We start from the raw sequence: 57,671 nt of genomic DNA on the forward strand, positions 1-57,671 counted from the left end.
AAACCGCGCCTTATGCAGTCATGTAGAAATGGTCTTCATGACGAACACCATATTCCCCCAGAACACATAACAATTGATGACTCGTTACTCATCGATAATAGCAACTAGCAACTAGCAACTAGCAAATAACGAATAACGCTCTTAAGCCTTAAGCTTCGTAACCGAACGGATCATCGATTGAGTGAGCCGGCTTAGTAAACCAAACCGCGCCTTGCTCAGTCATGTAGAAATGGTCTTCATGACGGACACCAAATTCTCCGGGTACACATAACATGGGTTCATTGCTGAAACACATACCTGCCGTGAGCGGAGTGTGGTCGTTAAGGACTAAATACGGCCATTCGTGAATATCTAAACCAATGCCATGACCGGTACGGTGTGGCAAGCCGGGTACGTTATAACCTGGGCCAAAACCTGCAGCTTCTAATGTATCGCGCGCCGCACGATCAACACTTGCACATGACGCGCCAATGTTAGCGGCATCAAACGCGGCTATCTGCGCATCTTGCTCGTACTGCCATAGCTCACGCTGGCGTGCACTTGGCTCACCATAAACGTAGGTACGAGTAATATCAGAATTATAACCAAATAGCTGACAACCGGTATCAATCAATACTGTATCGTTGAGGTCTAGCGCTTTAGGAGATTTAACCCCATGCGGATAAGCGCTGTCTTCACCGAATAATACGATGCAAAAATACGAGCCAGCGGGAATACCGGCTTTAATGTGTGCAGCATTAATAAAAGCTTCAACTTCGGTAGTGGTAATGCCCTCTCGAAGTATGCGTGCGACCGATTTGTGTACTTCTAGTGTTAAGTCTTTAGCACGTTGTAATAAGCTCAGCTCAGGCGCTGATTTAATCATACGGCAACCTGCAGTTACCGCCTTGGCGCTGACATAATTGTATTGTGGGTGCGCTTGACGAACGCCGTCAGAGATAAAGAAAGCGGTCGACTCGTCGATGCCCACATCGCCTGCTTCAATGCCCATGCCTGCTAATGTATTGCCAAACAATTCAAAAGGGCTTTCATCTTCTAGCCAAGTATTCACCTTGCCTTTAATCGTCATATAACCCAGTAGCGTATCAACCTCAAAAGCAGGTGCAATATACTCAAGTTCACCTTTAGCAGGAATGATGGCGCCAACCATACGCTCACTCGCATACCAACGTGTGCCCGTATAGTAGTAAAGGTTTGTACCCGCATTAATATATATTGCTGCAATGCCTTCGGCTGCCATAATCGCCTGCGCATTCGCAATGCGTGCCGAATATTCTGCATGAGTAATTGGCGCTGCGCCTTGGGTCATATCAGTCAGCTTGGCTAACTCTTGTTCTGCGGTTGAACCACCTACACCTATTGTCATTTCACTACCCTTACTTTAAAAATTAAACTCTTAATACCTGATTAACGCCAAAATAGACCAAATCAACTATCTGATGAATTACGTATTCAGCTCATTGGCTCGACCGTTACCGCTTTTTATACGGCCTATTTATACGCCATAAGGCTACGTCGATATATCTGTCACACTTTCTAGCATAAAATATACAAAACGTCAGTAATAAATAGCGGTAAATGATAAATAGTGACTAAAGCCAGCTAGAAAATGACAAGCGAATGACAAAAAACGATGGCTGTTGCCAGCAAGAATAGATTCAGCACTCGCCAGTTGCTCTACACTAAACTCTCCCGACTTCGTCATCACTCTGCAGTGCCCTAACTCTCCGGCAATGCCTGTGGCCCCCGTAAAGGTCTTGCCGTTAATCGCGATAGACCTTCCAATACCGGTATCACCCATAGTGCACAATCTGGTTTAAACTCTAGCAGTGATCCAATAACAGCATCGCTGTCATAACGGCTAAGCAACTAATGAATAGAATATCCCAGCCAAATATACCCATAACTCAATAGGCACCTATCGACGCTATTGCTTGTACACCAGCGGGCTAAAAACCTTATATAAAGCCTAAGTAGTTTTCACTCACTTTAAAATAAATCATAAACACGCACTAACAATAAAACTGCATCTATTTAATAAAAAATTAAAGACATCAACAAGCTATTATGATTTAACAAGTAAAAGCTCATTTAAAGAGAGTGATTATTACTTCCATGGGACATCGCCCTTAGGACTTTGCATTTAAAATTAAAGATAAACTCATTTCAAACCGTTCAAGATAAAACAAAAAATGATTAAAAATTAACAGCTTGATGTAAAGTTATCATTATTTTACATATATATTATATTGAATTTATGTATCGTAGCAGCAGCTATATAAACTCCTCATCAAATTAACCGAGTCAATCCGGCAATTATTATAAGACATTAAGTCAATCTTCTATTATTAAGCTTATATAACGATGATTTTAATCAGGTAGTTTATCTGCCTTATATTAAGGTAAACATATTATATTTTTTTAATGGCTAAAAATGATAGAGCAATACTCTACCCGCTACTACAGATTTACAAAGGTAATACCAATGAAAGCTTCAACATCGACAAGTTTAGAATGTTATATCAATTATGCGCGAAATATACCTAGGTTGGATCCGCAAGAAGAACAAGAGCTTGCAAAGAAACTCAATGAGACTGGAAGCAAGAGGTATCTGGACAAATTGACGATATCACAGCTAGGTTTTGTGGTTCACATCGCTAAAGGCTATAAAGGATATGGTCTACCTTTTGAAGATTTGATCCAAGAGGGCAATATTGGTTTAATGAAGGCGATTCAAAAATTCGATTATAACGTTGGAGTTCGTTTATCTACTTTTGCAGTTCATTGGATCAAAGCTGAAATCTGTGAATATGTATTGAAAAATTGGCGTTTAGTCAAAGTTGCAACGACAAAGGAACAGCGAAAACTATTTTTTAATTTACGCAGTTTCAAAAGTCATTTGGGACGGTTCAGCGTGGAAGAATCGCAAGCATTGGCGGAAAAACTGGGGATATCGATTGATACTGTTATCGAAATGGAAACCCGCATGGAAGCACGTGACGATTCTTTTGATGCAACACTTAATGAAGATGGGAATGAAGGCTACCAAAAGTCATTCACTGTCGATACGTCATCTGATATCGCTAAAAATATAGAAGATGAACAGTGGAGAGCACATAAAAAAGATAAACTTTTATTGACCTTAACATCGTTGAATGAACGCAGTCGCAATATTATTCATTCGCGTTGGCTTTCAAATAAGAAAAAAACGCTAAATGAATTATCAGAGACACATAAGGTATCGGCTGAACGAATACGCCAGTTGGAGAAAGAAGCATTCTCTATCCTATTGCAAGCTGACAGAGCTAAGCACTAAACAAAGGAGATATCCTCGGTCGTCATGGCTTCCTCTTCAAATGAGGTTGCTAACGACCGAGCAAGAGAGTTTACAAGCTACAACAATGGCGCTGAAAATATCAAACTAAAAGCCGATATCACATGCACTAGACCGCATTTACAGTCGCATCACCTTAGGTCAGCGACTGGGTTGTCGAATGAGTTATCTAGCTCAAGTCTTACCGCGGTTATGAGCGTTCTTTCTGCAACATTCGGCTTTTAGAGAACTTCCACCAAGCAATTAATAGCAATTGAGCGGCGATAACAGGCAAACAAATTATCAAGAGAATTTCCCAGCCAAGAGCATGAATAACCCATCCAGCACTGAGCGATGCCATTGCCTGAGCACCAAAAATAAACGTATCGTTAAACGCTTGCACTTTATAACGCTCATCAGTGTTGTAGCAACGGGGCAACAAGGCAGTGCCTGCCACAAATAGAAAGTTCCAACCAATGCCGAGCAATACTAAAGCAGCCCAATAATTGAGTAAATCCCGCCCAAGCAGCGCCGTAATGATAGTAACCAAATAGGCCAACAACCCTAACAGCATCATTTTTGACACCCCGATTCGCGCGACTAACACGCCACTGATCAGCGAAGGGAGGTACATAGCGATGATGTGGCTTTGAATGACCCACTTGGTATCGGCCAACGAATGATGCTCGATATGGTGCATATGCAGTGGTGTTGCCGTCATCACAAAGCTCATCATGGCATAACCCAGCGTAGCACCAGCAATCGCCACCCACAGTTTAGGTTGAGTCAAGATAACGGCAAGCGGACGCCCAGTAGCTTTAGTCGCCTTACGGCTTGAGCTGCGATCGATTTTTGGCTCTCGATAGAAACATAAAATAGTGGCGGCTATCAGGCTAACGATAGTTAAGAATGAAAAAGCCCCTACATAGGCCTGCTCTGATATCACGCCACCAAGCACGGCCAATTCAGGGCCTATAATCGCCGCGACAAGGCCACCGAGTAATACCCGCGAAGCCGCTTTAGCCGCTAATGTTTCAGACACCGACTCCATTGCCGCAAAGCGATACTGCTGCACCACCGCACCCGCAGATCCCAATAATATGCCGCTTAAGCAAAATAGGACAAAATCTTGCTTAGAGGTTGCATAAGCCGCCAACATTCCTGACGTAGCAGCCACCAATGCCCCTGAGATAAAGATAGGCTTGCGACCAAAACGTTGCATCAACTTAGACACAGGTAACACCGATAGCGCTACCCCCACCACCATTGACGCAATCGGCAATGTCGCCAGTTCAGGCGATGGTGCGATATCTGCACCAATTATCCCGCCTAACAACATCATCATTGGTGTCGCACTCATCGCAAACGCTTGCGCAAGTGTCAGTACCCATACATTAAATGGCATAACTCGTTCTTATCCTTTCGCTACATCCATACACTGTAACGGACATAGCCGTTAGCGTAAGTGATATTTATCGTAATAACATAGTCGCACGAATCACCCTACAACTCACCTCGGTAAACCTTTGATTGACTGGAACGTTCCTATCAAAGGTTATATAAATGATAACAAGATGGCTAAATGCTGCTGCCCTTGCCGACTCAAGTTGTGATAACCTCCGCGCTAAATAAGTACACATTTAACAGCCTTCAGCCAACCTTACCCTTGCCGCTCAAGTGCTTAATTATGGAGTCATCATGTCTATTACTATTGCAGCCCGCTTAAGTGCTATTCGCCGCGAAATGGCTAAATCCAATCTCGACGCCTTTATTATTCCTCGCGCAGATGAATACTTGGGAGAATATGTTCCCGCTCACAATGAACGGATGTTGTGGACCAGCGGATTCACCGGTTCAGCAGGCATGATCATTGTATTAAAAGACACCGCTGCAATCTTTGTTGATGGTCGTTACACAGTGCAGGTTCGCCAACAAGTCGATGCCGAATTATTTGAATACCTCAGTTTGCACGAGACTCCACAAGCACAGTGGCTGACAGAGAAGCTTGATGCTAAAGCCAGTGTCGGTTTTGATGCCAGATTGCACACGCTTTCATGGTTCAACAGTACGCAAGCCACCTTGAATAAAGCGCAAATCGAATTAGTCGCTGTAAAGGACAATCCAATTGACCTCAACTGGAGCGACAGACCACAGGCTTCAAACGAACCGATCATGGCGTTTAGCGAGCAAAGTGCAGGCCGAAGTAGCTTAGAAAAACGCACCACGATTGGCGCTGCAGTTAAAGTTGAAGGCGCTGACGTTGCCATTATTGCCGCCTTAGATTCATTCTGCTGGTTGCTCAATATTCGCGGTAAAGATGTACCACGCCTGCCTGTCGTCCTAGGTACAGCCTTGCTGCATGCTAACGGCGATATGGTGTTATTTACGGATGTCACCAAGCTGCCAGACGGTATCGAGCAGCATGTGGGCAGCGGAGTTAGCTTTAAGACAGAAACCGACCTTGAAGCGGAACTGGCTAACCTGTCAGGCAAAAAAGTGCTCGCCAGTCCCGACACCTGCAATGCATGGCTGCAGCTCACAGCAAAAGCAGCCGGCGCTGAACTGATTGCCGGTGCAGATCCCGTAGCATTGCCTAAAGCAAAAAAGAATGAAGCTGAATTGAGCGGGATCAAAGCCTGCCATATTCGTGATGGTGTTGCCGTCAGCCGTTTTCTTGCTTGGCTCGATAGCGAAGTCCTCGCTGAGCGTTTATATGACGAAGGTCAGTTAGCCGATAAACTGGAAAGCTTCCGCCTTGAAGACCCGCTTTATCAAGAGCCGAGTTTTGATACTATTTCAGCCACAGGCGCTAACGCCGCAATGTGCCATTACAACCATAATGATGGCACGCCAGCACAGATGGCAATGAACAGTATTTACCTGGTCGATTCTGGGGCTCAGTATCTAGATGGCACCACCGATGTCACCCGTACGATTGCGATTGGCGATGTAACCGATGAGCAACGAAAAATGGTGACGCTGGTATTAAAAGGTCACATTGCCATCGACCAAGCCAAATTCCCTCAAGGTACGTCTGGTCAGCAGTTAGACTCTTTTGCACGTCAATATCTATGGCAGTACGGTTTCGACTTTGATCATGGCACCGGTCATGGCGTTGGTCACTATTTAAGTGTCCACGAAGGGCCACAAGGTATCGGTAAAAATAGAACTCCAGTGCCTTTAGTCGCTGGCATGGTGCTATCTAACGAGCCAGGTTACTACCGTGCTAACGAATTTGGTATTCGTCTTGAAAACCTCGTCACGGTAAGACCATCTGTAGCATTAGCCAACGCTGAACGCGACATGCTTGAATTTGAAGTACTCACCTTTATCCCAATGGATGCACGCCTCATTGATAAAGACTTGCTGACAAGCACAGAGCTCAACTGGTTTAACCAATACCACCAGCAGGTACGCGAAAAGCTCAGCCCGCATATGCACGGTGATGATCTAAGTTGGTTAAATAAAGTCACCACGGCAATCTAAAGACAAAGCAGCGTTTCGACGCTGCTTTATTGCAAATGTCATCTTTGTACATTCATCAGGAATTCAAACGATTAACCCTTATCTCCTCAATGCGCTTCGAATTGAGAAACCCAGCTGCGACAAAATGGGCTGTATCGTTCATGCCATCAGTATAATTTGGCAAATGAAGTAATAAAAAAACTGCAAGTTCCAAGCGAAAGTTTGCTATACTCCGCCACCGCCATTTTAATGGTAGACAAGGCGTTAGCGCTGTACGCTAGCGGTTGAATAGTAGATTATAGGACCCCTCATAATGAGATTTGAATCTTTTAGTTTTGCTCCCGAGATTTTACGTGCTATCTCTGAATGTGGTTATGAAAAAATGACTCCTATTCAGCAGCAAGCAATCCCAGCAGTGCGTCGTGGCCTAGATGTATTAGCCAGTGCGCAAACCGGTACCGGTAAAACGGCGGCCTTTGCATTGCCCATCTTGCAAAAAATGGTTGATAACCCAAGCGACACTCAACGCTCAAATACCCGTGCGCTTATCTTAACCCCAACGCGTGAACTTGCGTCGCAAATTGCCGACAATGTGAATGATTACGCTAAATACTTAGACATTAATGTCGCCACCATATTCGGCGGCGTTAAGATGGAAACCCAAGCGATTAAACTTAAGCGCGGCGTAGACATTATTATCGCGACTCCAGGCCGCTTACTTGAGCATCTCACCGCCTGTAACTTAAGCTTGTCTAATGTCGACTTCTTGGTACTCGATGAAGCCGATCGAATGTTAGATATGGGCTTTAGCGCTGAGATCCAAAAGCTGCTACAAGCAGTGAATAGCAAACGTCAAAATATGATGTTTTCAGCGACCTTCTCTGCTCCGGTTAAAAGACTCGCTAGCGAGATGATGGTAAAACCAACCATCATTACAGCTGATAAGCAAAACACTACCGCCGATACTGTAAGCCAAGTGGTTTATCCTGTAGAGCAACGCCGTAAGCGTGAGCTACTGTCAGAACTCATTGGTAAGAAAAACTGGAAGCAAGTCTTGGTCTTTACCGCGACTCGTGATGCTGCTGATAAGCTAGAAAAAGAGCTTAACCTTGATGGTATTCCTACTGCCGTTGTCCACGGAGAGAAAACCCAAGGTACCCGTCGTCGCTCTTTACGCGAATTTAAAGAGGGCAAAATGCGCGTATTGGTTGCAACGGAAGTTGCCGCTCGTGGACTCGACATTCAAGGTCTTGAATACGTCGTAAACTATGACTTACCCTTCTTGGCTGAAGATTACGTTCACCGTATTGGTCGAACAGGTCGTGCCGGTAAATCAGGGGTGGCTATCTCATTTGTGAGCCGTGAAGAGGAACGTACTCTGCACGACATTGAGAAATTAATTGGTCAGAAGCTACGTCGTGTGACAATCCCAGGATACGAAGTGGGTAGCCGCGACGTGTTGATCAAGCATCTGCAAACTCGCCGTAGTTTTGCGAAAAAACAGCAGCGCAGTGATAATGTAGGCGCTCAGGTGGTAGGCGAGAAAAACATGCAAGGTCGTCGTGTTAAGGTCAAAAATGCCTCACCCGCTAAAATTAAAAAGATAAAATAATCGCAGTACCAGCAGTACTAATTTAGAGTTATTTTATAAACAGAAAGGCACCGAAAGGTGCCTTTTTTGATCCTGTGAATACACAATGAAAGTTATTGGCGCTTTTCAAGGTCTAGTGTTATTAAGTTAGTACCCCCTAAACTCAAAGGTATAATAATAATGTTAAAAAAAACCTTCACTGCCCTGTCAATATTGCTGTTTAGTTTACCGCTTTTAGCTAAACCTATCGCGACCGATGAATTAAGCGTGATGCCTTTAATGAATGGCCAAACCATTCCGTCGGCATCGCTCAAAGACCTCAATGGGGCTAGCGTCGATATCGCTAAGATCACTGTGGGTAAGCCAACGATTATCTTTTTCTACCGTGGTGGCTGGTGCCCTTTTTGTAACTCACAAATGGGTCAACTACAGGCTATAGAGCCACAGCTACTCGAGATGGGTTACCAGTTAATTGGCATCTCTCCTGATACGCCTGAAAAACTCAAAGCATCAATGACGAAGCAAGACCTTACTTACACGCTGTTGTCTGATGCCAGTTTAGCGACCACTAAAGCCTTTGGTTTAGCCTACTTTACCAGCGCTAAAACCACTGAACGCTATATGAGTAAAATGAAACTTGAAAATGATCTATGGCAAACTCCACAAGGCGACAAACGGCTAGTACTGCCGGTCCCTGCCGTTTATATCAGCGATGCTAAAGGATTGGTGCATTTCCAATACGTAAACCCTAACTTTAAAGTTCGTCCTGCACCTGAACTGATAGTTACAGCAGCAAAACTGGCACTAAAATAAACCAAAGTACGGCTATGTTAAGGCATAGTCGTTTATTACCGCATACGCATTAGGTATAATGCCTCCGCCGTCCTCTATACTCACTTTCACGGCGGAGATCTCATGTCCGATATCAATTATAACCAAGCCATTCTTATTTTTGCTAACGCAGGCCTAGCCGCGCTGGCAGAATCAGCAGACACTAGCAGTAGCCTAAAGACCCCTGCAGGTGAAAGCCATTTCTTATGCAGCTGGATGGTTACCGCACTTAAAAAACGTAGCTTTTCAAAACTACTCGCTGAAGATCTTACATTTTGGATCCGCCAAGCTCGTAGCATGGGCGCGAACGCAGAGCTAAAGTTACTTCTGCAAAAAATTAGCCAGCAGTACACTTATATTGCCGATAAACAGCAGGGTCTAGGCTTATCTTTAAAGGCGATGCTGACAGAGTTAGAAAGCAGTGATTGGCTGATCATTACCGACCAAGAAGTGACTAAGAAACTCAAACTTAATAGTGACGGCAACTGTAGCCTTATCATCTCAGATGAACAATTTACCCAACGAATTGATGGCGACGAGCTGATAAAACCTATCACACTTTATGTGCGCGCACCTGAGCAAGCTTTTGCTGAAATCGCCTATAAACATAATCTACTGTTAAGCGCTGGAAACAAAAAGAACTCACTGATTAAGCACCATAAGACTTATCGGATTTGGCCTAAAAACGTGCAACCTGCGCTCACCATATTACAACCATTAAGTGATTCGTAGTCTCCACAAAATGCATTAAAAAGGCCTGCTAACGCAGGCCTTTTTGTTTTCTAACTAGGGGCTGTTTAGAATGTTACGCTAACATCGACACTACAGGTTGGGGTACCGGCATCACACGCTTTATAAATATATGTTCCGCCACCTTTGCTGCTAATCGTATCCGTATATGTCGCACTGCTCACAGAAGTACCGACTAGGTTGCCGTCGCGAAAGACATCAACAGTATTGCCGGCTGCGCCACTAAAGCTAAGATCGACGTACTTAACGCCTTTTCGCTTATAATGGTTTTCAGTAACCGTTAGACCATCGCCAGTTCCTGGATCTCCACCGCCACCATTATCGCCCCCAGCACATCCGTTAGTGGTTAAGTATGTGTCCGCTGCCGCCGCGTCGATAATACCGTGACCAAAATACACATCATGACCATTAGCACCACCGTCCATTGCAGATGCATTCAGTGCAGCGCGGATTTCAGTTCCAGTACATTCACTATGGTTTGACCATACACGTGCCGCAATACCCGATACTGCGGGTGTTGCCATTGAGGTTCCACTCATAAACCCATAGTTAGAGATGCCAATGGCAATATCAGCACTATTCGCAGCAATAAGAGCCGCCCTGTCTTCATAGGCTGCACCCACTGCAGGAATGGTCGTCGCATTGGCGTCACCCAACGTGCCGTAAAGCATACCTGGTTCATTATTGATAATAATGGCGCCATCACCACCTGAGTTTTCACAATTAAGCACTTTATCGTAAAAAGAGATAACACCACGGTCGATCATACAAATCATACCGTTTGCCGCGCCATCTTCCGCTTCGGCAGTCCCCATGAAATATACGCTTCCCGCTATCGAACCTGCATTTTCCATTGCAGAACTCGCATACGCTACACCATCCACTGCCATATTTGATGCGGTGGCCATACCTGCTGGGTAAGTCGATAAAGTATCAACACCACCCGCTGCAATCTCTACGCAGATACTGGTATCTGTTTTCTGTTTTTTACCTCGGCCAGTAGTACACGTTGGAAATTGTGAGAAGTCAGCAATATTGTTGTTAGCATCATTTGCACCCACCATCATCACCGAAGGGTAACCCGCAGGGTATGAGCGCACATTGTTACCATCGTTACCTGCAGCCGCAACCACAAGACCACCCCCATCGGTGAAAGATTGAAACGCATTAGACTCTGTTGAATTTGAACCGCCTCCGCCTAAGCTCATGCTAATAATATTTGCCCCTGCAGCACTACATAGGTTGGCGGCATGGGCGAGATCGGATGAATAACCTCAACCGTCGGCATTAAATACTTTGATAATGTGCATTTCAACGCCTGGCGCCATACCTACAACACCAACACTATTATCTGCCGCGCCGATAGTGCCTGCGACATGTGTACCGTGTGGCCCGCCATTTTCGTCCCAATTGCCGGTACCAATGTCGTTGTCACCGTCAATATTACCCCACACAAAATCAGGGTTAGAACGATCTAAACCTGAATCAATAATGCAGACTTTCATGCCTGCGCTCGCAACAAAACCAACATCATTAACCTTGGATTGGTAAACAGCATAGGGGGTGACTTGGTCAGTCATAGGATTACCCGTATCGTCGCTGAATGACATCAATGAACGGCGCTGATCCACTTCGACTAGCTTAATATGAGGGTTGTTTAACAAACCTTTCACTTGTGCGAGATCTTTTCCTGAAAATGTTGCTGCGATAAACCCATTACCATCAAGGTTTAACTCACCGCCCATCTTCTTTGCCAAAGCTTTAACAACACCCTTTTTGCTGTTATCCACTTGAATAACATAACGCTCATCTGCTGTTACTGTCGCTGACGCGCCAACAGATAGTGCTATTAAGGTCGCTGCAATTTTTGTCAATTTCATAAAATGTCGCTCCGAAAGGTTTGCAAAAGGCTCTTTAATGGCCAAATTAATTATTAGATTATTTAACTACAAACGTTCCACTTGACAGTAGAACTGTCTAAGCGGATTTATAAAACCTAGCACAAGCATTTAAATGCAACAAATCACTAACAAAGGTAAAGATTGTCAGTGCGCGTTTTATGAATAAAAATTGCAGAACTGATTTATCGTTCCAGAGGCTTTATTAATAATTTTCAGTCTATTAATGTAAGGGGGAATATTTTAACTGCAGATAAAACGTACTTTTAATGATTATAAATTCAACATACTATTTTTGAATATATACCTAACACAAAAGTATTAGTCACTAATTTAGCCGTTAAACCTTAAGGGGGGGAGTAGGTGAAACACTATGTTGTCTCTGCACTAGCTTTCGGAGGCATTCCGTTATGAGAGCGAGGAGGCTGGGAAGGTGGAAGGTCGTTAATACTGGAGGCCATTAACGACTTTGAGATCTGCCACTGCTCGATATATTGAATTCGCTATTGTTTGGATATGCAAGATTCAGAGGCCTTGCACGAGTTCCACTCTAGTGCATTTAGTAGAAAGGAGGACTTCCTTATAAGTTCAACATATTCGCTAAGATTCAAGTTTCGCAGCACTCCACACTTGTCCCTTTCTTTTCAGCAACACCACTTGTGTGCCTGTCGGAAACTCGACACCATCACTCTCAGGTTCCACTAACACGTAATGTTGTTGCATATAGTCATCTTTAACCACAGCTTCACTCGGATTACCCTGCACCGCCTTACTCGTTGTCAACGTACCAACACAGCCGTTGAGATCTTCAACCGATACAGCCAAAGATTCATTCTTTGGCAAAAATCCAGCCAGTTTTCCACCGAAAAAATGGCAGCATAACGCCATTAGCATCAAAGAAATGGACAACGAGACGGATTGGGGTAGCAAGCTGTTGAACCAGCTCAGAGATAAGTAGTTAAATGCAAAGCCTGCAATCGCAAAGCTTAATAGCGCTAAGACTAACCAAATGAGTAACGGCAGCCGGTTAATGCACAACCAGCCAACAAGGCCGCTAACACCTGCTGCATCGGCGTTGCTGTCATTGGGCGTCCACTCATCAAGTAAGCCTAAGAAACTGGCACCAATGACGAGAGATAAGCTTTCTACAATTCCGAGTACAAACACGATACACAATGAAATGGTATAAGGTAAATTATCTTGGTTTAACAGAATTGAAATCATTAAATCCTCCATGAACACAATTTATCCGCATGATCCTCTGCGGTGTAGGGTTTCAACGCCCTTTAATGTAGCTAACTACATAATTTAAGAAACATTATGTATGTTTTACCATAGCAAACTTTAGGCAATAGCCAAACACAATAATATCCGCCTTAAAAAGGATTCAAGCTATAGCCTTGATTGGCTGCAATCGCATGAGCCGTCATGGCGGACAATGCCATATCCACACCCGGTAATAATTGCGCCGGAGAGACATCATAATACGCCGCGCTTTGACCACAAATGTAAAAATGAACCCCAAGCTTGGACAGTTTACTTATCAATTCAGTATTGCCATTGGGCTTTAACTGATCAGATTGATAAAACTTATCATCAGTAAAGTCAGCGACCGCGCCGCCATGCACCACCATCATTAGCTCAATATTCTTTAACGGCACTCCCTCACTCACATGCATATTAATAAACCTCGCCAGCGTATCTAGGCTGCGGTTAACCTTGCCGGGTTCTGCCGCTTTACTCATATCGAATACCACTTTCATCAGTATATTCTTAGGGATCATCAAACGACTTTCGACTTTGGCAATTTTTCCATACTGAGTCAGTACGGGTCCTGCTTTAAAGGCGTCACTGCCAGCCATAAGATTAAAACTGCACAGTAAAATAAAGCCGGTAAGAAAATAAACACTCTGCTGTATTTTCATTTTGTCTCCCCTAGTCATTAACTATTTTATTGATATAACTCTGCCGTAAATCACGCTTATTTAGCGCTTTATATCGTGCTAGCATAGCTAAATTAATCACTATCAGCTGACTTTTATGAATCAATCTGCACACAAGCACTATGCACTTCTTTGTGAACACTTTCAGAGCATTAGCCATTTTGAACATTTAAGCGCCCTCGGCGATTGGGATCAAGCGGCAATGATGCCTACGGGCGGAGGTGAAGCCAGAGGCGCTGCAATGGCGGAACTTGCCAAACATATTCACTCACTAAAAACAGCACCGATGCTAGCGCACACCATTGCAGAAGCTGAACTAGAAAACCTTAATTGGCAGCAAAAAGCCAACCTAAGAGAGATCCGTTACCAGTACCAGCAAGCCAATATTGTGCCTGGCAGTCTGGTTGAAGCAAAAACAAAAGCCGCTTACCGCTGTGAGCAAGCTTGGCGAGAGCAGCGCAACCAAAACGATTGGCAAGGATTTAAACCCAATCTTGAAAATGTATTAGCACTGTCCAAAGAGGAAGCTCAGATCCGCGCTGCAGCACTCGATATTTCTCCTTATGATGCACTGCTAGATAAGTTTGAGCCGGGCATGACATCAGCCAGATTAGAGCAGATATTTGGCGGGCTAAAAAGTTGGCTACCGGGCTTAATTGAGCAGGTCCAAGACAAACAGAAACAGCAACCTCATTATGCTATTCCCCATACAGCAAGTGCCGCTCAAGCTCTATTCAGTCGAGATGTAATGACTTTACTTGAATTTGACTTCAACCACGGTAGATTAGACACCAGCAGCCACCCTTTTTGCGGCGGTGTAGCCAGTGATGTGCGCCTAACGACGCGTTACGATGAAGCTGACTTCACCAGTGGATTAATGGGCGTAGTTCATGAAACGGGTCATGCAAAATATGAGCAAGGCTTACCTCTTGAATGGCGTGGGCAACCCGCTGGACTTGCTCGCTCGATGGCGATTCATGAAAGCCAAAGCCTATTCTGTGAGATGCAATTAGGGCGAGGTGCTGCATTTTTAAAGCAGTTACAGCCTAAGTTAACACAACGTCTAGATTGCAATCTCAGCCATGAACAACTGCTCAACATCTATTCTCGCGTCACGCCAGGTCATATCCGAGTGGATGCTGATGAAGTGACTTACCCATGTCATATTTTGCTCCGATTTGAAGCAGAGAAAGCCTTAGTCACTAACGAGCTTGCCGTCGCTGACTTGCCTGATTTCTGGTCTGCACAAATGCAATCACTATTGGGAATTAATACCGATGGCGACTATAAAAATGGCTGTATGCAAGACATTCATTGGGCTGTAGGTGAAATGGGTTATTTCCCAAGCTATACGCTAGGCGCGATGTATGCTGCTCAGTTTAGAGTCGCAATGGAGAAGCAATTAGGCTCGATTGAAACACTGATCGACAAGGGAGAGCTTTCATCCATCATGGGTTGGCTCGACAATAATATTTGGTCTAAAGGGAGTTTACTCACAACCGATGAATTGGCACTGCAAGCGACTGGTGAGCATCTCAATCCAGAGCACTTTAAGCAACACTTAATCCAACGCTACAGTGCATAGCGACTGAAGAGTAATGATCGTAATAGGAAGTGAAAATGAAGTTACGCAATATCGAAAGCGCTGATTGGCCAACAATCCTTGAGATCCAATTAGAGTGTTATCCTCAAATTGAACCTGAATCGCTACAGGTTTTACAGAGTAAATGGCTAGCATCACCACAATCTTGCTTTGGCCTCGAGCTTAACAATCAAGTAGTGGGTTATTGCTTGGCACACCCTTGGGTGGCTAACAACCCACCTTCACTAGAACAGCAGTTGAGTGCTATCAAAGCCGCTAACACGCTTTATTTGCACGATATAGCCTTGTCAGCTAACGTCCAAGGCAAAGGGGCCGGAGGCTTGATATTGGGCAAGCTGAAACAGTTTGCGCTACAACATGGTTATGCGACTATCAGTCTCGTCGCCGTTCAAGGTGCAGATCGTTATTGGCAACAACAAGGGTTTAAAATCCACGCTATCGATAAAGATCTCAGCGGCTATCCAAGCGACGCCTGTTATATGATTTATACCTTATAGCGTAGATTTGTTATCATATAGCCAATTTCAAAAGAGAAGATAACCATGGCCACTAGAATCACCTATAAGTTCAAGGGTAAAGCGAAAGAGATAAACTTTGCTTATGACAAATTTCACGACATATACGAAGCTGTAGCGGCTGAAGAAGGCATCGATTTAACCCGTTACCTGATGATGGCACAACAAGTTGAAACCACGTCTAAGGGTTCATCTGCGGTAAGAGATTTCCGTAACAAAGAGTTTATCCGCTTCGGTTTTACCGATATCTATTACATCAAAGATGACCCAAAAGCGCGTTAAACTAATAGATGCTTTCTTTTCGATACCAACAAATAAAGTGATATAAATGACTGCGACTTCAATGCCCAATAGCGAACACGCTAACTTTCCAAGAGCGGGATTTTTTAAGCGTTTTGGCGCGATAATGTATGATTTACTTCTTGCTGTAGCAGTCTACATGGTTGCTGGTGCGCTAGGTTTTGGTATCTTCACTGCACTAGTTTCTGCCGGTTTCATCGACATGGCAGGACAAGAAATGGTGTCTGATCTTTTAAATGACACTCCGTTGTATAAAGGGATTTATCAATTCTGGATTGCACTATGTGTTGGTGTGTTCTACATCAGCTTTTGGAGTTATGGTGGCCAAACGCTCGGCATGCGTGCTTGGAGACTTAAGGTCCAACATCCTAACGGCCAGAACCTCAGCATGGTGACAGCTGCCGCGAGACTCGTGTGGTCATTACTCGGGATCGGTAATTTATGGATCTTGATTAATGGCGATAAACTAGCGCTTCAAGACATGATGACCCGTTCAGAAGTCGTTGAACTATCGAAAGAAGCAAATCAGATGCGTAATTGGCGCGGCGTTTAACGTAAACGCTAGCCACTAACGCTAGAACCAAAAAAGCCAATAATCGCCCTTGTAAAAGACGCTTTATTGGCTTTTTTATTGCGCTTTTTATTAGCACACTTTATGACATAAGCTGATCATGACTGGCTCTTATCAAGAGTGTTATGAGTGTTATGAGTGTTATGAGTGTTAGCTTATCACTTGCGAATATAATACAAGGCGGCAGCACTAAAGATGACCGCTGGCATCCCTGCACTAATAAATGCAGGCAAGCCATAAACAATGCTTAATGGCCCAAAGACCTCACTGCAAATATAAAAGCTAAACCCAGCAACAACCCCTAACAATACACGGGCACCCATGGTGACCGTTCTTAGTGGACCAAATACAAAAGACAACGCCACCAACATCATTACCGCTATCGTGACTGGCTGCATTAACTTACGCCACAACGCCAGTTCATAACGAGCCGATGCTTGATTGTTATTCTTTAGATAGTCTAAGTAATCCACCAAACCTTCAATAGATAACGACTCGGGCTTAACAGACACCACACTTAACTTTTCTGGCGTAAGTGACGATATCCACTTATCTTCTGCTAAGTTAGTTAACACCACTTGGTTGTTCTTTAACGAGGTTCTTCTTACTTCATACAGCTGCCAATACTTATCTTTATACTCCGCTTTTTCTGCGTGCACAGTACTGGTAAGGTTGGTCGTATCACTAAATTCGTAGAGAGTAATATCGCGTAAATGATTGGTATCGACAACGCCGCCAATATTAACGAACAAGTCACCGTCTTTAGCCCAAACGCCTCGATTAGATTCGATTAAGCTGCCGCCAGATAACTTGGTACGTTGGATTTCTTTCGCGCGCTGCTCTGCAACGGGGGCCACAAACTCTGACAGTAGCATCACCAGAATCATCAAAGGAATAGCGGTTTTCATAGCAGACATGGCGATTTGTAAGCGCGACAAGCCAGATGACTGCATGACAACTAATTCAGAATTAGATGCCAACATTCCCATGCCAATCAATGCACCCAGCAGCACTGCCATGGGGAAAAACATTTCGATATCGCGTGGGATCAAGAACAACACATAGATACCAGCATCTATCATGCTGTAAGTCCCTCGACCGACTAATCTTAGCTGGTCGACCCACTTAATAATCCCTGATAGTCCAGTCAAGATCAGTAGCGATAAGGCGGAGCTGCTAATAAGGACCTTGGCGATATAGAGATCTATAATTCTCATGTGCTTGACGCCTTTTTACGCTTAAACACATTAGACAGTTTTGCCCCAGAGGGCCGCTCTTTTCCGAGCAACAGTAAGCCAATGGCCAGCGCCGAAGCATGGATCCACCACATCCCTAAGAACGCAGGGATAACCCCATCTTCTAATGACTTACGACCAGCAACCATTAATCCAAAGTATCCCAAATACAGCAAAATAGCAGGGAACATCTTGGCAAACTTACCTTGGCGGTTATTCACCCGCGCCATAGGGACAGCAATCAATGTCATCAATGGGATGGCTAAAGGTATCGCTAAACGCCAATGAAATTCAGCCGTGGCTTCAGACGAATCGATATCCATTAATTCACCAATAGGCAATGCCGACAGTTTACGCCTGCGCTCACCGCCCTCCTGCTCCTTGATTTGCATCTGATAACCACCAAATTCAACCACTTGATAGTCAACACGCTTGGGGCTTCCTTGGTACTGCACCCCATCTTCTAACTGTAATCTTTGTCCGCCGGTTTCGTCTTCAACCACTTTGCCTGAACGTGCAACCACAACGTTGGCTAAGCCTGTTTCATCATCAGGGTCTGGCAGTTGCGCCACGAACACCTTATCGAGCTTATTATCTCGACCAATACGTTCAACGAATAATACGGCACGGCCATTGGGACTTGTCTGGAATCGACCTTGTGTTAATGCCGCAAGACCCGCCTCTGACTGTGCATGCTCTAGTACTTGGTTTTGCTGCTCTTCCGCCCAAGGAGTGACATATATCGACAAAAAGCCGGTAAAGACCATATTCACCAAGGCAAGCAGCAAGGTTATCCGGGTGATGTACCATTCACTGATACCAACGCCATGTAAAATAACCATCTCATTTTCAGAATACATACGGCCATGAGCCAGTAAAATACCTAAAAATAGACTAAGGGGGAGTACTAACACCGTCAGGAACGGCATGTTGAGCCCTAGCAATGTCATCACTAAGGAAGCAGGAAATTCGCCATCTGAGGCATCAGCGAGCACTCGCACGAAATGTTGGCTAATAAAAATAGCTAACAGCACCAAAAGTACCGCTATTTGTGCCTTTAAAACTTCTCGAATCAGGTATCTAAATACAATCACAGGGAGGATCCGGTCTCTAAACTTTGAATTATGCTGGTATCAATACAACTTTCATGTAAACTGTCTACTTTTAGTAGTTTTGTAACCAACAATCACATAACATGGCTAGAGAAAACACCTGAAAAATCTATTCTAGGGTGCGCCATGTTCAGGCCCTTTTTGGGCACAAGCAGACATTATCTAATAAATAATAAAATTTGTCTTTAAGAATCTAGGAGAACCCATGGAGTTTAGCGTAAAGAGCGGTAGCCCAGAAAAACAACGCTCAGCTTGTATCGTCGTAGGTGTTTACGAGCCAAGACGCTTGTCCGGTATCGCCGAACAGCTAGATAAAATCAGTGAAGGCTATATTAGCAACCTACTTCGTCGTGGCGACTTAGAAGGTAAGCCTGGACAGATGTTGTTACTGCATCATGTGCCTAACGTGCTTAGCGAACGTGTGCTTTTGGTCGGTTGTGGTAAAGAGCGTGAACTAGATGAACGCCAATACAAGCAAATTATCACTAAGACCATCAATACCTTGAATGAAACGGGTTCAATGGAAGCCGTTTGCTTTCTAACTGAATTACACGTCAAAGGACGCGATACGTACTGGAAAGTACGTGAAGCAGTCGAAAGCACACAAAACAGTCTATATAGCTTTGATGCGCTAAAAACCCGTAAAGGCGAGACTCGTCGTCCATTGCGCAAATTAGTGTTTAACGTACCGACTCGACGTGAATTGACCGTTGGTGAACGTGCGATTCAACACGGTATGGCCGTTTCTGCTGGTATGCATCTTTGCCGCGACGTTGCAAACATGCCGCCAAACATCTGTAATCCTGCTTACCTTGCATCGCAAGCTCGCCAAATGGCTGAAGCCACTGAAAACCTAACAGTTACAACTGTGGGTGAAGAGCAGATGGAAAAGCTAGGAATGAATTCATACCTCGCAGTAGGCCGTGGTAGTGATAACGAATCTGTTATGACCATCATGGAGTACAAGGGCGCTGTTGATAATACCCAGAAGCCGATTGTACTTGTTGGTAAAGGACTCACCTTCGACTCAGGAGGTATTTCACTTAAACCAGGCGAAGGCATGGACGAGATGAAATACGACATGGGCGGCGCTGCTGGCGTTATCGGTGCAATGAAAGCCTTGTGTGACATGCAGCTTCCTATCAACGTGATTGGTATTCTAGCGGGCTGTGAAAACATGCCTTCAAGCAATGCATATCGTCCTGGTGATATTTTGACGACAATGTCAGGCCAAACTGTTGAAGTATTAAATACCGATGCAGAAGGTCGCTTGGTGTTATGTGACGTATTAACCTACGTTGAGCGATTTGATCCTGAATTGGTTGTCGACACTGCAACTTTAACCGGCGCATGTGTTATTGCACTAGGTAAGCACGCATCAGGTCTCTTCTCTGGCCATAACCCACTAGCACATGAGCTACTTAATGCTGGTGAGCAAAGTGGTGACAGAGCGTGGCGTATGCCTTTGTGGGATGAGTACCAAGAGCACTTAGAAAGCCCATTTGCAGATATGACTAACTTGGGTGGACGTCCTGCAGGATCAATTACTGCAGCTTGCTTCCTATCTCGTTTCGCTAAGAAGTATAACTGGGCGCACTTAGATGTTGCCGGTACAGCATGGAATAGTGGCGCTAACAAAGGCTCTACGGGTCGTCCTGTACCCTTGCTTACTCAGTTCTTGATCAACCGCGCAGGCGTTGACCAAGGCGAGTAATTTGCTTTAGTCAAAATCACTTATCTAGCATTGCCAGATAGAACAAAAGCCAGTTGTTAATTCAACTGGCTTTTTTAATGCTTTGTGTTTTTGGATGATAAAGACTGGCCAATAAAGAACGAAACTCATTTTTAGGCAGAACCTTCTTAGATTTATTGCTCTAATTTAAAGGGTTTCACCTATTTAACAAGTCTCTCATTATGATACACGCAAGCTGTCGAACCGAAATCAATAGTTAATTTCTTTAAAACCAACACCGTAATTTTTTGGCTGTGTAACAACCTCAAATAATTTAGGTTTATGAGTTTTTAGTTTCAATATATCTACCACATTCTCCATCAACTGTTGATTTTTTGCCGCAACAAAGACTCTAGTCATTGAGGTTTCATCAATGTCATTTAGTTTATGTTTTGGACTTATTAAGCGCACCTCATTCTCATAGTTCCATGAAACCTGTTTGGTACAAAATGCATTAAGGATTTCGTTTGAGGTTTGATGCGTACTCATAGCCAAATCGTCCAACAAGGTTGTAGCCCTAACTACTGGTAAAGCCGATTTACTATAAACGACTTTTCTTGTTGTAAGGTTAATCTCATTTAGGGCATTTATACTTTGCCGCAATGCCTCAAAATTATATTCAACACACAACCCCTTCATACCATTACCGTAATGCCCCCACATCATCATGCTATCAAGAGGGTCTGGGAATTGATCTGGTGAATAAGCTTTTGAAAGTGACAGAACAAACCTTTGACCTTTATGGTATTTAAGAAAATCTTCAAACTCAAGTTTACTGATTGCATCAATATGCTGATTAAAGCGTTCTTTTCCAAGTTTTCTTAATAACTTGTCCGCTTCTTTCCTTGCTTCACGTACATTTTGGTGATCTTGATTAAGTTTTTGAGTTAGAGCAGCCATTCGTTGAGTGTGAGTGATTCCCCTCTCACAATAATGCATTAGTCCTTCATAGGGGTCATTAAGTTCATCAAAGCTGGAAAAGTACACCTGATCATTTTTTAAACCATCCAAGTGGTACGACTGACCTGCCATAAACTTAAAAACTCTAGCGCTCATATAACCCTTAAGTACACATTGCCTCATACACATTAAGTGCATACTACACGAGCTGACTGAGCTTATTAAAAGTTCTTAGACTTTGATGGATTTAATCGAGATCTAACTCACTTGGGCGCACAAATGGGTTAGCTCCTGCCAAAAGTGGTTCCAATTGCCTGCGGCAAGCGCATGTGCAGACGCTACTGAGGCTCGCTGCAAGCACGTCCATGTGAGCTCTACGATGGCATCCATGCCATCAAAGGCCTCAGCCGCATCTACACTGGTTTCGAAAATCACTACGCTCCAGCTCCTGTATTTTCAATTTAAAAACAGAAATCTACCCCCCCCCCAACTTCTTAGGCAACGAATAACACCATCTCCCCCGTTGGAAATTTTCGCTTTTCAGACAATTTCGCCGGGGCGCTGAGGGATTGACTCTTATGAAATCAAGAGCGGGCGCAAGTGCTTTGCCCCTTGGCTCTGGTGTGGGCGAAGCACCACGACGTTGACTTTGCTTTCGGTAAAAAGCTCAGTCTAGCAAATCGACTAATCAACTTTGTGGCATTTCCGTGTTGAGAGCCTTACCGCGGCGGTATAAATTAAAACACCCATTATCCAGTGTAGATACGGCCGTGACCGTCCATGACATGGACGTCATGGCCGAGCTTCCAAGGATGGACTTGCAGCGTGTCACGGCAGTGTCTGCACATATGTCCGCTGCAGGCGATTAGGTTCACCTTTATTCAAAGGTAAACACTACATTGGCGCTATTTGCTCTACCATCAACTGCAATGTTTGATTGCCTCTAAACTCGTTCACATCTAATTTATACACGATCTCAGCATGCCCGATACTGGCATCAGGCCAAGTCTTCAAATCAACATTAAAGGCGATGGCATCGAGCATGATGCGGCCACACTCCGTCTCTAACACCAACTTTAAGTGCTTTTCACCCACAATACGCTGCTGAATAATTCGAAAATGACCGTCGAACAAAGGTTCAGGAAATGATTGCCCCCAGGGGCCAGCATTACGCAGCTCAGTGGCCAACTCTAATTTAAACTGCTCTGGGATCAGTTCACCATCGGACACCAACTCCCCAGTTAATAACTCAGGGGCTAGCACCTCACGTATCGCTTTATCATAAGCTTCGGCAAACAGTGAAAACTGCCCAGCTTTAATCGACAAGCCTGCCGCCATTGCGTGGCCACCAAACTTTAAAATCAATCCAGGATGACGACTGTTAATCAGCTCTAAAAGATCCCGCATATGCAGGCCTTTAATTGAGCGAGCAGATCCTTTGATCTCACCGTCGCCAGCATCGGCAAAAGCGATAACCGGACGGTGATACTTATCTTTAATCCGCGAGGCGAGAATACCAATCACGCCCTGATGCCAATCGGCTTGAAATAGCGCTATGCCCCAAGGCAATTCACTTTCGTTAAGCTCGACACTTTCAAGACTCTTAAGCGCTTCTTGCTGCATTCCGGTTTCAAGATCCCGTCGTTCTGCATTTAAACCATCAAGCTCCGACGCCATTCCTCTTGCCTGCATGATATCTTCACATAACAGGGTTTCAACCCCGAGTGCCATTTCATCCAAACGCCCTGCGGCATTCAAGCGTGGACCCACGGCAAAACCAAAATCAGAGGCAACAATGCGTGACGGTGTTCGTTTAGCCACCTCTAATAGCGCGGTGATCCCAACGCGACAACGACCCGCTTTTACCCGCTGCAATCCAGCTTCCACTAAAATGCGATTATTAGTATCCAACGCAACAACATCGGCGACCGTGCCTAAAGCGACAATATCCAATAACAATCCAAGGTTAGGTTCGCTAATACCTTGCTGCTGATACCAATCTCGCTTTCTCAGCTCGGCCCGCAGCACCGACATCAAGTAAAATGCGACTCCAACACCGGCGATTGATTTACTGGCAAATTGGCAACCGTCCTGATTGGGATTAACAATGGCATCAGCTTCTGGCAAACAATGACCCGGTAGATGATGATCGGTAATGACCACCGTCATGCCGAGCGCTTTCGCCGCTTTAACACCTTCAATTGAGGAGATACCATTATCAACGGTGATGATCATCTCAGCATTTTTCTGGGCGGCAACTGCAACGATTTCAGGGCTAAGACCATAGCCATAATCAAATCGATTCGGGATTAGGTAATCAATATTTTTTGCACCCATCATTTTAAGCGCAAGCATACAAACACTGGTGGAGGTCGCACCATCGGCATCAAAGTCACCCATAATCAGGATCGACTTCTGCGCCGCCATTGCGTCAGCAACCAACTCTGCTGCGTGATCAATCCCCAACATTGTATTGGGTCTCAACAGCTTGCCTAAGCTAAGCTCGCACTCATTGGCGCTAACACCGCGGCTGGCATAAATCTGCTTTAACAATGGAGAATATGAATCAGGTAAGTGGCTATCATCCACTTTTGTGCGGCGAACAATCTTATGGATCACTGTGGGTAACTACCTCAATAAAATGACTGAACCAGCATAACAAAGACTGTTAAAGAAGGCTTTAGAATGAACATAAAAAAGGTGAGCTTAAGCTCACCTTTTTCCATGCATAACGTTAGTGCTTGCGCTACAAGATTACTGCGCCGCTTCTAGCGTTCTTAATAGATCTTTAGGTGGCTGGTACCCTGGAACAAGGCTGCCATCTTCAAGGATAATAGCGGGAGTACCATTGATGCCAAATGATTGACCCAGGTTATATTGCTCAGCAATTTTCGCATCACACTTTGCATTTAGTACACGCTTACCAGCTTTAGCATCGCTCATCGCTTTTAGCGGGTCAGCTGAACACCAAACGGCTTCCATCTCATCAGCATTAGCCGATGGCACGCCAGCACGCGGGAATGCTAAGTATCTAATCGTGATACCAAGATCATTGTATTCATCCATTTGATTATGCAGCTTACGGCAATAGCCACAGCTCACATCAGTAAACACAGTCACAACATGCTTTTCATTTTTGGCTTTGTAGACCAACATGTTCTTTTCAAGTGGCTTCATCATCTCGATACGCGGACCAGCCATTGCAGCTTCCGTTAGGTTTTTCATGCCTTTGTCTAAATCGTAAAGTGTGCCATGCATCAGCATAGTGCCATCTTTACTAATGTAGAGCACACCGCGGTTGGTTAAGGCTTCATATAGCCCAGGAACGGGTGACTCTTTAAACGACATGACATCGACACTTAATGCCTCTGACAGCTTCTTTTCTAAAGCTGCGGTGTCATCATTTTTGGTGGTAGACCCGGCAAGGGCAGCTGGGGCGATTATCATTGCAATGATCAAAGAAAATGCTCGGGTGAACTTCATTGGATATCCTATTCTACGTAACGGTCAATTTAAGGGTATAAAGATTAGACCTAGTCTGGGGCTGAAAAGTTACAGACTCATGCTAATGAAAGCAAATCTTTTGCTGTAACTAAATTATACAGACGTGAAACCTATCAAATTATTGGCAAATCTCTGAGTTAGAAAGTGTCATTATTACTGCTTGAACCTCACCAATAATCTACAACGCTTAACCTCTGGGATGATGCTCGCTATGCAAGCTGGCTAAGCGAGCTGTTGCTACGTGAGTATAGATTTGTGTGGTTGATAGATCACTATGACCTAGGAGTAACTGTACCACTCTTAAATCTGCACCATGATTGAGTAAATGAGTGGCAAAGGCATGCCTTAGGGTATGTGGCGAGATAGCCGTGGCGATGTTAGCCCTTAATGCATAAAGCTTAATTCGATGCCAAAACGTTTGCCGTGTCATCTGTTGCGCCCGCTTAGACGGGAACAGCACATCACTTTGTTTACCTTTAAGCAACTCGGTTCTGGCATATTTTAGGTAGCTTTCAACCTCTGTTACGGCTAATTCGCCCAAAGGCACTAAACGCTCTTTGCCCCCTTTGCCCACAATGCGAACCAGTCCTTGGCGCAGACTAATTTGCTCCATGGTTAATCCAACCAGTTCAGACACGCGCAGTCCCGTGGCGTACAAAAGTTCAAGCATCGCTTTGTCGCGGCACTCAATTGGATCTTCTTCATTGGGTTCCGATAATAATCGATCGATATCATCTTCACTCAAAGAATCCGGCAGTTTACGCGCTAACTTGGGAGATTCGAGCAGCGCCATCGGGTCACTACTGATCTGCTTGTTGATCACCAGATAACCATAAAACCCTCGCAGGCTACTCATCATCCGTGCGCTACTACTTTTTGCGAACCCTTTATCAAAACGGACAGCAAGGTAGTCACGCACATCGAGCTGACCGCTGCCAATAAGATCTCCAGCGTGAAGCTGAACATAGCGGTCAAAATGGCGCAAGTCGGTTCGGTAAGCATCCAACGTATTGTCACTTAAGCCTTTGGTTGACCACAAGTGGTCAAGAAAAAGATCGATTACGGGATCAGGGATGTAGTCAGCTGGCACCCAAACTCTCTTAGATTATGTTGCGATTAGATAAAAAACGGCGATGGATCATTGATCCACCGCCGTTATCTTATGATATCAAGCCTGTACTTGCCATCTCACTCAAGCAGACTAGCGTTAATGATTTAGCTTACAGCCACTGCTACTTGCTCTTTCTTCATCATCAAGCAGGCAAATATCGTTATTGCTGTGGGTAATAACCAAGCCATACCTTCAGCATGCAAAGGCATAAAATCAAATGCGCTAACATCAACACCCGCCGCTTTAATACCATCGATAATACCGAAGAAAAGCGCAACACTAAGCACGATTCGATGAGCCGCTTCAGGCTTAGCAAAACGTTCGGTTAAGAAGGTGACTGCCACTAAAGCAATTGCGACAGGGTAAACCGTCATCAGTACTGGGATGCTAATACTAATAAGCTGTGCCAGCCCGACGTTAGCAATCGTCGCGCAAATCGCGCTCAAGATAATCACAAAACGGCGGTATGAGATCTTAGGTAATAACTCATTAAAAAATTCGCTACAAGCACTAATCAGTCCAACGGCGGTGGTTAAACAAGCCAGTGTCACAACCGTGGACAATAGCACTAAGCCAGTGGTACCAAACTCATGAGTCACATAGTTAGTTAAAATCACCCCGCCATTTTCAGCGCCCGCAGCTAAATCAGCCGCGGTAGCGCCCAAGTAGAATAAAGCAATATAAACAAACGCTAAGCCACCTGCAGCAATGAGAGCGGCTTTAATTAGGTAGCCCGTCTGCGCTTTAGAATCTGTTATCCCTTTCTTACGCAGAATATCGATAATTAAAATACCAAAGATCAGCGATGCCAAGGTATCCATGGTGTTATAGCCTTCCAATACGCCCTTCGTTAACGGGTGAGTTTGGTACTCACCGACAGCAGCAGCAACCGGACTTCCTGGTAAAAAGATAACCGAGGCAGCTAAACCGACAAGCAACAATATAAGGATAGGCGTTAATACCTTGCCGACATTATCCAGCAGTTTTCCTGGGTACAGTGCAAATACCATTGAAATACTGAAGAACATTAAGGTGTAAAGAAGTTGCGCGACGTTTAGGGTAATACCAGCAATCATAAAGGTCGCTTCGGCATTGTCTAAGAAAGGTTTAAAACCAACTTCAAAAGCAACTAAACCGGTTCTTGGCGCGGCGAAAGCAGGGCCTATAATGATAAAAATAGCGACGGCAAGTGCGGTGGCAGCAATGGGAGGTAATAAGCTCATAATTTTACCGTTGGCTTTAGCAACAGCAATCAGCGTAATAAGAGGCAGTCCGACTGCGGTGACAAGAAAGCCAAACATGGCTAAGGTCATATTTTCGCCAGCCAAAAATCCCGCTAACGGAGGGAAGATAAGATTACCCGCCCCTAAAAAGAACGCGAAGGTCATGAAACCCAACCCTAACGTATCAGCAATACTCATTTGATTATTCTGCACTTTATGCCCCATCTTTATTTTTTATTGTTAACAATTTCATCTCATCACGCCTTTACAGCACCACTTTAGGATGACAACTACTAATGTGTAATATTTGGTTTACACAAGCCAGTGGTAAATACGACCGAAGCTTGGCGATTTTATGAACAACAGCAAAAAAACAGTCACTGAAATTGCTATAAAACTGGTTTACCGTCCCTAAAAAGAGGCTTTGTCCTCTCTTGGGGGCGCATACTATTATCAGACTCACATCCATTTAACAAGATTCGCTACCGAATAATTGCCACTCTCGATACGAATAACAACGTTTTGTTAACACTTAATTTTCATCACTTACATTCAACCCATTTATCATCTAAGCAAGAAACATCCTCCGGCTCGCCTAGCAAGCGCTTAAAAACGAGTAAACACTGGCCTTCGCCGTGGGCTAAAAAAGCAATGTCTATCTGGATTGTGCTGAGGAAGATTTAGCGTACAATTCTGGCACTGACCCGCATTTTGTAACTTTCATGCCTTTTAGCTTTAAACAGTTTCATATCGACGACAGCCGCTGCGGCATGCCTGTCAGCACCGACGGAGTTCTACTCGGCGCATGGGCACCGTTAACGAATGCCAAAACCATCCTGGATATCGGTAGCGGAAGCGGTTTGCTGAGTTTAATGGCCGCTCAACGCAGCCAAGCGCAAATAACCGCTATTGAACTGGATCAAAGCGCAACGCTCGATTGCCAGCACAATTTCAATCACAGCCCTTGGGCTGAAAGGTTAACCCTGCTAACGAGTTCAATTCAACAGTACTGCACAGAAGCGACAGAGCTGCGTTTTGAGCACATCATCTGTAACCCACCCTATTTTGACAATGGTCCACAATCGAGCAGCCAGCTAAGAGCCACAGCGCGTCATACCGACAACCTGAGTTTTGATGAGCTGTTAAGGGCGATCAGCTCTTTGCTCAGTCCAATCACAGGCCAAGCGAGCCTTATCTTGCCAATCACTGAAGCCAATCAACTGCTCAATCAACTGCATAAATACCCGCTAGCGCTTAGACACGTGGTGACCGTCGCCAGTGTTGAAGGCAAGCTACCCAATAGGCAGTTGTTGCTGCTAGTCACATCAAATGACACAAATACGCCAATTGATCAGGAGGTTAATTCAGTCTCAACCTTAGCGATACGTCAGAAAAATGGTCAGTACACTGATGAGTTTGTTCAATTAACAAAAAGTTTTTATTTAAAGCTGTAGCGATCGGCGATCTAATCGTTTCAAGTCTCACCTGAAACCTTTATAATGTGCGGCTATTATTTATTGAGATGCCAACGCATGCTATTTGAAGATCTCCAGCTTGACCCTCGTTTGTTAGAGTCACTAAAAGCAATGGGCCATAACAAGCCCACTACGATACAACAACAAACAATTCCAGTTGCCATGGAGCAAAGAGATATCCTTGCTCGTGCGCCAACAGGAACAGGGAAAACAGCGAGCTTCCTATTACCTGCGATGCAACACTTACTCGATTTTCCACGTCGATTCGGTGGTCAAGCTCGTGTATTAATTCTGACTCCTACGCGAGAGCTTGCCAGTCAAATTCATCGCTATGCATCTCATTTAGGCACAGGCTTAAACTTTGATACCTGCATCATTACTGGCGGTGTTCCCTACGCGGCTCAGGAAGATGCATTAAAAGGCAATGTCGACATTTTAGTTGCCACGCCAGGCCGCTTAATGGAATACCTTGATAAAGGATTATTCAATGCAGAAGAAGTTGAAGTTTTAATTATCGATGAAGCCGATCGCATGCTTGATATGGGCTTCTCTGCCGCAGTGGAAACACTCGCAATCGAGTCTGTTGGCCGTAAACAAACAATGTTGTTCTCAGCAACGCTTGAAGGTAGCGACGTAGGTCGTTTCTCACATCAGTTGTTAAACAACCCTGCCAAGGTTGAAGCTGAAGCACCACGCAGCGAAAAAGCTAAGATCCACCAATGGGTCCACATCGCTGACGATAAAGCTCATAAATTTGCGATGTTGTGTGCGATTTTGCGACAAGAAGAAGTGCAGCGCACCATCGTGTTTGTAAAAACACGTGAATCGGTTGCCAGCCTTGAAGGCTTATTACAGAAACAAGGCATCACCTGCAGCTTTATGCGCGGTGATATGGAGCAAAAAGCACGCTTTCAAGCCTTAGGACGTTTCACTAAAGGTGAAGTTAACGTACTACTTGCCACTGATGTTGCAGCCCGTGGTATTGATGTCGATGACATCACCCATGTCATCAACTTTGATATGCCACGCTCAGCAGACACTTATGTTCACCGTATTGGCCGTACAGCCCGTGCTGGTGCCAAAGGTACGGCTATATCACTGGTTGAAGCCCATGACGTTCGTATTGTTGGCAAGATTGAACGCTATATTGATCAGCCATTAAAGCGTCGTTTTGTGAAAGATCTTCGCCCTAATAACAAAGAGGCTAAGCCTCCAGGGAAGAAGAAAGTACAAGACACAGGCAAGACTTATAGTAAGAAAAACAAGAAGAAGAAAAAGAAGTAAACTTTGCTTACTTGTTCTTTTAAAAGGATCACTTAATGTGATCCTTTTCTGTTTCTAGCCGTAAAAAATCTCACCCAACCACCTCCCCCAAAAACCTTAATCTCCTTTATTTATGCTGTAGTGCCTTAAAAAACCACAGATGTTAGTGCTAACGCTATAAATTGAAACATTTTATTTACAAAAAACAATATCGTGTTCGCGCTTAGTCTGGTAATTTACGTCAAAGGAAAGGTATTACATTAAAAAGCGAAATTATAATGATAAAAAAAGTAATCAGAAGGGCTTCCCCACTATTTATTCTTGTTTTCTTTATTGTGGCTGCGCAAGTACTTATCAGTACTAAAGAAGCACCTGAACAAAAAGCAGATGAAGCGCCGATCCCAATTGTTGATATTATGGAAGTTCAACAGCAAACGGTATCGCTCAACCTGCCCTCTTACGGCATCGTCAGCCCTAAATATAAAACCCAATTGGTCACTGAAGTTCAGGGCCGAATGATTAGCATATCCAACAAATTCGTTGCCGGTGGTGTGGTTAAAAAGGGCGAAGAACTCGCCGTGATTGAGCCTTCAGATTACGAAGCTGACCTAATGCAAGCTCAAGCTTCTGTAGCACAGGCAAAAGCGGCACTTGAAGAGGAGCGCGCAAAGGGCGAAGTGGCTAAAAATGACTGGAAAGGATACGACGGCGGCATTCCGCCAGAATTAGGACTGCGTCTGCCGCAGTTAAAGCAAGAGCAAGCCAATGTTAAGTTTCAACAAGCCGCACTCGCCAGAGCAGAGCGAAACCTTGAGCGTACCGTTATTCGTGCGCCTTTTGATGGCATCATCAAGGCGCGAAATGTGGACCTTGGGCAGTACGTCACCTTAGGCACTAACTTAGGCGAACTTTACGACACTCGAATAGCGGAGATCCGCTTACCACTTTCAAATAATGATTTAGCCTATTTAGAATCGGTCGAAAACCCAGATACAGAAGTCACTTTAAGTGCCGATCTTGCTGGTAAGATCGTGACTTGGACAGGCAAGATTATTCGCAGCGAAGGCGTCATTGACGCAGAAAATCGCATGGTTTATTTAGTCGCTGAAGTGAAAGATCCCTACCTTAGAGGCACTAGAGTTGACGGTCAACTGCCACTCAAATACGGCAGTTTTGTCAGCGCCGTCATTAAAGGTCGCACTGTCGAAGGTATCGTGAAGTTGCCACGTTACCTGGTACGTCATGGAACCGTTACCCTCATTACAAAAGATAACAGCGTTGAGATCAGAGCCGTCAACGTCGTACGCACCGATCTAGAAAATGTCTACATCAAAGATAGCTTAGCCAGCGGAGAGCGCATTTCAGTCACTAACCTGACTAATGTTGAAGATGGCCAATTAGTCAAAGTCTTAGGCGAAGAGAACAGCTCCATTTTAGAGGGTTCTGATGAGTCGACATCTCAAGAAAAACTCGCTAGTAAAGGTGAACAATAATGGCTGCTGAAAAAGGGATGATCGCTTGGTTCGCTAGAAACAATGTCGCATCCAATCTATTAATGTGGGTCTTGTTGATAGGCGGTCTATTTAGCACGGTTATTATTAATAAAGAGATTTTCCCAACCTTTGAGCTTAACTACCTCAACATCTCAGTCGCCTACCCAGGCGCGGCACCACAAGAGATTGAGGAAGGTATTAATATCAAGATCGAGGAAGCGATCCAAGATATTAACGGCATAAAGAAAGTCACCTCAGTTGCCAGCGAAGGGGTGGGTTCAGTAACCATTGAAGTGGAAGATAGCTACGATCCACAAGATATTCTCGATGAAGCCAAGCTACGAATTGACGCCATTTCCACCTTCCCCGTCAACATTGAAAAGCCCAACATTACCCGTCTTAAACCTGAGAACAATGTCATTTGGATCTCGGTCTATGGTGACCAATCTCTTCGAGAGATGAAAGAACTGGCCAAGACCATTCGTGATGAAGTCGCTGCACTGCCTGCGATTACGCGAGCTCAAGTGACTGGCGTACGTGAATACGAAATTGCGATTGAATTATCGGAAGATAAACTACGAGAGTACGGACTCACTTTCTCTCAAGTAGCACAAGCGGTACAGAACTCATCAATCGATCTGCCAGGCGGTTCAATTCGCGCTAAAGATGGCGATATTTTACTGCGTACAAAAGGACAAGCCTACACAGGTGACGATTTCGCTCAAATTGTGGTGAGTAGCCGGCCCGATGGCAGCCGCGTAATGCTGCCACAAGTGGCGACGATCAACGACGGTTTTGAAGAGAGACTCGAATACACTCGCTTTAATGGTCAGCCCGCGGCAATCATTGAAATATTGAGCGTTGATGATCAAAACGCCTTAGATATCTCTGCACAGGTAAAAGAATATATTGAGCAGAAACGCGAGTTCTTGCCGACTGGCGCTAAACTCGACACTTGGGGTGACTTAACCCACTACCTAAAAGGTCGATTGAACATGATGCTGTCAAACATGTTTTATGGTGCCTTGTTAGTGTTTGTGATTTTGGCACTATTTTTGGAAATCAAGTTGGCGTTCTGGGTCATGGTGGGCCTACCGGTTTGTTTCTTGGGTGCCATGTTAGTCATGCCATTAGAGCCATTCTCACTATCGATTAACTTACTCACGCTATTTGCCTTTATTCTGGTGCTAGGGATCGTGGTGGACGATGCCATTGTCATTGGCGAAAGTGCCTATAGTGAAATAGAGCGATATGGGCATTCACTTGATAATGTCGTTAGAGGTGCCAAGAAAGTAGCGATGCCGGCAACCTTTGGCGTACTCACCACCATCGCCGCCTTTATGCCAATGCTGATGGTATCGGGTCCTCAGGGGATCATCTGGAAATCTATCGGCATGGTGGTTATCCTCTGCTTAATGTTCTCGCTAGTGGAGTCAAAACTGATTTTACCCGCGCATTTAGCCCATATGAAACCACCTAAGCCACGTGATCAACTGGGCATGTTAGGCCGTTTAAAAGCCGGTTTAAACGACAAGGTACAGTACTTCATCCATAACAATTACCGCTCATTTTTAGAGCGCTGCATTGTGCATCGATATAATACTGTTGCCATCTTTACTGGTGTACTCATCCTGTCTATCGCACTGGTGGTTAGTGGTCAGGTACGCTGGGTGTTCTTCCCCGATATTCCGTCAGACTTTATCCAAGTTCAGCTGCAAATGGATGAAGGTAGCTCAGAAGAAAATACCCTACAAGTGGTTCAAGAAGTAGAGGAAGCACTCTACCGTATGAACGATGATATGGAAGGTGAACTTGGCTACCCAGTGGTAAAACACAGCTTTATTAATATGAGTTCTCGTACTTCTGCATTTATTTTTGCCGAGCTCACCAAGGGAGAAGAGCGCACTGTTGATGGCGAAACCATCGCTTCAGCTTGGCGTGAACAGCTGCCTGAACTGCTTGCCGTTAAGAAACTGAATATTAATGCCAGCACCAATGACTCTGGTGGCGATATTGCCTTTAGACTCACCTCAAGTAATCTTGAGCAACTGTCGCTTGCCTCTGCAGAGCTTAAACAGAAGCTGCGAAGCTACGAAGGTGTTTACGACATTGCCGACAACTTCTCCTCTGGTAGCCAAGAGATAAAACTTAAGATCAAACCAGAAGCGGAAGCGCTTGGACTGACGCTGTCAGATCTGGCTCGCCAAGTTAGGTACGGTTTCTACGGTTATGAAGCCCAACGGATCTTGCGTAACAAAGAAGAAGTTAAAGTGATGGTGCGCTACCCACTTGAGCAACGCCGCACAGTGGGTCATCTCGAGAATATGCTTATCCGTACACCAACCGGTGCAGCGGTACCTTTCGGAACAGTTGCCCAGATTGAGCTAGGCGATTCGTACTCCTCCATTACTCGAGTTGATAGCAGAAGAGCGATAACGATTACCGCCAATGCAGATACTAATAAAGTGGAACCGTCAAAGGTTGTGTCAGAAATTCAAGAGGATTTCTTGCCGATGTTGGCAGAAAAATATCCGAATATCTCGACCGCACTCGATGGTGGTAGCGCCGATGAACAAAGTGCACTTGTTAGCTTGATGCAAGGATTCTTCTTTGCGCTATTTACTATCTATGCACTCATGGCCATTCCGCTAAAGTCATATAGCCAGCCGCTCATCATCATGTCGGTTATTCCGTTTGGTATGATTGGCGCGCTATTTGGTCACTTTATCCTGGGTCTCAACATGAGTATTTTGAGCTTGTGTGGCATTGTTGCTCTTGCCGGAGTCGTGGTGAACGATTCATTGATTTTGGTCGATTTCGTTAACCGTGCACGCGCAGAAGGCCATTCGATAGTGCAATCAGCTGTCGACTCTGGTTGTTACCGATTCAGAGCGATTATCTTAACCTCACTCACAACATTTGTCGGCTTAGTGCCTATTTTGTTAGAGAAGAGCTTACAGGCTCAAATCGTTATCCCGATGGCCGCCTCTCTTGCATTTGGTATTTTATTCTCAACCGTAGTGACGCTAATTTTGGTGCCTTTGCTGTACATCATTCTTGATGATATCAAACGCACTTCTAGCCGATTCTATCAGTGGTGGTGGCAACCTAAAGCTGCAGCCGAACAGCCACCAGAGCAAGTATCAAACTAGAGACACTTTGTTATCGTACTTAATACAAGGAGGCCAATGGCCTCCTTTTTTGTGCATCAAACATTAGCAACCATTAGCAGCCACTTTCACTCAGTAATGAAATGAGTATTAAAGGGGAAAATAGAAATATTCGATCCAGCAAACAGAATAAGTACGGCGTATTCGCTAAGCTTAATCTCCTTTTGCTAGCGACCAAAAATAATGACAACGACTGCACCGACACAAACCGAAGCTACCCTTGTTTACGATATCCGTACCAGTCGCTATTTGAACATTACCGGCAGATGCACTTTACGTTGCCAATTCTGCCCAAAACATAATGGCAGCAAACAGGTACACCAATATCAACTGGGGCTCGATCGTCAACCGAGTGCTGAAGAAGTCATTGCACTGCTTGGCGATACCTCTGAATTCGACGAATATGTTTTTTGCGGATACGGAGAACCCACACTTAACTTGCCAACGTTATTAAACGTAGCGAGAGAGATAAAAGCACGAGGAGGCAAGGTAAGAGTCAACACTGACGGATTAGGCAATCTATTCCACAAGCGCAACATTCTACCTGAACTAGCAGAATGTGTTGATAGTCTGTCAATATCACTTAATGCCGATACCGCCGCCAGCTACCAAGCACATTGCCAACCTAAGTTGAAAGGCGCTTACCCCGCGGTACTCGAGTTTATAGAACAAGCCCCACGTTATATTGCCGACGTACAGGTTTCAGCCATTAATGGCTTAGCCGGTGTCGACATTGATGCCTGTCGAGAATTAGTCGAAGCAGCAGGCGCTACGTTTAAGCAAAGGGAGTTAGACGTAGTAGGTTAAAGGCACATTTAACGACTCAGAGACTATTCTATCGAGTCCGTTAAACATAACTTCAGCCTCAGCCTAGCGCAGAGGCAAAGTAACGGTGCATCAAGGCTGAATTAATTACATATATAGCCGAATTGGTATAATATGGCGTTTATAATAACCATCAGAATTAGCGATTGATGTTAACCCGAAAATTACCTCTACTTATCAATGCTCAAGGGATCCAGTGGTCCCAACAACGAATTTTGGCAGCGGCGAGTCAAATCGGCATATTAATAATATCGGTTATTATTTTTACAAATATTATCATCACTTTAGGTGAGAGACGTTTACAAGAAGACTGGGCGACACAACGCTACAGTGAGCTACAAGCTGTGGGTACACTGATTGCTGACAAAGTCTCTTTTCAGCAATTTAGAACACAGATGTTTGCCACCTCAGAACTACTAAACCGTTACATGAAACTCCCCAGTGAGCCAAACCTAGCCAAGTTACAAGATAATTGGGACATCATTGTTGATAACATCCCTGAACTGCTCGGTATTGCGTTATATGACCCACAAGGTCAACTCAAATTTGCCACTGATGAAGAGTTTGGCCATCACGCACTGCCACCGTCTTTACTGGGAAATTCACGTAACATGGGTGGCAACGAGATCTACACATCCCCGCTCGAATTTAGCCCAGTTAATGGTAAATTAGAGCCCTATTTGTATCAGCTTGCTTGGCTGGAGAATCCAGACCAAACCGTTAGAGGTTATTTGGTCGCGTATAATTCAATGTCACGCATGTTGCAAAATATTAAGCCTGCTTATTCCAGTCAACAAGCACCGTTAATGATGCTCGACACCCAAGGCTTACTCTACTCCGGTGTGCTCGAATCACCCACTATTGGTCGACTACCTGAAACGATGGGCGGTAGCCTTAAGCAATCTTACCCTGCACTTTGGCGAAAGATGGCCGCGAGTAATTTCGGCCAATTCCACGGTGACGATGCCACGTTTGTTTACCTTAAAGTCGAGTTGACCACTCAGTATGAGACTCGCCGTGAATACTTCTTGCTGTCCTACGTTAAAAACGATGACATTGCAGCCAAATTTGAACAGTGGCGTAATATCCTCATGGGGGGCGCTACCCTATTCACCTTGTTAGCGTGTTTTGTCATTTACCTAACCCATTCCTATCGCATGGTTCATCGCTCTCGTGACTTCAGTATTGATCTTGCCAATCGACTATTCAACACCGATTCTGGTTACATCATTATCAATGATGCGGGTCGAGTGCTCAGTGCCAATCCTATGGCAGCCAAGTTACTCTCTCTTCAAATAGATGAACTGTCTGACCGTAGCTTACAACGCATATTACACATGGACGATGATCAATTTCATGCGCTGTCAGAGCAGTTAACAGCTAACCATGAGTGGCAAGGCGAGCTTGATAGCGATGCTTCAGAGTGCGCTACATTGTCAGTAAGACTTCGACTTGAAATCGATATGGATAATGGTCAAAGCTACACCTTAGTCACTTTTGAAGATGTCGGGGAGCTAAAACATAGCCAAGAGGAAGCAAAGTTAAATCAATTGCTCAATGATAATCCAATCGCCACGGTTCTCTCAGATGCTAAAGGTGTCATCATTAAATCTAATCAGGCATTTAATACGCTGATGCAGGTTAAAGATAGCCGTAAGCTACAGATTACCGATCTGCTCAATGAGGAATTTAAACAGAAGTGGCCGCAAATATCACAGCAATTGATGATTAAAGGCACTTGGCAAGGTCAGATATTTTCATCAAACAATCGTGCTAATGACGCCTGCATGTTGGCAACATTGAAGGGGCATTTAGACAGTTCAAACGATATTGAATATATTGTCTGTACCTTTGAGCGGGCTAAATCAAGACTGCATGCTAATGACCAAAAAAGTTTAGTACCACATCGCAGTACCATATTTAGCGATCGCCGCGATCTTGAACGTTACTTTAATAATATGAGCCAAGCGAAAAAAGACTTCTCAAGTCTTATGTTGCTCGATATTGCCGCCGAAGGCATGCTCAGCCACATGAGTGATAGTGGCCAACTAGAAAGTCGGCAAAAAGAGGTTGAGATACAGTTATTAAGGGAGCTACCAAACCGATACCAAATGTCTCGCTGGCAGCTCGGTAAGCTCATTATCATGTTACCCGATACCGATTCAGACCAAGCGCATTACTTTGCAATTGATACCCTTGCAAAGCTCAAAGACAATGGGCTAGGAGAAGGTATCTGCATCGGGATCGCTGCCTATCAAGGTGGGCAGGTGCTCGAACAGTTCTTGAGTAATGCGGAAGTCGCCCTTAAGCGGGCTAAGCAAACTGATGAGCAGAATATCTGCCAAGCATTTACCCGTCAGATGTTTTAAGCGGCTAAGTGGATGTTTTAGCCGGGGGGAGTCTCATCATTTTCGGCTGCAGCATCGGGGGCTAACAGATCATCTTCATAGGGGGCTTCATCCATATTTCTCATTCCAGAAGGAAGGTCACTTTCTGTGATTTCAATAATGGTAGATCGGTTCATGGTTATCTTATAACGTGCATACTGAGGTTCATCACGCCCCTCTTTTAACACCAGAATAAGGTTAACTTGATATCGCCGCTCCACGGATTCATTACTAATCTTACCCTCGTGTTCCTTATAGATTTTTGCTTTACCACGTTCCAAATTTCGAGCAAAGGGCACTAAGCTAAAGTTGACCTGTTCTTGGATCCTTGAGTAGCCCGCTAAAAAGCCTTTAGCGGATACTCGAGTGTGAATACCGTAATGCAAAATCTCTGCATCCACTTTATTTTGACTATGGCGCCTTTTTAAAATCTCAGAAACCTTAACTGGAAGCTCATTTTTGCGCATAAAGTCGAGCCACATAAGTTGCTTAGCAATAGGTAACTTACTAGTAGTATCTTGCAGTAAACGACTCCAACGAGGACGGCCGCGCTGTATTAAGCGCCACAATGCATTACGAATGTCGTCTTTAAAGATCTCTCTGAAACCATAAATCACCGCCAGAGTGAGCACTAAGGCAATGGTTAAGCCACTAAATACACCTTGGGCTTTAATAATCAATGTTGAAACCACCAACATCACCATTGCCGTAGCAATACCCGTCGTCATCTTCTTAAGGCCCACCCCTAACGGTTTAAGATCCTCTTTTAGCACCACCCCTTGTTGTATTAATCTGCGTAATAGGTGCATTTTATTCGCGATACGATTGGGATCTTTTATGGTCTTAGAGGAGTTATATTTATGGGCATCTCGGTATTGTGATTCGGCTCGACATAAGGCCACAACACTTTCTGTTATCTCATTAAAATCACTGCTTCTGGGCGCATGAGCCAGTAATTTCAATAACCGTTGTTCACACAACCACGACAGATAATTATCGGCATTTTCGAAATAAGATTTCCACTTTTCATCACTGGGTTCATTTCGCCTAAAACGCTTGAGCAGATGAATAACCTGCTCACTTAGCTCTTCAAGCGAGACGTAAAACTGCTCTAAATCTTCAACTTGAGAGAGTTCTTTACTGTCCGTTTCAATGGCAACTGCAAATTGATAAGCAAATAAATTGAGGTAAAGTCTAAACTCCTCTACCGTGCGCTTTTTTTGACTCACAAAACGACTTTGAACTAGCGGCAGGTGTAACCCAGATGAGTAATATGAACGTCGACCAGTAATCGAAGAGTGATAGTAGTCGTCTTCATTTAAGCTTTGGGAGTTAATTCCCATCTCTTTAGGCAGGAAAAAATACAGATCTAAACGACGGTTGTCGCCGACTTCCATCTGGTGCAGAAATTTAATTGACAGTGATTCTTCTTGCTTAACTCTTACTTTAGCCACAAATATCCTTTAAATGCATTTCAAAACAAATACATCGAACTAATAATTATAGTCTAATACGTATCGAGAAAGTTAAACTCAGTTAGAATTTTTAAAATAAAAATCATAACAATGAGTAAAACTTCACCATTAAAGTTCATGCCAAATTACTGTATTTTACATGCCCAAAGCGCATTACGTTCACTGATTTGAATAATGACAGAACCCTGAGATTTATCCATCTCTAACACTTTAATGTAGAACGGCTGCCCATTCCGTTCATCACCATCATTGATAGATTTTTTGACGATATCGATTGTTTCCCCCATATAATCACTTATCTTTTCTAGAAATTCATCATGCTTTAAATCGGCATCTTGCAGTCTTATTTCATAAGTTAAAATGGGGGCTGAAATGTGTACAAGCTCACCATAGGATGTCATTTCAGCTTCTTCACTACCAGGATGAGTGTAGACAATGTGGAACTCAATTTGTTGACCCACTCGATGAACATCAAACTTTAAACCACCCGATAAGAACATCGATTGCTTGGCATCATAAACATCTGCATGGCAGACCAAACTCGTATCTTCATTGGGCTCAACAAAATAGTCCAATGCCATACACAGCCCCAGAATAAAGATCAGAGTGACCAGTATTGGCGTTGAACTAAAACCTATAAATAACGCTTTGGTTAGACTTCTATTCACAAAAACCTGCCTTTTTTAGCCAAGAGTCGTTGATAAAGTCCCAGTTTCCTTCGATGTTCAATACTTTAAAGTTCCTAAACGCCTCGCCTTTATCGACGTTATCTTGCATCACAAAATTAAGCATGTTCCCAGTTGGGGATGAGGCTACATAGATTTGATGCCAACTCACCTTGTTACAACGCTCTATTTTCATTGCGATATTTTTAAACCGCGCTTCATAAGTGAATAGCGCTTCATTTGATGAGTAGATAGGAACTAACACTGACTTTTTGTCATCGAGTAATAGTTTCTCCGGTAGGGAAAATCGAATACAAGGTGTCGTTTCAAAATGCGTTGCTAAGAACACCACGAGCATGACACCAAGCAGTAAGAGCATAGAGAATTGTTTAATCGACAGTGCTTCATAGGGGCTATTCTGCATCTGCACTTTCGCTTTGGTATGCAGTAGATAACCTTGATTAGTGACAACCTCGATTATCGAGGCGGTATCACTGCCTAAGAATGCTTTTATGTGCGTTATCGTCAGTGCGATGTCTTGCACTGTCACAACCAGCGGGAGCAAATTGAAACACAAAGATTCAGTCGATACGACTTGACCTCTAGATGACATCAAATCACGTATCACTAGAAATTCAATATTCGATAAAGGGTGCGTTTGAGCAGTTTCAGTATTCACCAACTGCTTTAACTCAATATCAAATCTGACTGGACCTATAAACACATTAACTACTCTGAGTATTTCAATGATTGTCAGTTTACTGTTTATCGGCCTTTACGTCCGTGATCAATCAGTGCTAGGAGAGTCTCAGTTACACTTTCGTGAACTCCACCACACTAAGTTTATTTAACAATCACAACCACTTAATACAAGATGTAACTTTTGTTGCGCAAGAGCCAGCTACGACACAAACAACCACAAAAAACAAACAACCTATGCATTGTAAAAACAAAAAATTACATTATAAAAAAAGGCACCTATAGAATAGGTGCCTTTTAACAGATAAATCTCAAACGTTAATTACCGCGTTATCACTAGAAAGCGTATAACAATGTCATGTTTGTTTCGGTATCTGTGCTTTTCTTATCGTCTAACGGCTCGCTGTTATATCGAACAATAACCGCAAATTTCATTGCTAATGCGCCAATAACGTTCGCTGTAATCGCCGTTTCTGAACGTCCTTCTAAGCTATCGCCATAATCGGCAATAAATAGCTGGCTAAACTTAGATGATTCACTAATGTCGTAGCTAAAGTTCATCGCACCGTGTGCCACTACGCTATCTTCATTATCGTAACCCAGTAAGGCCGACTGCTCGTCATCAAGCTGCTTATAAATGTAACCAGGACCGACTTCAGCACTAAGGTACATATTGCCACTGTCGATAAATTTATGACCATAACCAGAAGAAGCAATGGCTTTGAAGTCATAACCCGTAAAAGGGTCAACTTCGTAATTAGCGGTGATATACATATAGTTCTTTTCATCGAACTTATAATCACCTTGAACGCCAGCGTAATAACGTTTAGCCGTCACTTCACTGGTATCTTCTTTATAAAGGCCTTCAAATAGGTATTGGTTTTCCCAATTACCAAGCTCTTGCATCAACTTTAAACGCGCTTTTACTGATGAAGTATCAGTGTTACCCGTTGTTAACGTCGCGCCTAATTCAGCTTCACCAGCGAAGGTCTTATCGCCTTCTACAAAGTCAGCCCCTGCATGTGCAGCAAAAGGAGCCGCCATGACGACAGCCATTGCCGTTAGTAATGTTTTCATTTTGTAACCACTCCGTTCACTCAATACCCTAAAATTCGCCGCGATATTAACATTTAGCGCTGTAAATTGAAAACCTACCGCATCATTATCTAACCGTTTTATCACTCAATGTAGATTGCTAGAATCTGCACTCAGCGAATTTAAAATCAAACACTTAAATATTCTTATATTTATCCAAACAACTTAGGGTTGTGTTATTGCTGACAGCCACAAACCGTTTTAACCCCAAGACAGATAAATTAGCCATGCGTAACACCCATTTATCAGTCCTCATCTGCTGACGATACGGAGTTATTGACTGAGTTTCAGCTCAACAAGTATTGATGCTAAAGAAGTTAAAATTGAGCAGTGACAATGGCAGACATCAGCTCTTTTTGATAAAAAAATACCTGCGCTAGGCAGGTATTTTTATCTAAGACGCTTATCTAAGCGCCATTAGCAGTAATGCTTACTTAATCTGTGGATCAAGTTCGCCAGACTGATAAGCTTTATACATCGCTTGCAGCGACTTAGGCTTGATCTTAGAGCCCATGCCAGCACAACCAAAGGCTTCGTAACGAGTAGTACAGATATCTGCCATTGCTTCCATAGACGCCTTCAAGAATTTACGTGGATCAAATTCTGTTGGGTTTTCAGCAAGGAACTTACGTACTGCGCCCGTTGATGCTAGACGCAAGTCAGTATCGATATTGACTTTACGTACGCCGTGCTTAATACCTTCAACGATCTCTTCTAGTGGAACGCCGTAAGTTTCAGGAATAGCACCGCCATACTGGTTAATAATTTCTAACCATTCTTGTGGCACTGAAGATGAACCGTGCATCACTAGGTGAGTGTTAGGAATACGTGCATGGATCTCTTTGATACGGTCAATACGTAGCACGTCACCGGTAGGTTTACGGCTAAACTTGTATGCACCATGGCTAGTACCAATCGCGATAGCGAGCGCATCTACGTGAGTGTCAGCAACAAAACGAGCCGCTTCTTCAGGTGTCGTTAGCATTTGATCCATGCTTAAGATACCCACAGCGCCAATGCCGTCTTCTTCGCCAGCTTCACCGGTTTCTAGGCTACCTAGACAACCGATTTCACCTTCAACAGAAACACCACATGCGTGTGCAAATGCCACGGTACGGCGAGTCACATCAACGTTGTAATCGTAAGATGCAGGTGTTTTACCATCCGCCATCAAAGAACCGTCCATCATTACAGATGACATGCCCAATTGGATTGAACGCTGACAAATATCAGGATCAGTACCGTGATCTTGGTGAATACAGACAGGGATATCTGGGTACTGCTCAAGTGCTGCAGCCATTAGATACTTAAGGAACTGCGGACGAGCATACTTACGTGCACCCGCTGATGCCTGAACAATCACAGGGCTGTCTGTTGCTTCAGCTGCCTGCATAATTGCACGCATCTGTTCTAAGTTGTTCACGTTAAACGCAGGTACGCCATATCCATGCTCTGCTGCGTGATCTAACATTTGACGTAGGGAAATTAAAGCCATTTTTTACTCCAATAATAGGGTGATTTGACTCACCGAGGTCGCTATCGTTTGGATTGATTTTTATGCAATTAAGTCATCAGCATTCTTGCTTTAAACTCAACTGCGGTTACTGGTATTTATTATAGTTTTTATATTGCTGATTTTGATGACAGCATTACTGGCGGCTAGTTTACTCTCGACTAAAATCGATTAAAACCCCTACCAGTAACCCATCTAACAAAAACTGTTTTTTTCTTACTTACCACGGCTCTCTAGCATTGCCACAGCAGGAAGTTCTTTGCCTTCTAAAAACTCAAGGAAAGCGCCGCCACCGGTTGAGATATAAGACACTTTATCGGCGATACCATACTTATCAACGGCCGCTAAAGTATCGCCACCACCGGCGATAGAGAAGGCATTTGATTCAGCAATCGCAAGAGCGATACGCTTAGTGCCTTCACCAAATTGGTCAAATTCAAATACACCCACCGGGCCATTCCAAACCACGGTGCCGGCATTTTTGATAATTTCAGCTAACGCTGCTGCGCTATCAGGACCAATATCAAAAATCATATCGGTATCTAGCACTTCGCTTACATCTTTAAGTGTCGCTGTGGCTGTTGGGCTGAACTCACTCGCAACCACCACATCCGTTGGAACGGGAATGTCACCGCCACGGCTTTGGGCATTCGCCACTAAGCGCTTAGCTTCATCAATCAAGTTAGCTTCATATAGAGACTTACCCACTTTATGACCGGCTGCAGCAACGAAAGTATTAGCAATACCGCCACCCACAACGAGCTGATCAACTTTAGTCGATAAGCTTTCTAGTACCGTCAGCTTAGTCGACACTTTTGAACCACCCACAATCGCCACCATTGGGCGCGCTGGGTTATCAAGTGCTTTGCCTAAGGCGGTAAGCTCACCCGCGAGTAAAGGACCAGCACATGCAATGGGAGCATGTAAACCAACACCGTGAGTCGATGCTTGTGCTCTATGCGCGGTACCGAATGCATCCATAACGTATACATCACAAAGTGCAGCCATTTTCTTAGCTAATGCTTCGTCGTTCTTCTTCTCGCCAACGTTGAAACGAACGTTTTCAAAAACAACCACTTCACCCACTGCAGCGTCAACACCATCAAGGTAATCACTGGCTAGGCTAACAGGACAATCTAGCGCTTTTGTTAAGTAATTAACCACTGGCTGCATTGAAAACTCAGCGTTAAACTCACCTTCAGTTGGACGTCCGAGGTGAGACATCACCATCACAGCAGCCCCCTTTTCAAGCGCAAGCTTAATGGTTGGCAGCGATGCACGTAGACGCGCGTCACTTGTTACTACACCGTCGCTTACAGGCACGTTGAGATCTTCACGAATAAGCACACGCTTACCTTGAAGGTCTATGTCTTGCATATTAAGAATCGCCATTTGATGCTTCCTTACGATTTAAGTTAAAGATAAAGTTAAAAAAATTAAAATCAAAACCGTGTTACCTGACCGCAGGGACACAACACCATGCCATCAGTTACTTCAATTATTTACTCAATAGTAGACTCTAGAGTGCTCGCTTCGCGGCTAGAGCGGACTTCGCCCTGCTATAGTCTCAATATTTTCCGACTCTTCCGACTCTTCCGGCCCTTCCGGCCCTTCCGGCCCTTCCGGCTCTTTCGATTCTTCCGGCTCTTTCGATTCTTCCGGCTCTTTCGATTCTTCCAGCTCTTTCGATTCTTCCGGCCCTTTCGACTCTTCCGGCCCTTTCGACTCTTCCGGCCCTTTCGACTCTTCCGGCCCTTTCGACTCTTCCGGCCCTTTCGACTCTTCCGGCCCTTCCAGCTTTAAGCCCTTCTCGCTTTAATCATCTCTAAACTGGTATCGAGCATGCGATTAGCAAAGCCCCATTCGTTATCACACCAAAGTAATAACTTCACCAGATGGCCATCACTCACGCGAGTTTGCGTGCCATCGACAATGCTTGAACGTGGGTCATGATTAAAATCACACGACACTAATGGCTCATTAGTATAGCCAACAACTCCAGAGTACGAACCTTCGGTAGCCTGTTTAAGTACCTTGTTAACTTGTTCGATATCGACGCGCTTATTGAGCGTAACGGAAAGGTCGATAGCGGTAACATTAATGGTCGGAACACGCACTGAGATGGCTTCAAACTTATTTTTCATGTGAGGTAAGATGCGCTCAATACCACGGGCTAGCTTAGTATCAACAGGGATAATCGATTGGCCTGCAGCACGGGTTCGGCGTAAATCATCATGATAGGCATCAATCACTTGCTGATCATTCATCGCGGAATGGATTGTGGTAATCGCGCCACTTTTCACTTGAAAATGTTTATCGAGCACATCAATCACTGGCACAATACAGTTGGTAGTGCAGGACGCATTCGATACGATGGTATGTTCAGCTCTTAGCAGGTCGTGATTCACGCCATAGACAATGGTGGCATCCACATCACTTGATGATGGATTGCTAATAAGGACTTGTTTTGCACCCGCTTTAATGTGCGCTTCGCAAGCTTGCCTATCGTTAATGACCCCTGTGGCTTCAAACACAATATCAATGCCCATCTCTTGCCAAGGCAAATTTTCTGGGTTGGGTTCATGCAGCAGCTTAATAGCATCATCACCGATGATCATATGTTGATCATTCAATTTAACTTGGGTGTGAAAACGTCCATGGGTGGTGTCGTACTGGGTTAAATGCAGCATCGCTTCAGGCTTTGCCAATTCATTAATCGCCACGATTTGAATTCGATCGCGTTTTTCAGACTCGTAGACCGCACGAAGAATTGAACGCCCGATACGGCCGTAACCATTAATAGCGACTCTTATCATTAACTATTTTACCTTTGTTACTGGCTGATTTATTGATACAACAACGGCCTACCGCAATTGGTAAGCCGTTGGTTTATATGCCCATCCTACTTGAACATGCATGTTTAAGTAAAATGGGGATAAAGCAATCAATAGACGCAATCGACAAACTAACCTATGACGAGTTTGTCGGTGCATCATTAGCTTTATTGCTAAAGCTAAAGCTAAAGCAAATTATAGACCGTTAACGGTTGCTACAACATTCTCAACTGTAAAGCCGAAGTGCTTCAGCAAATCGCCACCTGGGGCAGACTCACCAAAGGTCGTCATACCAACAATAGCGCCGTTGAAACCAACATACTTATGCCAGAAATCAACATGAGCGGCTTCAATAGCCACACGCTTAGTCACGCTGCTTGGTAGAACAGACTCTTTATAGGCAGCATCTTGCTTGTCGAACTCGTTAGTAGAAGGCATAGAAACAACACGCACCTTCTGACCTTGCTCTGTTAGCACTGCGGCAGAATCCATTGCTAGCTGAACTTCGCTACCCGTTGCGATAAGGATTAAGTCTGGCGTACCAGCACAATCACTCAGTACATAACCACCTTTAGCCACATCAGCTAACTGCTCAGCAGTACGTGCTTGAGCCTTAAGGCCCTGACGACTAAAGATTAGCGATGTTGGTGCATCACGACGCTCAATAGCATTCTTCCAAGAGACAGCCGTTTCTGCTGCATCACATGGACGCCATACCGTCATGTTAGGTGTCATACGCAAGTTAGCAAGTTGCTCAACTGGCTGATGAGTTGGACCATCTTCACCTTGACCGATAGAGTCATGGGTATAAACGAAGATATTCTGAATGCCCATCAAGGCAGACATACGGACTGCATTACGTGCATATTCCATAAACATCATGAAAGTCGCGCCGTAGTTGATGAAGCCACCATGCAAAGAAGCACCATTCATAATGCCGCTCATGCCGAATTCACGCACACCGTAGTAGATGTAGTTACCCGCTGGATCGTTCTGAATACCCTTAGAACCAGACCATAAAGTGAGGTTAGAGCCAGCAAGGTCAGCAGAGCCACCAAGCAATTCAGGAAGAATAGCACCGAAAGTACCAATCGCATTTTGTGATGCTTTACGACTCGCAATACCTTCTGCTTTATCTTGGCACTCTTGAATAAAGGCATTTGCCTTTGCTTCAAATTCAGCAGGAAGTTCGCCAGTAATGACACGGCGCTTATATTCAGCAGCAAGTTCTGGGAAAGCTACAGTATAAGCTGCAAACTTCTCATTCCAGCTTGCTTCGTTTGAAGCGCCAGAATCTTTAGCATCCCAACCTTCATAAACTGTTTCAGGAATTTCAAATGCGCCGTGTTCCCAACCAAGGAACTCACGTGCAGCTGCAATTTCAGCATCACCCAATGGTGCGCCGTGGCAGTCATGGCTGCCAGATTTGTTTGGCGAACCAAAACCAATCGTGGTTTTACAGCAGATCATTGTTGGCTTGTCAGTGACAGACTTAGCTTCTTCAATTGCCACGCGAATCGCTTCGCTATCGTGGCCATCTACGTTAGCAATCACATGCCAGCCGTAAGATTCGAAACGCTTAGGCGTGTCATCAGTGAACCAACCTTCAACATGGCCATCAATAGAGATACCGTTGTCATCCCAGAAAGCCACAAGCTTACCAAGACCTAAGGTACCCGCTAAAGAACAGACTTCATGCGAGATCCCTTCCATCAAACAGCCATCACCTAAGAAGCAGTATGTGAAGTGATCAACAATGTCGTGACCTGGCTGGTTGAACTGTGCAGCCAATGTCTTTTCAGCAATCGCCATACCAACCGCGTTACTAATACCAGCGCCTAATGGGCCAGTCGTTGTTTCAACACCTGGAGTGTAACCATATTCTGGGTGACCCGGTGTTTTAGAATGCAGCTGACGGAAGTTCTTCAACTCTTCTATTGGTAATGCGTAACCCGTTAGGTGCAGTAAAGAGTAAATAAGCATAGAGCCATGGCCGTTTGACAAAATAAAACGGTCACGATCAACCCACTCTGGGTTGTTTGGGTTGTGCTTAAGGAAGTCATTCCATAGCACTTCAGCGATATCAGCCATCCCCATTGGAGCACCTGGGTGACCAGAATTGGCTTTTTGAACGGCATCCATGGTTAATGCACGGATTGCGTTAGCGAGTTCTTTACGAGATGACATGCTCTCTCCTGCGTAGTGTTGGGGTATTGAGGCTTAGATCTAGCGAAGGAGGCAGCAACTTTGGTATTTGCTTTACCTTCACTACAGCAAAATTTGGAGCCATATTTTCGCCTACTAGACTGTAGGACGCAAATTTAATTCGCCCAGAATGAAAAAATCGATACATATTAGCCAATAGCGATGACAAGCTAACCATATTTAACAACACGTTAACCCATCTTTAGCACACTAAATCTTAGTTAAAATAAGATATTCATCTATTTGCTAGCGAACCCAAGATGCATTGATCATTTTTTTATCAGGACAAGTATCAAAAATAATACCGTTAACAACAACTTTATCAGCAGCTTATACAAAATCTAGCTTGTTAACCCTGTATTTAATGGGGACATAATAGCGTGGATTACTGCACAAAATTAACTGAAAGGGGGTGTCTTCTTTTTTGTTTTCCACTAAGATAGCCGTCTAGATGTAGATACTTCTACACATTCAAATTGTATAAAGACGAGATTTTCCATCATGGCAAAGCACTTGTTCACCTCTGAGTCTGTCTCAGAAGGTCATCCAGATAAAATCGCCGATCAGATTTCTGATGCGGTATTAGACGCAATTTTGGAGCAAGATCCAAAAGCACGCGTAGCATGCGAAACTTATGTCAAAACTGGCATGGTTATGGTTGGCGGTGAAGTGACCACTTCAGCCTGGGTTGATATCGAAGAGATCACCCGTAAGACCGTACGTGAAATCGGTTATACCCATTCTGATATGGGTTTTGACGCCGACTCTTGCGCTATATTAAATGTCATTGGTAAGCAGTCTCCAGACATTAACCAAGGTGTTGATCGCGCAGACCCTAAAGAACAGGGTGCCGGTGACCAAGGTCTTATGTTTGGTTATGCCAACAACGAAACTGACGTACTTATGCCTGCGCCGATCACGTATGCACACAAGCTCGTGAAGCGCCAATCTGAAGTGCGTAAAGACAAGACACTTTCGTGGTTACGTCCGGATGCAAAAAGCCAAGTGACTTTTGCTTATAACAGTGATGGCAGCATCCATGGTATTGACGCCGTAGTGCTTTCTACACAGCATAGCGAAGACGTCAACCAAGCCGATCTCATTGAAGGCGTAATGGAAACCATCATCAAGCCAATACTACCGGCTAAGTGGTTATCTAAAGACACTAAGTACTTCATCAACCCAACTGGCCGTTTTGTTATCGGTGGTCCAGTAGGTGATTGTGGTCTAACCGGTCGTAAGATCATCGTTGATACCTATGGCGGCATGGCTCGTCACGGTGGTGGTGCTTTCTCAGGTAAAGACCCATCAAAAGTTGACCGTAGTGCAGCATACGCAGCACGTTACGTTGCAAAGAACATTGTTGCAGCTGGTCTTGCTGATCGTTGTGAGCTACAAGTGTCTTATGCCATTGGTGTTGCAGAGCCAACATCAATCAGCATCGAAACATTCGGCACTGCTAAAGTGGCTGAAGAGTTATTGATTGATTTAGTACGTCGTCACTTCGACCTACGTCCATACGGCTTAACAGAGATGTTAAACCTAGCCCGCCCAATCTACCTTGCGACGGCAGCATATGGTCACTTTGGTCGTGAAGAGTTCCCTTGGGAAGCGACAGACAAAGCTGAAGCACTCCGCGCTGACGCAGGTCTTTAATCTTCACTGATTAGACAAACGCTTTTTATTAAGCGTTAATAAAACCGCCTAATGGCGGTTTTTTTATGTCTGGAACATTTATGAAGATTTACCATGGAGGGTAAAAAATCTTCGTTGTGTCTGTAACATTTATGAATATTTACCATGGAGGGTAAAAAATCTTCGTTATGTCTGGAACATTTATGAAGATTTACCATGGAGGTAAAAAAATCTTCGTTGTGTCTGGAACATTTATGAAGGTTTACCATGGAGGGTAAAAATCTTAGTTGTGTCTGGAATATTTATGGTTTACATATAGGCATCATGATCCAGATTGATACTAGTGAGCAAACGCCATAAACTTCCAACGGTAGTGGTTCCAATGCCCTGCGGTCAGCGCATCTGCAGATACTGCGGTGACACGCTACAAGTCCATCCCTGGAAGCTCGGGCCATGACGTCCATGTCATGGACGGTCACAGCCGCATCTACACTTGGTCAGAAAGCACAACCGTCTAGCTCCTAAGTTCTTATTAATAAAGATCTACTCTGCCCATTCATCTACAACTAGCTGTAAGCCTGCTTTAGTGCGACAATTTTACTTTCAGTAATCGCCCACTCTTTTAGGTTTATGACAACTGCAATGAATACAAGCCTGCAATTAACTTGGTTAGCGCCCGATGAACGTATTGAGGTGAAGAAGTTCTATCGCCAATATATGCCTTATGCACGGCTGTTACAGAAAGAGTCTGTTTGTGTGTTATCCCAAACTAATCCTAGCGCTGAAAGTGTCGGCAAGATCATTGCCAGCGCGCGCATTCGCCCAATTGGCCAGCTAAGTATCTTAACCGGTATGTTAGTGCATCCAGATTGTCGCGGCCAAGGTATTGGGCATCAGTTGATGCAGCAACTTGAGTCTTTGCTCGACGATGGTAAGACTTACATTTTCGCGCTTGCGCATCTTGAAGGGTTCTATGCTCAACATGGGTTTTCGGTCATTGAGACAGCGCCCAATGATATTGCACAGTTGTTTTTGAAGTATCAAAGGGATGGCGATGAGTTGGTGTTAATGGGATTAACACCTTCTATCTGATGATAGTTGAAGCCTTACGGCCTAGGTAAATTGTTGCGCTTCGATCAACAAAAACGGTATCAAGCTCTATCTACTAACTGAAAGGTAACTTCCGGCAGCATTGGTTCCAATGACCTGCGGTCAGCGCATGTGCAGACGCTGCAATGACACGCTACAAGTCCATCCGTGGAAGCTCGGCCATGACATCCATTTCATGGACGGTCATTGCCGCATCTACACTGGGTTAGAAAAGCACAATCGTCTAGCATCAGAGTTACTAATTATAAAAGATTAACCTGACCCTGAGGGTCAGAGTCAATTTTACTTATACAAATTCTGTTTACCTGTTGCTACACACTGACAGAAAACACCCATTCCCTATCGGAGTTGCCGAGGTTATTAAAGGCAATCACGTGAGCGAAGCATTCGTAAACCCATTTACATCAAACGAGCCGTCCTGCTGCTCGATTCGTTACAACAGAATGGGCAAAGCGCCACGATGTTCTCGACCGCTAAGCCTAACCTTATGAAATTGGTCAGAATTCGAGCCGCTCATCACTAATTAGAGCATTTATTCTACTCCAATTGTAATCTTAACCGCTTATCCCTCTAGCATATTCATCTAGGCTTGACGCTGACTCGTTTTGGCTCTTTATGTGATCTTGTTATAACTACTGACACAAATGATGCTGATTTACGCCAAACAAGTTAGATAATGGTGATAATTGTTTATTGTGTGCTAAATGCAAAACCCCCTCGGAGAATAGAAATAATGATGAATATGAGTTTGAAGAATAAACTGCTGTTATTCGCCCTTTTACCTGTGGTGGTTGTTTTTTTTAGCTTAATGGCTATTACCTATAACATTGAATCTAATAACCTCGAAAAAAACGTATCATCTTTCAAAGAGAAGTTAATTGGTGATCGAAAAACGGCATTAAAAGAGGTCATTGAAATAGCTGTCCAGATTGTTGTCTACCAACAATCATTGGGTGAGCAAGGCGATGTAAAGGCAGCGCTAAGGCAGGCTCGATTCGGTCAGTCAGGCTATTTCTTCATCTATGATGAGCAAGGAGTCAGTATATTCCATGGCGCCAGCTCTGAAAGAGAGGGGAACAATTACATTGGAATGACAGATCCCAATGGGAAAAGAGTTGTTGTAGGTTTGCTCAATGCAGCAAAAATGGGTGATGGTACTTTCAATTATCATCACGATAAACCTGGCACCAGTGGTCTGGTTGAGAAAATCAGTTACAACCAGGTGATTCCAGGCACCGATTGGGTAATAGGAACTGGGGCTTACCTTGATGATATCGAAAGTGAGGTTCGCGCCTATCGAAATATCACCACTCAGCATATGCAAGACAAGGCGATAACAGTCTTGGTAATCGTACTTATTCTTGTTTTATTAACAACGATAGCGGTGTTATATATTGCCCAGCGGATGGTTCGCCCAATAAGAAACATGGTGACCAATTTAGAGGATATTGCCAAAGGTGAGGGAGACCTGACTAAGCGACTGCTTGTCGAGGGCAATGATGAGATCGCGCAACTCGGTCGTGCCTTTAACTTGTTTGTTGAAAAATTGCAGGGGATCATTAAGGATGTCAGTCATGTCACTTTAGAGGTCAAGAGTGGTGCTGCTAATATTAACAGTCAAACGCTGATGATGACCGAGCAATTAGCGAGTCATAATAATGAGACAGATCAAGTGGTCACCGCGATCACAGAGATGTCAGCAACAGCGAATGAGGTGGCGCATAATACATCACAGGTTGCCGAGGCAACGCTTGCGGCAACGGGTGATGTCAATACGGCTCAGGAGTGCGTCGATACTTCATTAACCGAAGTGTCATCACTAATGGCTGAAATAGACACCGCTGCAGATCATATCAACTCATTGAGTGAGCAATCTAAAAAAATTAATAGTGTATTGACCGTGATTGGTGGCATTGCCGAGCAAACTAACCTTTTGGCGTTAAATGCAGCCATTGAAGCGGCCAGAGCAGGTGAGCAAGGTCGCGGGTTTGCTGTTGTTGCCGATGAGGTGCGTAGCTTAGCCAGCAGGACTCAAGCCAGTACATTAGAGATTAATGAGATGCTCACCGAACTTCACAACCTAGTATCACTGGCTGTGAGCACCATGGATTCGAGCCAGCAAAGTTGCTTGCGCTCAGTTGAGTCTTCCAGAGCTATCTCTGAGAGCTTAGGTGCAGTGACGTCAGCGGTAACATCTATTAATGATATGAGTACACAAATCGCCACCGCAGCAACCGAGCAAAGCTCTGTCACTGAAGAGATTAACCGCAACGTCTTTGCGATTCAGGATATCGTCAATGAGTTGATGAGTTCGAGCCAAAACACTTCTGGGGTAAGCCAAAAACTGGCTCAGGAAGGAGATGACCTAGGTGAGCTGGTTGGACAGTTTAAGGTGTAGCCATGACAATTTGAGTTAACAAAAAGGGAAGCATATTGCTTCCCTTTTTGTTGAGCAATTGCCAACTTTAAGTACCATGCAGTAATTTTTACAGCACTAGGTGTTTAGGGAGTAATTTTCCATTTTAATAATCGAGATTAGTGGGGTCAGAGTAAAATTTAACCTTCAGGACTAACAGAAAACACCAGTTCCCCATCGGAGTTGCCGAAGTGCGTTGGAATAAATCGCGTGATGCCGACATGGTCTTTCTCGTGCATCCATGCACTTCAAGACATTCAGGCATCCTGCCTATCAGATGTGGGCGTAGCTTTCGCGGGGCAGGCCGTTCTTTGGCATCCATGCCATCACGGCATTCGTGAATCCATTCACATCAGATGCCCCATCGGAAGCGTTAGCGATTTATCCATAAGCACAAGGGTGACAACTTCGTTAGGGGCGGCTCGGAATCTTTATAAAATAAATGGTCAAGAGGGGGAAGCTGTTGTCCCCCTTTTGCCCGAGTGTGAGCTGGAAGCTCACGACCTTTATCAAGCGCAGCTTGATTGGCTCTTGGGTGCGGGCGAAGCGCAGCGACGTTAGTTGTTAGACGCAGTCTAACTTAAAGGTCAGGCATCGCCTGATAAGTGACAAGCTCACGACCTTTCATCAAACGGAGTTTGATTTACCCGCTAGGGTGCGGGATGGAATCCCACGACGTTGGTCAGTTGCAACCTGACACAACTATGACTTATTTGCCAAAACCTCTTCCAGTTTAAGCCCGGTTAAATCATGGATGGTGCGCCATAAATAATAAAATATTCCCATCATCATCAACATAGACGGCAAGGCTATCATCGGGTAACTGTATAGGGTCAATTGTCCCAACTGTTCATTAAACTCAGAGGTACCTGTTGGGCTAGTGACGATCCATTTAGCCAGTACATAATTCATAATGGCGGAGAACGCGAACGAGCCCGCTACCAAGTAGGTAGCCTTCATTAGTCGCTGCTCAAATACAGCCACGCAATTGATTTGCTGCAGTCGCTTGATAATCTTGTCAACATCCATCACCGCAGGATTAAATATGATGGCTTTAATTAATGGCTTAGAGGTGAAGGTCGAAATAATGACTGCAATGCCAATAGCGGCTGGAATAGCGGCCTCTTTGATTGCCAACCATTTCAGGTCCAGTGCCAGTAAACCAATCCCACCAGTCAACAGCACATTGGCTAATCCAAGCAAGGCAATAAAATTAAACTTCTTATATTTTATCAGCTCAAATATGCCCCAGCCTAGGGGAAAGCTTAACGCTAATATTAATCCACCACTCGCCCCTAACTGATCTTCACCACTTAGCTTCATTAGAATAAAAGCGGGGATAGCAATGCTCACTAACAGGTCAACCAATGGCCGAGGTTTATGTGTCGATGTACTACTCATATGTTGTTTTCCAGACGAAGTATGCAAGCTTCGAAAAATTTAAAGATAAAAACCATTACTGCAACTTTTATGATGCCAGTATCGATACTCACCAACGTATAGCGGCGGCGAAATACCTTGTTCTACATCAAGTGTCACTCTTCATCAAACATTGTTGAGACAGAGCTCACTGGTGACTGTAACGTAAATAAATGAAGGTCAGCTTAAACTTGCTAGAACTTCGATACTAAATAGCAATGAGTTGAACAAATCAATAGCGAGGCTCACAGACAATGCCAATTCCCCATAGCAGTTGCCGAAGTACGTTGAAGATGCCTTTGCTCGTATAAACAGTAAACATCATTAACTAACCTCAATCCTCTAACGACAGAATCTAATCTCCCCCGTTGGAAATTTCGCTTTTTAAATTTTGCCGGGGCGCTGAGGGATTGACTCTTATGAAATCAAGAGCGGGCGCAAGCGCTTTGCCCCTTGGCTCTGCTCTTGATTACTAGAATGGGCGAAGTACCACGACCTTTATCAAACTAAGTTTGATTGATTTAGTTGTTAGACCCAGTCTAATTTAAAGCTCAAGCGCAGCTTGATATCTTAAGGTTTATCTTGGCCACTGGCCGACCTTAAAAAAAGCTAAAACGTTTGCAGCAGAAAACACGCCTAACAATGGTCAAAATGCGAATTTTCCATGCACATAAACGATACTTGTTGCATCGACAACACCGCTGGCTGCAGTACCACTATCGATTCCGCATCGATAACAGTTAGATCTGCCACTTCATCAATCTTGTTGGCATAAGAGTTAGTGCGACCACAGTAGATAAAGTGCTTCTTCCAACGCACTAGATAACTGCTCTCCTGCTTACCATCAACCGTTAATACAGCTTCCAAAGCGTGGCACTCCTCGCCTTTTTCCGTCAATACCGCGACAACCAATTTAAGGTTGTCGTAAGCAGGCAGATTTAATTGCTGATAAGGCGCAAAGAATGAGACAACGGGTTCAGACAACATAAATATCCTTAGAAAAAGCTTTCAGTCGTTGGTAACACCAACAGATAGTAATCACGCTCATCAAAACTAATAAAGTCGACAACTTGCATGCCTCCTTTACGCGTATGAGCAGCAAAAGAAGCGCCATTATCTTCAGCAATAAAGGTCAGCATATAAGGCAACTCTTTAGAGACTGCTTTTCTGACAAACTGCACCAGCGCTTCAAAAATGCCCTGCCCACGGTAATCGGTAGCAATCCAAATCGGTCCATACTGGCAACAATTTTTCTCAGTCAATCTTGCCTTGTCATATTCAATTCTTGATAAGCGATTGAGTAAGTTACGATAGATTGGCCACTGCTTAAAGAAAGCCCAACGTCCAGCAATAACATAACCAACAATATGCCCATCGAGTTCAGCAACCACGACCCAATGCTGGCTCACCAGACAGGTTAAATCCGCTTGGCTAAACGATTGTCCATCAAAGCTGCTATTGCGCTGCTCAATTGACAGTTCATCTTGTAACTGACTTTGCTCTAAAGCCGCAAGAGGCAAGACATCTTCCAGCGTCGCTAACCGAATATTGATATTTTTCTTCCATTATTTTTTAGAGTAATAACACTAGGGGCTGTTGATCTTTCGAGCTTAGTTTTTGTTCGAATTCAATGATTTTAGTACAAGGCTTGAGCGATGATGCTTAGCTGGCTAAGCGAAAAGCTCGTAACGCAGTAATAGAAATATTGAAACGAACCCGAAGGGCCGCGCTTCTTGGCTATTTTTACGGTGTTGTAGGCTATTTGTGGAGAATGACTAAACGACATAGCCTCCGCCTTGTCAAAATAGCCAATAAACGGCGGCAAAAACAACCGTGAAAGATCAACAGCCCCTAACCATAACGACTATTATATCAAGTTTATCGCGCTAAAACGTGCCCATTAACAACATGCAATATACAAAGCTTAATCGAAGTGATCCGATGACCGCATATTAAGCAGATCTACACAACGTTTTCACTAATTTTACATTTAAACAACGTAATAAACACAGTATAGTACCGCGTCATTCATGTATTATTTTATGCTAATTTCTTAGCATAAATAGTCACTAGCGAGTTTAATCATGTTAGCCCAGCACATAGATCAAAACATTTGGCTAAGAGAACAAGACCACCCAGCTGTAAGCATGTCAAGGTGGCAACTACAAGTCGATTTACTTAACGACTTGTATCGTGCAAAAACCAGCCTTGTCGTACAATTTTCAGCTGAAGATGCGCAAATAGTTTGCGGTAAAGCACATGCTGACAGTCCATTAAAAACAGGCTTGTTATTGGAAGACTCACTACTGATTGGGCCAGTAAATTCAAGCAGCTGCTATGGCACAAGCTCATTAATACCCAATGAGATTGGCGCACTTTTTTCACACTATGAGCA

45 protein-coding genes and 2 pseudogenes (1 of these 47 running past the window's edge) are annotated in these 57,671 nt (G+C 44.2%); 21 read left to right on the plus strand and 26 right to left on the minus strand.

The window, feature by feature from the left end; all coding sequences use genetic code 11:
• Positions 1–148: 148 nt before the first annotated feature.
• Both L2729_RS18205 and L2729_RS18210 read right to left on the minus strand, forming a co-directional pair.
• Positions 149–1,366 carry a M24 family metallopeptidase gene (locus L2729_RS18205; RefSeq protein WP_248989535.1) on the minus strand — a complete coding sequence of 406 codons (1,218 nt, stop codon included), beginning with the start codon at positions 1,364–1,366 and terminating at the stop codon, positions 149–151.
• Positions 1,367–1,639: 273 nt separating this feature from the next.
• Positions 1,640–1,810: pseudogene (locus L2729_RS18210) on the minus strand (ROK family protein); the annotation flags it as partial.
• Positions 1,811–2,485: 675 nt separating this feature from the next.
• On the opposite strand from L2729_RS18210, the gene rpoH reads away from it, so the two are divergent.
• Complete coding sequence (gene rpoH, locus L2729_RS18215) at positions 2,486–3,316, plus strand: RNA polymerase sigma factor RpoH (RefSeq protein WP_248989536.1); 831 nt, start codon at positions 2,486–2,488, stop codon at positions 3,314–3,316.
• Positions 3,317–3,524: 208 nt separating this feature from the next.
• Here the strand turns inward: rpoH and L2729_RS18220 are convergent, their stop codons facing one another.
• Positions 3,525–4,718, minus strand: a complete 1,194-nt coding sequence (locus L2729_RS18220) for an MFS transporter (protein WP_248989537.1) — start codon at positions 4,716–4,718, stop codon at positions 3,525–3,527.
• A gap of 293 nt (positions 4,719–5,011) precedes the next feature.
• Between L2729_RS18220 and L2729_RS18225 the strand changes: the two genes are divergently transcribed.
• From L2729_RS18225 to L2729_RS18240, 4 genes are all read left to right on the plus strand, one after another.
• Positions 5,012–6,799 (plus strand): aminopeptidase P family protein, encoded by a 1,788-nt coding sequence (locus tag L2729_RS18225; RefSeq protein WP_248989538.1) that lies wholly within the window; start codon positions 5,012–5,014, stop codon positions 6,797–6,799.
• A gap of 292 nt (positions 6,800–7,091) precedes the next feature.
• Complete coding sequence (locus L2729_RS18230) at positions 7,092–8,390, plus strand: DEAD/DEAH box helicase (protein WP_248989539.1); 1,299 nt, start codon at positions 7,092–7,094, stop codon at positions 8,388–8,390.
• Positions 8,391–8,540: 150 nt separating this feature from the next.
• The gene (locus tag L2729_RS18235) at positions 8,541–9,182 is read left to right on the plus strand and encodes a peroxiredoxin-like family protein (protein ID WP_428848264.1); all 642 of its coding nucleotides are present in this window, start codon (positions 8,541–8,543) and stop codon (positions 9,180–9,182) included.
• 102 nt (positions 9,183–9,284) lie between these two features.
• On the plus strand, positions 9,285–9,932 hold the full coding sequence (locus tag L2729_RS18240; protein WP_248989541.1) for a DUF2913 family protein: 648 nt from the start codon (positions 9,285–9,287) through the stop codon (positions 9,930–9,932).
• A 65-nt stretch (positions 9,933–9,997) separates the two neighbouring features.
• Here the strand turns inward: L2729_RS18240 and L2729_RS18245 are convergent.
• The 3 genes and pseudogenes from L2729_RS18245 to L2729_RS18255 all read right to left on the minus strand — a co-directional run bounded on the left by L2729_RS18245 (position 9,998) and on the right by L2729_RS18255 (position 13,773).
• A pseudogene (locus L2729_RS18245) lies at positions 9,998–11,830 on the minus strand (S8 family serine peptidase).
• Between the two features lie 618 nt (positions 11,831–12,448).
• On the minus strand, positions 12,449–13,072 hold the full coding sequence (locus L2729_RS18250) for an OB-fold-containig protein (protein WP_248989542.1): 624 nt from the start codon (positions 13,070–13,072) through the stop codon (positions 12,449–12,451).
• Positions 13,073–13,224: 152 nt separating this feature from the next.
• Positions 13,225–13,773, minus strand: a complete 549-nt coding sequence (locus tag L2729_RS18255) for a DsrE family protein (RefSeq protein ID WP_248989543.1) — start codon at positions 13,771–13,773, stop codon at positions 13,225–13,227.
• Positions 13,774–13,888: 115 nt separating this feature from the next.
• Here L2729_RS18255 and L2729_RS18260 point away from each other — a divergent pair, with 115 nt between their 5' ends.
• The 4 genes from L2729_RS18260 (at position 13,889) to L2729_RS18275 (ending at position 16,762) form a co-directional block, all read left to right on the plus strand.
• Positions 13,889–15,376, plus strand: a complete 1,488-nt coding sequence (locus L2729_RS18260) for a carboxypeptidase M32 (RefSeq protein ID WP_248989544.1) — start codon at positions 13,889–13,891, stop codon at positions 15,374–15,376.
• Between the two features lie 35 nt (positions 15,377–15,411).
• The gene (locus L2729_RS18265; protein ID WP_248989545.1) at positions 15,412–15,891 is read left to right on the plus strand and encodes a GNAT family N-acetyltransferase; all 480 of its coding nucleotides are present in this window, start codon (positions 15,412–15,414) and stop codon (positions 15,889–15,891) included.
• A gap of 45 nt (positions 15,892–15,936) precedes the next feature.
• Positions 15,937–16,191 carry a DUF2960 domain-containing protein gene (locus L2729_RS18270; RefSeq protein WP_101091745.1) on the plus strand — a complete coding sequence of 85 codons (255 nt, stop codon included), beginning with the start codon at positions 15,937–15,939 and terminating at the stop codon, positions 16,189–16,191.
• A 61-nt stretch (positions 16,192–16,252) separates the two neighbouring features.
• A complete protein-coding gene (locus L2729_RS18275; protein ID WP_101091752.1) occupies positions 16,253–16,762 on the plus strand; it encodes an RDD family protein in 510 nt (169 codons plus the stop codon).
• 176 nt (positions 16,763–16,938) lie between these two features.
• Here the strand turns inward: L2729_RS18275 and lptG are convergent, their stop codons facing one another.
• Positions 16,939–17,997: an LPS export ABC transporter permease LptG gene (gene lptG, locus L2729_RS18280; RefSeq protein ID WP_102038439.1), complete on the minus strand. Its 1,059-nt coding sequence runs from the start codon at positions 17,995–17,997 to the stop codon at positions 16,939–16,941.
• Positions 17,994–19,109: an LPS export ABC transporter permease LptF gene (gene lptF, locus L2729_RS18285; RefSeq protein WP_248989546.1), complete on the minus strand. Its 1,116-nt coding sequence runs from the start codon at positions 19,107–19,109 to the stop codon at positions 17,994–17,996. Before lptF ends, lptG begins: the two co-directional genes overlap by 4 nt.
• A 223-nt stretch (positions 19,110–19,332) precedes the next feature.
• On the opposite strand from lptF, the gene pepA reads away from it, so the two are divergent.
• A complete protein-coding gene (gene pepA, locus L2729_RS18290; RefSeq protein WP_101091742.1) occupies positions 19,333–20,841 on the plus strand; it encodes a leucyl aminopeptidase in 1,509 nt (502 codons plus the stop codon).
• A gap of 228 nt (positions 20,842–21,069) precedes the next feature.
• Here pepA and L2729_RS18295 read toward each other — a convergent pair whose 3' ends face one another.
• From L2729_RS18295 to brnQ, 6 genes are all read right to left on the minus strand, one after another.
• Positions 21,070–21,915 (minus strand): DUF2971 domain-containing protein, encoded by an 846-nt coding sequence (locus tag L2729_RS18295; protein WP_248989547.1) that lies wholly within the window; start codon positions 21,913–21,915, stop codon positions 21,070–21,072.
• A 102-nt stretch (positions 21,916–22,017) separates the two neighbouring features.
• Positions 22,018–22,194 (minus strand): hypothetical protein, encoded by a 177-nt coding sequence (locus tag L2729_RS18300; protein ID WP_248989548.1) that lies wholly within the window; start codon positions 22,192–22,194, stop codon positions 22,018–22,020.
• Positions 22,195–22,653: 459 nt separating this feature from the next.
• The gene (gene recJ, locus L2729_RS18305) at positions 22,654–24,378 is read right to left on the minus strand and encodes a single-stranded-DNA-specific exonuclease RecJ (RefSeq protein WP_248989549.1); all 1,725 of its coding nucleotides are present in this window, start codon (positions 24,376–24,378) and stop codon (positions 22,654–22,656) included.
• A gap of 135 nt (positions 24,379–24,513) precedes the next feature.
• Positions 24,514–25,242, minus strand: coding sequence for a bifunctional protein-disulfide isomerase/oxidoreductase DsbC (dsbC, locus tag L2729_RS18310; RefSeq protein ID WP_248989550.1), 729 nt, complete (start codon positions 25,240–25,242; stop codon positions 24,514–24,516).
• Between the two features lie 208 nt (positions 25,243–25,450).
• Entirely contained in the window at positions 25,451–26,353 is a 903-nt protein-coding gene (gene xerD / locus L2729_RS18315; protein ID WP_101091739.1) for a site-specific tyrosine recombinase XerD, read from the minus strand.
• Positions 26,354–26,478: 125 nt separating this feature from the next.
• Positions 26,479–27,822 (minus strand): branched-chain amino acid transport system II carrier protein, encoded by a 1,344-nt coding sequence (gene brnQ / locus L2729_RS18320; RefSeq protein ID WP_248989551.1) that lies wholly within the window; start codon positions 27,820–27,822, stop codon positions 26,479–26,481.
• Positions 27,823–28,319: 497 nt separating this feature from the next.
• Between brnQ and L2729_RS18325 the strand changes: the two genes are divergently transcribed.
• The 6 genes from L2729_RS18325 to L2729_RS18350 all read left to right on the plus strand — a co-directional run bounded on the left by L2729_RS18325 (position 28,320) and on the right by L2729_RS18350 (position 38,192).
• Positions 28,320–29,051, plus strand: coding sequence for a tRNA1(Val) (adenine(37)-N6)-methyltransferase (locus tag L2729_RS18325; protein WP_248989552.1), 732 nt, complete (start codon positions 28,320–28,322; stop codon positions 29,049–29,051).
• A gap of 78 nt (positions 29,052–29,129) precedes the next feature.
• Positions 29,130–30,356, plus strand: a complete 1,227-nt coding sequence (gene srmB / locus L2729_RS18330) for an ATP-dependent RNA helicase SrmB (RefSeq protein ID WP_248989553.1) — start codon at positions 29,130–29,132, stop codon at positions 30,354–30,356.
• Between the two features lie 257 nt (positions 30,357–30,613).
• The gene (locus L2729_RS18335) at positions 30,614–31,828 is read left to right on the plus strand and encodes an efflux RND transporter periplasmic adaptor subunit (protein WP_248989554.1); all 1,215 of its coding nucleotides are present in this window, start codon (positions 30,614–30,616) and stop codon (positions 31,826–31,828) included.
• Positions 31,828–34,980, plus strand: coding sequence for an efflux RND transporter permease subunit (locus tag L2729_RS18340; RefSeq protein WP_248989555.1), 3,153 nt, complete (start codon positions 31,828–31,830; stop codon positions 34,978–34,980). The genes L2729_RS18335 and L2729_RS18340 overlap by 1 nt, the downstream gene beginning before the upstream one ends.
• A 201-nt stretch (positions 34,981–35,181) precedes the next feature.
• Positions 35,182–35,805: a TatD family nuclease-associated radical SAM protein gene (locus L2729_RS18345; RefSeq protein ID WP_248989556.1), complete on the plus strand. Its 624-nt coding sequence runs from the start codon at positions 35,182–35,184 to the stop codon at positions 35,803–35,805.
• A gap of 167 nt (positions 35,806–35,972) precedes the next feature.
• The gene (locus L2729_RS18350; protein WP_248989557.1) at positions 35,973–38,192 is read left to right on the plus strand and encodes a PAS domain-containing protein; all 2,220 of its coding nucleotides are present in this window, start codon (positions 35,973–35,975) and stop codon (positions 38,190–38,192) included.
• A 17-nt stretch (positions 38,193–38,209) separates the two neighbouring features.
• Here the strand turns inward: L2729_RS18350 and L2729_RS18355 are convergent, their stop codons facing one another.
• From L2729_RS18355 to epd, 7 genes are all read right to left on the minus strand, one after another.
• Positions 38,210–39,664, minus strand: a complete 1,455-nt coding sequence (locus L2729_RS18355; protein ID WP_248989558.1) for a hypothetical protein — start codon at positions 39,662–39,664, stop codon at positions 38,210–38,212.
• Between the two features lie 146 nt (positions 39,665–39,810).
• Positions 39,811–40,353, minus strand: coding sequence for a hypothetical protein (locus tag L2729_RS18360; protein WP_248989559.1), 543 nt, complete (start codon positions 40,351–40,353; stop codon positions 39,811–39,813).
• Positions 40,346–41,074 carry a helix-turn-helix domain-containing protein gene (locus L2729_RS18365; RefSeq protein WP_248989560.1) on the minus strand — a complete coding sequence of 243 codons (729 nt, stop codon included), beginning with the start codon at positions 41,072–41,074 and terminating at the stop codon, positions 40,346–40,348. The genes L2729_RS18360 and L2729_RS18365 overlap by 8 nt, the downstream gene beginning before the upstream one ends.
• A gap of 311 nt (positions 41,075–41,385) precedes the next feature.
• Positions 41,386–42,126, minus strand: a complete 741-nt coding sequence (locus L2729_RS18370) for a DUF481 domain-containing protein (protein ID WP_248989561.1) — start codon at positions 42,124–42,126, stop codon at positions 41,386–41,388.
• A 448-nt stretch (positions 42,127–42,574) separates the two neighbouring features.
• Positions 42,575–43,639, minus strand: a complete 1,065-nt coding sequence (gene fba, locus L2729_RS18375; protein WP_101091727.1) for a class II fructose-bisphosphate aldolase — start codon at positions 43,637–43,639, stop codon at positions 42,575–42,577.
• 234 nt (positions 43,640–43,873) lie between these two features.
• On the minus strand, positions 43,874–45,049 hold the full coding sequence (locus tag L2729_RS18380) for a phosphoglycerate kinase (RefSeq protein WP_248989562.1): 1,176 nt from the start codon (positions 45,047–45,049) through the stop codon (positions 43,874–43,876).
• 407 nt (positions 45,050–45,456) lie between these two features.
• Complete coding sequence (gene epd, locus L2729_RS18385) at positions 45,457–46,473, minus strand: erythrose-4-phosphate dehydrogenase (RefSeq protein ID WP_248989563.1); 1,017 nt, start codon at positions 46,471–46,473, stop codon at positions 45,457–45,459.
• A 32-nt stretch (positions 46,474–46,505) separates the two neighbouring features.
• On the opposite strand from epd, the gene L2729_RS18390 reads away from it, so the two are divergent.
• On the plus strand, positions 46,506–46,700 hold the full coding sequence (locus tag L2729_RS18390; protein WP_248989564.1) for a hypothetical protein: 195 nt from the start codon (positions 46,506–46,508) through the stop codon (positions 46,698–46,700).
• Here the strand turns inward: L2729_RS18390 and tkt are convergent.
• Positions 46,687–48,678, minus strand: a complete 1,992-nt coding sequence (gene tkt, locus L2729_RS18395) for a transketolase (protein WP_248989565.1) — start codon at positions 48,676–48,678, stop codon at positions 46,687–46,689. The genes L2729_RS18390 and tkt overlap by 14 nt on opposite strands.
• A 519-nt stretch (positions 48,679–49,197) precedes the next feature.
• Between tkt and metK the strand changes: the two genes are divergently transcribed.
• The 3 genes from metK to L2729_RS18410 all read left to right on the plus strand — a co-directional run bounded on the left by metK (position 49,198) and on the right by L2729_RS18410 (position 53,839).
• Positions 49,198–50,352, plus strand: coding sequence for a methionine adenosyltransferase (metK, locus tag L2729_RS18400; protein ID WP_102038444.1), 1,155 nt, complete (start codon positions 49,198–49,200; stop codon positions 50,350–50,352).
• A 621-nt stretch (positions 50,353–50,973) separates the two neighbouring features.
• Entirely contained in the window at positions 50,974–51,423 is a 450-nt protein-coding gene (locus L2729_RS18405) for a GNAT family N-acetyltransferase (RefSeq protein WP_248989566.1), read from the plus strand.
• A 751-nt stretch (positions 51,424–52,174) separates the two neighbouring features.
• A complete protein-coding gene (locus tag L2729_RS18410; protein WP_248989567.1) occupies positions 52,175–53,839 on the plus strand; it encodes a methyl-accepting chemotaxis protein in 1,665 nt (554 codons plus the stop codon).
• 720 nt (positions 53,840–54,559) lie between these two features.
• Here the strand turns inward: L2729_RS18410 and L2729_RS18415 are convergent.
• From L2729_RS18415 to L2729_RS18430, 4 genes are all read right to left on the minus strand, one after another.
• Positions 54,560–55,258, minus strand: coding sequence for a VC0807 family protein (locus tag L2729_RS18415; RefSeq protein ID WP_248989568.1), 699 nt, complete (start codon positions 55,256–55,258; stop codon positions 54,560–54,562).
• A 654-nt stretch (positions 55,259–55,912) separates the two neighbouring features.
• Positions 55,913–56,263: a hypothetical protein gene (locus L2729_RS18420; protein WP_248989569.1), complete on the minus strand. Its 351-nt coding sequence runs from the start codon at positions 56,261–56,263 to the stop codon at positions 55,913–55,915.
• Between the two features lie 8 nt (positions 56,264–56,271).
• The gene (locus tag L2729_RS18425; protein WP_248989590.1) at positions 56,272–56,829 is read right to left on the minus strand and encodes a GNAT family N-acetyltransferase; all 558 of its coding nucleotides are present in this window, start codon (positions 56,827–56,829) and stop codon (positions 56,272–56,274) included.
• A gap of 83 nt (positions 56,830–56,912) precedes the next feature.
• Positions 56,913–57,062 (minus strand): hypothetical protein, encoded by a 150-nt coding sequence (locus L2729_RS18430; protein ID WP_248986735.1) that lies wholly within the window; start codon positions 57,060–57,062, stop codon positions 56,913–56,915.
• A gap of 361 nt (positions 57,063–57,423) precedes the next feature.
• On the opposite strand from L2729_RS18430, the gene L2729_RS18435 reads away from it, so the two are divergent.
• Positions 57,424–57,671 carry the 5' end (the start) of a GGDEF domain-containing protein gene (locus L2729_RS18435; RefSeq protein ID WP_248989570.1) on the plus strand. 634 nt of this gene lie beyond the right edge of the window, so the window shows 248 of its 882 coding nt (coding positions 1–248); its start codon is at positions 57,424–57,426; its stop codon lies off the right edge, out of view.

It is taken from the genome of Shewanella gelidimarina (genome assembly GCF_023283945.1).
GTDB classification, from domain to species: Bacteria; Pseudomonadota; Gammaproteobacteria; order Enterobacterales; family Shewanellaceae; genus Shewanella; species Shewanella gelidimarina.

Excerpts from the sequence above, each read along its gene's own strand:
- L2729_RS18205 (WP_248989535.1), bottom strand. The coding sequence starts at position 1,366 with ATGACAATAGGTGTAGGTGGTTCAACCGCAGAACAAGAGTTAGCCAAG.
- rpoH (WP_248989536.1), top strand. The coding sequence starts at position 2,486 with ATGAAAGCTTCAACATCGACAAGTTTAGAATGTTATATCAATTATGCG.
- L2729_RS18220 (WP_248989537.1), bottom strand. The coding sequence starts at position 4,718 with ATGCCATTTAATGTATGGGTACTGACACTTGCGCAAGCGTTTGCGATG.
- L2729_RS18225 (WP_248989538.1), top strand. The coding sequence starts at position 5,012 with ATGTCTATTACTATTGCAGCCCGCTTAAGTGCTATTCGCCGCGAAATG.
- L2729_RS18230 (WP_248989539.1), top strand. The coding sequence starts at position 7,092 with ATGAGATTTGAATCTTTTAGTTTTGCTCCCGAGATTTTACGTGCTATC.
- L2729_RS18240 (WP_248989541.1), top strand. The coding sequence starts at position 9,285 with ATGTCCGATATCAATTATAACCAAGCCATTCTTATTTTTGCTAACGCA.
- L2729_RS18250 (WP_248989542.1), bottom strand. The coding sequence starts at position 13,072 with ATGATTTCAATTCTGTTAAACCAAGATAATTTACCTTATACCATTTCA.
- L2729_RS18255 (WP_248989543.1), bottom strand. The coding sequence starts at position 13,773 with ATGAAAATACAGCAGAGTGTTTATTTTCTTACCGGCTTTATTTTACTG.
- L2729_RS18260 (WP_248989544.1), top strand. The coding sequence starts at position 13,889 with ATGAATCAATCTGCACACAAGCACTATGCACTTCTTTGTGAACACTTT.
- L2729_RS18265 (WP_248989545.1), top strand. The coding sequence starts at position 15,412 with ATGAAGTTACGCAATATCGAAAGCGCTGATTGGCCAACAATCCTTGAG.
- L2729_RS18270 (WP_101091745.1), top strand. The coding sequence starts at position 15,937 with ATGGCCACTAGAATCACCTATAAGTTCAAGGGTAAAGCGAAAGAGATA.
- L2729_RS18275 (WP_101091752.1), top strand. The coding sequence starts at position 16,253 with ATGCCCAATAGCGAACACGCTAACTTTCCAAGAGCGGGATTTTTTAAG.
- lptG (WP_102038439.1), bottom strand. The coding sequence starts at position 17,997 with ATGAGAATTATAGATCTCTATATCGCCAAGGTCCTTATTAGCAGCTCC.
- pepA (WP_101091742.1), top strand. The coding sequence starts at position 19,333 with ATGGAGTTTAGCGTAAAGAGCGGTAGCCCAGAAAAACAACGCTCAGCT.
- L2729_RS18295 (WP_248989547.1), bottom strand. The coding sequence starts at position 21,915 with ATGAGCGCTAGAGTTTTTAAGTTTATGGCAGGTCAGTCGTACCACTTG.
- dsbC (WP_248989550.1), bottom strand. The coding sequence starts at position 25,242 with ATGAAGTTCACCCGAGCATTTTCTTTGATCATTGCAATGATAATCGCC.
- brnQ (WP_248989551.1), bottom strand. The coding sequence starts at position 27,822 with ATGGGGCATAAAGTGCAGAATAATCAAATGAGTATTGCTGATACGTTA.
- L2729_RS18325 (WP_248989552.1), top strand. The coding sequence starts at position 28,320 with ATGCCTTTTAGCTTTAAACAGTTTCATATCGACGACAGCCGCTGCGGC.
- srmB (WP_248989553.1), top strand. The coding sequence starts at position 29,130 with ATGCTATTTGAAGATCTCCAGCTTGACCCTCGTTTGTTAGAGTCACTA.
- L2729_RS18335 (WP_248989554.1), top strand. The coding sequence starts at position 30,614 with ATGATAAAAAAAGTAATCAGAAGGGCTTCCCCACTATTTATTCTTGTT.
- L2729_RS18340 (WP_248989555.1), top strand. The coding sequence starts at position 31,828 with ATGGCTGCTGAAAAAGGGATGATCGCTTGGTTCGCTAGAAACAATGTC.
- L2729_RS18345 (WP_248989556.1), top strand. The coding sequence starts at position 35,182 with ATGACAACGACTGCACCGACACAAACCGAAGCTACCCTTGTTTACGAT.
- L2729_RS18350 (WP_248989557.1), top strand. The coding sequence starts at position 35,973 with ATGTTAACCCGAAAATTACCTCTACTTATCAATGCTCAAGGGATCCAG.
- L2729_RS18370 (WP_248989561.1), bottom strand. The coding sequence starts at position 42,126 with ATGAAAACATTACTAACGGCAATGGCTGTCGTCATGGCGGCTCCTTTT.
- fba (WP_101091727.1), bottom strand. The coding sequence starts at position 43,639 with ATGGCTTTAATTTCCCTACGTCAAATGTTAGATCACGCAGCAGAGCAT.
- L2729_RS18380 (WP_248989562.1), bottom strand. The coding sequence starts at position 45,049 with ATGGCGATTCTTAATATGCAAGACATAGACCTTCAAGGTAAGCGTGTG.
- epd (WP_248989563.1), bottom strand. The coding sequence starts at position 46,473 with ATGATAAGAGTCGCTATTAATGGTTACGGCCGTATCGGGCGTTCAATT.
- tkt (WP_248989565.1), bottom strand. The coding sequence starts at position 48,678 with ATGTCATCTCGTAAAGAACTCGCTAACGCAATCCGTGCATTAACCATG.
- metK (WP_102038444.1), top strand. The coding sequence starts at position 49,198 with ATGGCAAAGCACTTGTTCACCTCTGAGTCTGTCTCAGAAGGTCATCCA.
- L2729_RS18405 (WP_248989566.1), top strand. The coding sequence starts at position 50,974 with ATGAATACAAGCCTGCAATTAACTTGGTTAGCGCCCGATGAACGTATT.
- L2729_RS18410 (WP_248989567.1), top strand. The coding sequence starts at position 52,175 with ATGATGAATATGAGTTTGAAGAATAAACTGCTGTTATTCGCCCTTTTA.
- L2729_RS18415 (WP_248989568.1), bottom strand. The coding sequence starts at position 55,258 with ATGAGTAGTACATCGACACATAAACCTCGGCCATTGGTTGACCTGTTA.
- L2729_RS18420 (WP_248989569.1), bottom strand. The coding sequence starts at position 56,263 with ATGTTGTCTGAACCCGTTGTCTCATTCTTTGCGCCTTATCAGCAATTA.
- L2729_RS18430 (WP_248986735.1), bottom strand. The coding sequence starts at position 57,062 with ATGTCGTTTAGTCATTCTCCACAAATAGCCTACAACACCGTAAAAATA.